Consider the following 56,141-nt stretch of genomic DNA (forward strand, 5'->3'; position numbering starts at 1 on the left):
CTACGGCTCGTTCCCGATGTACATCGTCTGCGGAGTGGCGAGCTACCTGTACGCCATGACACGGCTGCCGCTGTACTCGCGGGGCACCTCGTTCCCGCTGGTGATGGCGATCGCGGGCCCGCTCATGATCCTGCCGAACGTAGGCCTGAACGAATGGGGCCACGCCTTCTGGTTCATGGAAGAACTGTTCAGCGCGCCGCTGCACTGGGGCTTCGTGATCCTGGGCTGGTCGGGGCTGTTTGCAGGCGGGATCGCAGCGCAGATCATCACGCGCTACTCCAACCTGACCGACGTCGTCTGGAACGGCCAGAGCAAGGTCATCCTCAACAACCAGATCGTACCGTAACCCCATACGATCGCACTGCCGGAACCGCTCTGCCTTCCTTGAAGACAGGGCGGTTTCCTTCCCCTTCAAGAAGCAGAAAAACGCATCGCACCGTTCAGTCGCCGCGCGCAGGCACCAGCACTTCGCGATTGCCGTTGGATTGCATGGACGAGACGAGACCCGCCCGCTCCATTTCCTCGATGAGCCGCGCGGCACGGTTGTAGCCGATCCGAAGATGCCGCTGTACCAGCGAGATCGAGGCCCGACGGGTCTTGAGCACCATCGTGACCGCTTCGTCGTACAGCGGATCGGCTTCGCCTTCGGAGGCCCCGCCCCCCTCGCCGTACCCGCCACCATTCTCTTCATCGATGGAATCGAGCACACCCTCCACATAGCGCGGCTCACCATGCTCCTTTAGATACTCGACCACGCGATGCACCTCCTGGTCGGCAACGAAGGCGCCGTGCACCCGCTGCGGATAGCCGCTCCCGGGCGGCAAATAAAGCATATCCCCCTGTCCCAGCAGCGCCTCCGCTCCCATCTGGTCCAGAATGGTGCGGGAATCCACCTTGCTCGACACCTGGAATGCCACCCGCGTCGGGATATTGGCCTTGATCAGCCCGGTGATCACGTCCACCGAGGGGCGTTGCGTGGCGAGCAGCAGGTGCACGCCCGCGGCGCGCGCCTTCTGCGCCAGTCGCGCGATGAGTTCCTCGACCTTCTTGCCCACCACCATCATCAAATCCGCCAACTCGTCTATGACCACGACGATCAAAGGCATCTCCTCCAGCAAATCAGGGGCGTCCGGCGTCAGGCTGAAGGGATTCTCCAGCGGCTTGCCTCCCCGGGCCGCTTCGCGCACCTTCTGGTTGTATCCTCCCAGATTGCGCACACCCAGGGACGACATCAGCCGGTAGCGGCGCTCCATCTCCGCCACGCACCAGCGCAACGCGCCTGCAGCCTGCCGCATGTCGGTCACCACGGGTGCCAGCAGGTGCGGGATGCCCTCGTACACCGACAGTTCCAACATCTTCGGGTCCACCAGGATCAGCCGTACCTGCTCGGGCGTTGCCTTATAGAGGAGGCTCAGAATCATGGCGTTGATCGCGACCGACTTGCCCGATCCCGTGGTCCCGGCCACCAGCACGTGCGGCATCCTTGCCAGATCCGCCACCACGGGATGGCCGCCGATATCCTTGCCCAGCGCAATGGTCAACGGCGAGCCCATGCCTGAGTATGCCTGCGAACCCAGTATCTCCGACAAGCGCACCACCTGGCGACGGGAATTGGGAATCTCCAATCCCATGCTGGTCTTGCCGGGAATGGTCTCGACCACGCGTATGCTCACCACCGACAGGGAACGGGCCAAATCCTTGACCAGATTGAGAATCTGGCTGCCCTTCACCCCCACTGCAGGCTCGATCTCATAGCGGGTGATGACCGGGCCGGGGTATGCCGCCATGACCTTTACCTCGACGCCGAAGTCGATCAGCTTGCGCTCGATCAAACGGGACGTGAATTCCAGCGTATCCGCCGGCAGCACCTCCATGTCACCGGGCGGCTCGTCCAGCAGGCGCAGCGGCGGCAGCGCCGAATCCGGCAGATCGACGAACAGGGGCACCTGCTTCTCCTTGATCACCCGCGAGGACCGAGGTATGACGGTAGTCGGCGGTTCGATGTGCAGGGGCGGGTGTTCGTGAAAGCGCTTCTTGTCGACCTCCACCCGTTCATCGCGCCGGCTTGCGGAGACCAGGCCCGCGCGCCGATCCTGCCAGTTTTCCCAGCAGCGTCCCGCCAGCAACCAGCCATCCTCGATCGCCGCACCCAGTTTTTCGGTGAAACGTATCCATGACAGGCCGGTGAACAGGCTGAAGCCGATCGCCATGAGCACCAGCAACGCCAGCGTCGCACCGGTGAACCCCAGCGTCTGGGACAGACCCTCACTGAGGGTCTGTCCCAGCAGGCCGCCCGGGGCCTGCGGTAGCTCAGCCTTCAGGGTATAGAGGCGCAACGCTTCGAAACCGCTGCTGGCGGCCAGCAGCAGCATGAAGCCTATCACCGAGATGAGCAACGGACGGCGATCGAACACCCCCGTGGCGTCGATGCGATGATAGCTCCACACGGTCAGGCATAGAAAGAACAGCACCCACCACCAGGCGGTAACGCCGAACAGGTACAGCAACAGATCCGCCAGCCAGGCACCGGCGGTGCCGCCGGGATTGCGTGGAAAACCGTCGCTGCTGTGAGACCAGCCAGGATCGGCGCGGTCATATCCGGACAATATCAGGACGAGATAGAGCACCACCCCCAGCAGAACGAGCCCCCAGGACTCGCGCAACAGCCTGACGATCCTCGAAGGCAACGGATTTGCGCCGGGTTTTTTTGCCATCGGCTTATTGACGAAACTCATGGTTGGCAGATGCCGGGAAGCGGGCATGGGCGACGAATGGATTGATTATATAGGCAATATCGACCATGCAGGCAAATCCCGCGGCAATCCTCTCCCTGAATACCGCTATCCGGCAGAAGCATCGGCCAGCCTTTCGTCCAGCAATTCGATCCAGTGGTCGACCGGCCGCGATGCGCCGCTGCGCAGGTGCATCATGCATCCTATGTTGGCAGTGGCGATACGCACGGGAGCGCCGGATTCCAATGCCTCCACCTTGTTTCTCAGCAATCGCTGCGACAATTCGGGTTGCAGGATGGAATAGGTACCTGCCGATCCGCAGCACAGATGAGCATCCGGCACGTGCGTCAACTCGAATCCTGCCTCGTCCAGAATTCTCTCCACCATGCCCCGAATCCGCAAGCCATGCTGCAGCGTGCAGGGGGAATGGAAGGCGAGCTTCGATGCGCGCACCCCGTCCCTGCGGCGTGCGAGTCGCGCCGCAAGAGGCCCCGCTTCCATGGCGAGCACTTCGCTGATGTCCCGGGACAGCTCGGAAATACGCGCCGCCCGGGCGGCATATGCCGGATCATGGCGCAGAAGATGGCCGTACTCCTTCACCGTCACGCCGCATCCGCTGGCCGTCATGACGATGGCTTCGGCACCCCGCCCCATCCCTTCGCCGCCCTTCCGCTCCTCGCCGCTGACGTAGGGCCACCAGGCGTCCACATTGCGGCGCATGTGATCCAGCCCTTCGTGCTGGGCGTTGAGATGGTACGACACCGCGCCGCAGCATCCCGCGTCCGGCACCGTGATCAGCGAGATGCCCAGCCGGTCCAGCACCCGTGCCGCCGCCGCGTTGATGCCTGGTGCCAGCGTCGGCTGCACGCAGCCTTCCAGCACCAGCATCCGGCGGGCGTGGCGGGCGGGCGGCCAGTCCCCGGCGGCCCCCGGCGGTGGGGCGGGTACCGCGTCCTTGAGCCTGCCCGGCAGCAAGGGGCGCAGGGTCTGCCCCAGCTTGAACAGGGATGCGAACACACCCGCTTCGGGCAGGGTGCGGCGCAACGCATAACGTATCGCCCGCGCCGGCGCGCCACGCCCGACCTGCTGTTCCACGATGCCCCGGCCGATGTCCACAAGGCGCCCGTAGCGCACGCCGGAGGGGCAGGCCGTTTCACATGCGCGGCAGGTCAGGCATCGATCCAGGTGCAGTTGCGTCCTGTGCGTCACCGGCTCGCCCTCGAACATTTGCTTCATCAGGTAGATGCGTCCCCGCGGACTGTCGAGTTCGTCGCCCAGCAACTGGTAGGTGGGGCAGGTGGCAAGGCAGAAACCGCAGTGCACGCAGCTGCGCAGAATCTCGTCCGCCTCCCGTCCTTCCGGCGTATCCTTGATGAAATCGGCGAGCCTGGTTTGCATGTCGTGCCTGAATGTGCCGTCTACTGGTCTAAAATTGAGGGTACAGCCTGCCCGGATTGAGTATTCCCGCCGGATCGAATCTCTGCTTCAGGCGCCTGTGGATGTCCATCATGGCCGGTTCTAGCGGATGAAACGCGTCCGCATGCGCTCCGGTACCGCGGAACCGGGTCGCATGCCCGCCCGCAGCAGCTGCGATGGCACGTACACCGAGCGCGTCGCTCCCGGTCTTGCCCCCCCCATCTCGCCACCACCGCAGCGCACCGCCCCATTCCAGCAGCTGTGGCCCCGGCAGTGACAGCGGCGGTAGCGTCGGCTTCACCGAAAGGCGCCAGAGGGTACCGCCGCCTCGAAAAAAAGCGTGCTTCTGCTCGCGTATCGACTCCCAGAATGCCGCGCCAGCAGCGATTTCGTCACCGCCCAGCTTCGTTCGCGCGGCACGTACGGCCGACTCGGCGCCCGACAGCCTCAGCGTCAACACTCCATCCCAGAAGCAGGTCGCCGAGACAGGCAGGGGCCTGCCCGCCCACTGGTTCATCCGACCGATCGCCTCGGCCTCCTGCATCTCCCAGCACAAGGTGGTTTCCGCTGGCGGGAGCGGCAGCACCTTGAGGGAAACCTCCAGCAACAGTCCCAGCGTACCCATCGATCCCACCATCAGGCGCGAAATATCGTATCCCGCTACGTTCTTCATGACCCGCCCGCCGAAACGGAGGTCGTTTCCCCGGCCATCGAGCATGCGCACCCCCAGCACGAAGTCTCGCACCGCACCGGCGGACGCCCGGCGCGGACCCGACAATCCCGTTGCGACACAACCGCCCAGCGTCGCGGAAGGCCCGAAGTGGGGCGGCTCGAACGCCATCATCTGCCCACAGGCACGCAGCTCGACCGAGAGATCCGCCAGACGGGTCCCTGCGCGCGCGGTGACCACCAGTTCGGTGGGCTCATACTCCACGATCCCCGCATGCCCTCCCGCCTCCAGCATGTGGGCATCAACCCCTGGAATACGGTTGCCGTAGAAGTCCTTGCTGCCTCCCCCGCGGATACGCAGCGGCGCTCCGCCATTTGCCGCAGTGCGGAGGACGTCCCTGAACTCGTCGATGAGATGCTGCACCTGCCCCATGCCAGACCACGCAAAAAATTGAAAATGAACGACCCTCAGAACCTCGGCAGCCCCGGAAACCTGTCCGTGCCCCCGTGTACGTGCATCGCGCCGTGCTCGGCGCAGCGGCGCAGAGTGGGGACGGCCTTGCCGGGATTCAGCAGTGCATCCGGGTCGAAAGCTGCCTTGACCGCGTGGAACGCTTCCAGCTCCCCCGGCCCGAACTGGGCGCACATCTGGTCGATCTTTTCAATGCCCACGCCGTGCTCCCCGGTGATGGTACCCCCGACGCGCACGCACATCTCCAGGATCCTCGCGCCGAAGCGCTCGGTCCGCTCCAGTTCGCCGGGCCGGCTGGCGTCATAGAGGATGAGCGGATGCAGGTTGCCGTCACCGGCGTGAAAGACATTCATGCAGCGCAGGCCGTATTCGGCGGAAAGCGCCTCGATTCCGCCCAGTACCTCCGCCAGCCGGTTGCGGGGAATGGTGCCATCCATGCAGTAGTAATCGGGAGAAATGCGTCCCGCCGCCGGAAATGCCGCCTTGCGGCCGGCCCAGAACCTGAGCCGCTCCGCCTCGCTGCCGGACAGCCTGACATCGACCGCGCCGCTCATCTGCATGATCCGCTCGACCCGGTGCATCTCGTCCTCGACCTCCTCCGCCGCGCCGTCCGCCTCGCACAGCAGGATCGCGGCGGCGGTGAGGTCGTAGCCGGCGTGCGCATAGGCTTCCACGGCGCGCGCAGCGACGCCGTCCATCATTTCCATCCCGGCCGGGATGATGCCCGCGCCGATCACGCTTGCCACCGCATCCGCCGCCTTGCGGATGTCGTCGAACGCAGCCATCGCCACCCGCGCGCATTCCGGCCGGGGAATGAGCTTCACCGTCACCTCGGTGACCACTCCCAGCATGCCTTCGCTGCCCGTCATGAGGGCCAGCAGATCGTAGCCGGGAGAATCAAGACACGCTCCGCCGACCTCCAGAATCGCGCCCGTCATGGTCAGCACCCGCAACCCGAGGATGTTGTGCACCGTGAGCCCATACTTCAGGCAGTGTACGCCCCCGGAATTCTCCGCCACGTTGCCGCCGATGGAGCAGGCGATCTGCGAGGAGGGATCCGGAGCATAGTGGAGGCCGTATGGCGCGACCGCCTCGCTGATGGCGAGATTGCGCACCCCTGGCTGCACGCGGGCGGTGCGCGCTATCGGATCCACTTCGAGAATGCGCTTCAGCCGGGCAAGCGACAGCAGTACCCCCTGCTCATGGGGCAGCGCCCCTCCCGACAGGCCGGTACCCGCGCCGCGCGCCACGACCGGAATCTTCCGTGCATGACAGATCCGGAGTACCGCCGCCACCTCCGCCTCATCCTGCGGCAATGCCACGGCCATGGGCAGCTGCCGGTACGCCGACAGTCCATCGCACTCGTAGGGCCTCAGATCCTCGATCTCATGCAGCACCGCGTCGCAGGGCAACACCGCTCGCAGGCTGGCAACCAGCTCGGCAAGGCTCATGGCATCGGGGACGGCGTGCCGATTTCATGGCCTGCCTCCCTCTCCAGCGCCTTCACCAGCGCCGAGCTGTCCCACCCTCCGCCGCCACAGGCCATGCAGGCGTCGAGCAGCGCCTGGGTGGCGGCCGTGTTGGGAAGATTGAGACCCAGTGCGCGCGCGTCCGAAAGCGCGAGCGCGAGATCCTTGCGATGCAGTTCGATCCGGAAACCGGGATCGAACGCACGCCGGAGCATGCGCTCACCGTGCACCTCGAGGACGCGCGATGCGGCAAATCCCCCGAGCAGGGCCTCGCGCACGCGGGCAGGATCGACGCCTGCCCGGGAGGCAAACAGGAGCGCCTCGCCGACCGCCTCGATGGTGAGCACGACCACGATCTGGTTGGCAAGCTTGCAGGTCTGACCGGCACCGCAGTCGCCGATCCGGGTGATGCGGCTGCCCAGCAACGCCAGAATCGGCCTCATCCGCTCGAACACTTCCGGTGGGGCACCTACCATGATGGTCAGGGTGGCGTTCCGTGCGCCGATGTCACCCCCCGATACCGGTGCATCGGCGTAACTGCAGCCGTACCGGCCGATTCTCGCCGCGAATTCCCGGGTCGCACCGGGCGAAACGGTGCTCATGTCCACCACCGTCTTGCCGGGACTCAGGCCATGCGCCACGCCCTCCTCGCCGAACAGCACGCGCTCCACATCCGCAGTGTCGGGCAGCATGGTCACGATCAGATCGGCGCGACGCGCCACCTCTACAGGCGAGGCGCAGGCCCGGCCGCCATGCAACAGCAGCGTCTCCGGCACGCCGCTGCGGCTATGCAGGAACAACGTGTGCCCGCCCGCGATGAGGTGTTCCGCCATGGGCCTGCCCATGGTGCCCAGCCCGATGAAGCCGATATCCATCCCGTTTCGATCCCGTCAGCAGATTTTCTCACGCATCTCCGCCACGCCGGCAAATTTCGCCTGCGATACGGCGGCATGACCCGAAGTATGCCGTATCGGACTTCGAAAACGCCAGTGGCGCACCGGAAATGTCTTATCATTCGACTTTTTCAGGCGATCAGGCGTCCATGGCGGATGCCGGTCATACCGACATGCCATTTCCCGGCGACGTCATATTCCATGACCTGCGCGGCGACCCGATCCAGGTCCCGCTGTTTTTCCGTTCCAGCAAGGCAGGGCATTGAATCCGCACCCCATCGTCATCATCGGCAGCGGGCTTGCCGGGTATACCGCGGCCCGGGAGTTGCGCAGGCTCGACACCGGCATCCCGATGCAGATGATTTCCGCGGATCATGCCGGCTTCTATTCCAAACCCATGCTGTCGAATGCCCTGGCATCGGGCAGAACGCCTCAGGTCATTCTCAATGCCGACGCCGAGAAGATGGCCGGACAACTGAAGATGGACATTCGCCCGCACACCCGTGTCGTCGCCCTGCAGCCGGACGCGCACCGCATCGTCCTGCAGAGCGGCGACACGCTCCGCTACGGCCGGCTCGTGCTGGCGCTGGGCGCCGATCCGATCCGCCTGCCGCTGGAAGGAGACGGCGCCGACGCAATCCTGTCGGTCAACGATCTTGACGACTACCGGCGTCTGCACAACGCCTTGCAAGGAAAACGGGAGGTCGCCATCCTGGGCGCGGGACTGATCGGATGCGAATTTGCCAACGACCTCGCGGCGGCGGGCTATCGAGTGCACCTGATCGATCTCGCAGCCCAGCCGCTGGGGCGACTCCTGCCCCCGCTCGGCGGAGCCTACCTGAGAAACCGGCTGGAGGCGATCGGCATCACCTTCCATCTGGAGACGACGGTGCGGCGCATGGAGCGTGCGGCCGAATGCCTGCTCCTGACACTCGACAACGGCACCGCGATTCACGCGGATGTCGTCCTCTCCGCGATCGGCCTGCGGCCCCGTACCGCCCTGGCCCGAACGGCAGGGATCGAGGTGAACCGCGGCATCGTGGTGGACCGCTTCCTGCGGACCCGATACCCGGACGTCTACGCGCTTGGCGACTGCGCCGAGGTGGAAGGCAGGGTGCTGCCCTTCGTCATGCCCATCATGCACGCCGCACGCGGACTGGCGGCAACGCTCGCGCACACCCCGACGCCGGTGCGGTATCCCGCCATGCCCGTGGTGGTCAAGACGCCCGCCTGCGCGGCGGTCGTTTCGCCTGCAGACGCGCACATCCCCGGAGAATGGTCGGTGGAGGAAGGCGGAGACGGCGTCAAGGCCCTGTTTCGCGACCTGGAGGACAGGCTGCTGGGATATGCGCTGCTGGGTGCAGCCACCGGCGAAAAGAACCAGTTGAGCGCACAACTCCCCCCCGTGATGGCGTGACGCGGAATCCCGCGCCCCATCTAGGAATTCCCATGCGCTCCGCCGGGATTCGGCGAGAACGCTTTCGCCCTTGCCGGGTCTTATCAACAGGAGGAGCAAGCCCATCAAAAAATTTACGATCCATCGAAAATTCTATATAATCGATTTGCTGGAATCCAGCATGCATGTGAATGGAGGTGTCAAGTGAAAACAATCTTTAAAAACAATATTTCTTACGGCCTTCTGTTTGTTGCATCGGCATCGATGCTCGGCGCGCCGGCATGGGCTCAAAGCAAGGCGGATATCCAGAGGCAATTCAACCAGGAAACGATTTCCCGGCCCTTCAGCGTTGCCGACGAAGCCACGCTCAATTCAGCGCTCGACGCCGCCACGAAAAGGGCGACGCCGACCAAGTCGCCCGGCTATCCCGGATCGAACATACCGATCCTCGGCGGATTCGGCTACTATGGACATTATGCCCGGCCGTATTATGGTGGATACTACGGCGGTTACTACAATCCGTACTACCGCGGCTGGTGGTAATCCCGCCGGCCGCCGCAAGTTCCGGCCGGAACTTGCGGCGGCCGGGAATGCCGGTATTCCTGAAGACGTCGCCGAACATCAGCCATCAATAAAAGGGAGAAAAAAATGATTCACCCATACAGCAAGCGCACCCTGGCGCTGGCGGGGGCCATGGTGTTCGCCATGGTATTGAGCGGGTGTGCCGCAGTGCACACCTCGATCGCCAAGAAGGATCTGGACGTCCAGACCAAGATGAGCGATACCATCTTCCTCGACCCGGTCGAGCCCAGCAAGAAAACCATTTACCTCAACATCCGGAATACGTCCGACAAGACCAATTTCGACATCGCGGGCCCCGTTGCGCGGGTGCTGGAAGGCAAGGGCTACAAAATCCTGCAGGATCCGAAGAAAGCCCACTACTGGTTGCAGGTAAACGTCCTGAGCGTGGACAAGGCGAGCCCGACGGCGGCCGAGAGTGCCCTCAGGGCGGGCTACGGCGGTGCCACCCTCGCGGGTGCGGCGGTGGGCGCTGCGACCGGCGCCGCGCTAGGCGGCTGGGGCGGCGCGGGGATCGGCGGACTGGCGGGCGCAGCGGCCTTCGGCATCGCGGATACGATCGCGGGCGCGGCGGTGAAGGACGTGCTGTTCATGGCCATCACCGATGTCGAAATCGCGGAGCGCGCCGAGGATGGGGTCATCATCCGCCAGGACAACCAGCAGGACGCCAAGCAGGGGGTGGGCGGGTCGAGAAGGCAGACCTCCACCAAGGTCAGCGACATGAACAAGTACCGCACCCGAGTGGTCAGCACGGCCAACAAGGTCAACCTTCAGTACGAAGAGGCCGCGCCGGATCTGACCGCCGGGTTGACACGCTCGATCTCCGGGCTGTTCTGATCCTTCGCCGTTTCCAGGGACGATGGCCTTGATCCGTTGCCTCGCGATCAGAGCCATGTTCTCTATACACGTCTCCAGCATGCCGGCCCTTGGCATCCTCCCCGCAGCAGGCCGCCGATCCGGGTCCGCAGGTGGGGACGACGCATATTCCCATGCAACCGATCGGAGCATATGATGAACGCACCCCTCTCCAGTGTGATTGCGGCCCTGGCCCTCTGCCTGTTTACCAGTGGCGGCTACGCGCAACACCCTCCCAAGGATGCGGCGGACAGCAAGAAGGGACTGGAGCGCATGAGCAAGGAACTCGGACTCAGCGCCGACCAGAGATCGAAGGTCGAGGCGCTGTTCGAGGCGGAAAGGAAGAAGGTGGAGGCCATCTTCGAGGAAGAGAAGCAGAAGCTGCAGCGCGTGCAGGAGGAAACCCGGGCAGGTCTCGAGAAGGTTCTGACACCCGAGCAGATGAAGAAGCTGGAGCAGAAGATGAAGGAAAGCGCGAAGGGTCAGCAGAAGAGATAGAAGCGGGGAAGCGCTCCCTTCGCTTTACAGCCCGAGTTCCCCCCAGATTGCGTCCACCTTTGCCTTGACCGCCGCGTCCATCGCGATCGGCCTTCCCCACTCCCGGTTCGTCTCGCCGGGCCACTTGTTGGTCGCATCCAGGCCCATCTTTCCCCCCAGCCCGGACACCGGGCTGGCGAAATCGAGATAGTCGATGGGTGTGTTCTCCACGATCAGGGTGTCGCGCACGGGGTCGACACGGGTGGTAATGGCCCAGATGACCTCTTTCCAGTCGCGGATGTCGACGTCGTCGTCGGTGACAACGATGAACTTGGTGTACATGAACTGCCGCAGGAAACTCCACACGCCGAACATGACCCGCTTGGCATGGCCCGCATACTGCTTCTTCATGCTGACCACCGCCATGCGGTAGGAGCAGCCTTCCGGGGGCAGGTAGAAGTCGACGATCTCCGTGAACTGCTTCTGCAGCAGAGGCACGAACACCTCGTTGAGCGCCACACCCAGGACGGCGGGTTCGTCCGGAGGCTTGCCCGTATAGGTGGAGTGATAGATCGGGTCGCGCCGCATGGTGATGCGCTCGACGGTGAACACCGGGAAGACCTCCTGTTCGTTGTAGTACCCGGTATGGTCGCCGAAAGGGCCTTCCAGCGCGGTCTCGCCGGGATGGATGTGGCCTTCGAGAACGATCTCGGCGCTGGCCGGAACCTGCAGGTCGTGGCTCAGGCACCTGACGATCTCCGTCTTCGCCCCGCGCAACAGGCCGGCAAACTGGTATTCGCTCAGGCTGTCCGGCACCGGCGTCACTGCGCCGAGCATGGTGGCCGGATCTGCTCCCAGCGCCACCGCCACGGGATAGGGCTGCCCCGGATGAGCGCCGCAGAAGTCGTGATAATCCAACGCGCCACCGCGATGGGCCAGCCAGCGCATGATGAGCTTGTCGCGACCGATGACCTGTTGCCGATAAATCCCGAGATTCTGCCGCGTCTTGTGCGGTCCGCGGGTGACGGTCAGCCCCCAGGTGATCAGCGGTCCCACGTCTCCGGGCCAGCAGGTCTGGATCGGCAGCCTGCCCAGGTCCACGTCGCCCCCCTCCCACACGACCTCCTGGCAGGGTGCCTGCGTCAGCACCCTGGGCGCCATGTTGAGCACCTGCTTCAGCACGGGCAGCTTATCCCACGCGTCCCTCAGGCCCTTGAGCGGATCGGGTTCCTTCAGGTAGGCGAGCAACTTGCCCACCTCGCGCAGCGCTGCCACCGACGCCTGCCCCATCCCCATAGCCACGCGCCGCGGCGTGCCGAACAGGTTGCCGAGCACCGGAATGGCGTGGTGCCTGGGGTGCTCGAACAGGATCGCGGGGCCGCCCGTCTTCAGCACCCGGTCGCAGATCTCGGTCATCTCCAGATGGGGATCGACCTCCGCAGCGACCCGCTTCAACTCCCCCTGGCTTTCAAGTTGGGCGACAAAGTCGCGCAGATCCCTGTACTTCACGGTATCGTACCCGTCAGATAGTCCAGCGCGATGCCGGCGAATACCGCCGCGCCCACCCAGTTGTTGTGCAGAAAGGCCCGGAAGCAGCGCTCCCGCTCGCGATTGCGGATCAGACGGTACTGGTAGGCTGCCAATCCCGCCGCGAGCGCCAGCCCCGCGTAGTACGCGACCCCCAGCCCCCGGATCGAGCCCACGGCCACCATGATTCCCAGGAAAACGGCATGGCACGCCATCACCCCCGCCACGTCGAAGCGTCCGAGGGTGATGGCGGACGTCCGGATGCCGATCCTGAGATCGTCCGCCTTGTCCACCATGGCGTACTCGGTATCGTAGGCGATCACCCACAGCAGATTGGCCGCCATCAGCATCCAGGCGAGAAACGGCACCGATCCCGTCAGCGCCGCAAAAGCCATGGGAATGCCGAAACCGAAGGCAACGCCCAGGTAAGCCTGCGGCATGGCGAAGAAGCGCTTGGTGTAGGGGTAGCTTGCGGCCAGGAACAGGGCACATGCCGAAAGCTCGAGTGTCAATCGGTTCAGCGGCAGGATCAGGATGAACGCGCACAGGCTCAGTCCCGCCGCCAGCAACAGCGCCTCGGTGGTGCCGACCGCGCCCACCGCCAGCGGCCGGGCGCGGGTGCGCTCGACGTGCCCGTCGAAGTCCCGATCGGCATAGTCGTTGATGATGCATCCGGCAGAGCGCATCAGCACCGTGCCCGCCAGGAATATCGCCAGTACACTCATGTCGGGCACGCCGTCGGCTGCAAGCCACAGTCCCCACAACGTCGGCCACAGCAGCAGCAGTATGCCGATGGGCTTGTCCAGCCGCATCAGCTTCTCGTAGTGTCCCAGGCGCTGCGCCAGCGTCATGATGTCAGGCCCAGTATGGCGGGGAGAAATACTTCGGTGACGAGTATGGACTGTCCCCGCAGAGCGAACAGGGAGCGACGCGCCCACAGGCCCGAAGGGCGTACCACCAGCTCCCGGCAGGCGCGGTGGAAAAGCGGGTGGGCTGCGGTCAGCTTCCTGAACCGCAGCGGCGTACGCTCGATCACGGGATTGGAGAACAGCACCGTGCCGAGCGAACGGCTGCCGAGCCCGTGCAGCCTGCACCATGCGCCGCGAAGATCGCGCCTCGCCACTACCGAGTGCGCGAACACCACCGGCGTCTCGCCGCAGTAGAGGTAGACTTCCCGGATCAGCGCCAACTCGTTGCGGCGCAGGCGCATGACGTCACGTTCGTCCTCGCACGCCACGCCCAGCGACTGGAACACGGGCCTGACGTGAAAATCCCCGCGGCAGCGCTGCTGGATGAGCCGCGTGAGCGAGCCGCGGTTCTGCAACCAGCCGCGAGCGGCGGCAGAGCGCGGCAGGGGATCAGGATGCCAGCTGTACGGGAAGGCAGCATTCATCAAGTCGAAAAAGATGAATTATGCCGCATAATCCGGCACGACTGAATCCTCCCTCCCCTGATCGGCCGGGCAACACATCCCTTGAAGGCACCCCGGGCGTCCGTGCGGCGTCAGGATCGTCTCAGGCTGATGATCGGCCAGCCGCGCTGCTCCGCATGGCGCCTGAGCGTGGCGTCCGGATCCACGGCGACGGGATGGGTCACCTTCCCCATCAGCGGCAGGTCGTTCAGCGAATCGCTGTAGAACCAGCTCTCCAGGAACGAGAGCCAGGTCAGATTGTGGCGATCCAGCCAGGCTTCCAATCGTGCGATCTTCCCTTCCCGGAAGCAGGGCACACCGGATACCCGACCGGTGAACCCCTCCGCATCCTGCTCCGGCTCGGTGGCGATCAGGTGGGGAATGCCCAGCGCCTGGACGATGGGCGCGGTCACGAAACTGTTGGTGGCGGTGATGACGATGCACAGATCGCCGCCCAGGGCGTGCCCTTCGATCAGTTCGCGCGCACCAGGCGCGATCAGGGGCAGGGCCCGCTCTTCCATGAACGTGCGGCGCCAGTCCTCCAGTTGCGCACGAGGATGGCGCGACAGGGGCTTCAGTTGAAAATCCAGGAATTCGTGGATGTCGAGGGTGCCGGCCTTGTACTGCTCGTAGAATTCCACGTTGCGGGCCTCGTATACCTCCTGGTCGAGCACCCCTTGCTCGATCAGGAACTGCGCCCACTCGAAATCACTGTCTCCGGCCAGCAGCGTATTGTCTAGATCGAACAGGGCGAGCTTCATGAGGCCGCCTGCAGCCACTCCCGCAGCAGCGGAAGAGTGATTCGGCGCCTGCTCGCCAGCGAGTAGCGATCGAGCGCGTCCAGCGTCGCCACCAGGGCCGGCAGATCGCGCCGGCCATGGCGCAGCAGATAGTCGCATACTTCCTGCGGCACATCGAACCCGCGGCTGGCGGAGTGATTCTTCATGGCCTGTGCCTTTTCTTCATCGGTAAGTTCATGCACCTGGTATACCAGGCCCCATCCCAGGCGCGTCACCAGATCCTCGCGCATGACCAGCCGCAGCTGCGCAGGCGCAGCGGCGCCGCTCACCACGAGCAGCGTACGGCCTTCGTCACGAATGCAATTATAGAGACCGAACAGATCGATCTGTGCAGCAGGGGGCAGACGTTCGACATCATCCACCAGAATGCAGTCGGGAACCGAATCCGCGAGGAACCGGGTATCCGTATCGCATGCAAAGTATTCCAGGCTCATGCCCCGGCCCGCGCAGGATGCGGCCGCCCCCTGCAACAGATGGCTCTTCCCGCATCCCGCCATGCCCCACAGGTAGATGAAATGCTCCTGCTCCCGCCCCGCCAGGACGCCTTTCAGGGTCTGCATCACCTCGGCATTGCGTCCCACCACGAAATTCTCCAATGTGGGCGGTGGCGAAGGCACGATGTCCAGAGCCATTTGTTTCATCGGCAAACCTATATAATAAAGACCGTACGAACCGGAATGCGTTCGCAACCCCATAACGTTGAATCGACCCCGCCTTTTCACTTTATCCGCAACCGAGCGAGAACTCAACTTGACCGCATTCCCTCCCGGAAATCCCGGCACCACTCGGCTCTCCTACCGCGATGCCGGCGTGGACATCGAAGCGGGCGATCGTCTGGTGGAAAATATCAAGCCGCTGGCCAAGCGCACGCTGCGTCCCGGTGTGCTGGCCGGCATCGGCGGCTTCGGAGCCCTCTTCGAAATCTCCCGCCACTACCGCAATCCAGTGCTGGTATCCGGCACGGATGGCGTCGGCACCAAGCTGAAGCTGGCGTTCCAGTTGGATCGACACGACCACATCGGCATGGACCTGGTGGCGATGAGTGTCAACGACATCCTGGTGCAGGGCGCCGAACCCCTGTTTTTCCTGGACTATTTTGCCTGCGGCAGGCTGGATGTGGATATCGCCACCCGGGTCGTCACCGGCATCGCGGCCGGATGCGAGCAAGCCGGCTGCGCCCTGATCGGTGGCGAAACCGCCGAAATGCCGGATATGTACCCGGAAGGCGAGTACGATCTGGCGGGCTTTGCCGTGGGTGTGGTGGAAAAGGAACGCATCATCGACGGCACGGCGATCCAGGAAGGCGACGCGGTGCTCGGGCTCGCCTCCAGCGGCGCGCACTCCAACGGCTATTCGCTGATCCGCCGGATCATGGAAAAGAGTACCGCGAATCCACCCGCCGATCTCGATGGCGTCCCGTTCCTGGACGCCATCATGGCGCCGACCCGCATCTACGCGAAGCCCGTCCTGGAATTGATGCGGCACCTGCCCATCAAGGGGCTGGCGCACATCACCGGTGGCGGCCTGACGGGAAACATTCCACGCATCCTGCCCGAACACGCACGTGCCGTGCTGTGGCGGCAGGCCTGGGAAGTCCCTCAGCTCTTCCGCTGGCTGCAGGCGCAGGGCAACGTGGCGGATGAAGAAATGCACCGGGTGTTCAACTGCGGTATCGGCATGATACTGGTCGTCGCTCCGGATCTGGCCGACATCGCCATAGGAATACTGCGAGCGCAGGGAGAGGACGTCCGGCAGGTCGGCACGATCCGCCGCCGCCATCCGGAAGAGGCCCGGGTGAGCATAGAACGCTGAAGTTGCCATGCCGTCCCTCGTGATTCTCATTTCCGGACGCGGCAGCAACATGCAGGCGCTGCTCGAGGCCCGGCTGCCGGCACGAATCGCCGCCGTCATCGGCAGCAGGCCGGATGCAGCGGGGCTGGAAATCGCCCGCAGGCACGAACTGGAAACAAAAGTGGTGGATCCGCGGTCATATCTGGACAGGGCGGCCTACGACGCCGCGCTGGCGGAAGCGATCGATGCCTGTGTTCCCGATCTGATCGTGCTCGCGGGATTCATGCGCATCCTGGGAACCGCCTTTGTCGAGCGCTACCAGGGGAAACTGATGAACGTCCACCCTTCTCTGCTGCCCGCCTTTCCCGGTCTGGACACGCACGCCAGAGCCCTCAGGGAAGGCGTGAGGATACATGGCTGCACGGTGCATTTCGTGACACCCGAGGTGGATCACGGACCCATCATCGCTCAGGCCGCGGTGCCGGTGTGGCCGGAGGACACGCCGGACACGCTGGCAGCACGGGTATTGCGCCAGGAACACCGGATATACCCGGAAGCGGTACGCTGGTTCCTGCAGGGCCGTCTGAGCATCGTCGACGGCCGCGTGCGGCTGGCGGGCGCCATGGCCACGGACGACACTTTGAATTCACCGGAATCCGCTACATGAAAACCGCCACCCTCGCCCTGTTGCTGGGACTCTCCTGTTTCGCGCCGCTCGCCTCGACCGCGGAATTTCCGGAGCGGGTCGATATCCGCTACTCGATCTCCTCCGGCAGCCTGGAAGGAGAGGTGAACAATACGCTGAGAATCCGGCATGAAAACGGGATACGCAGCTACGCCATCAGCAGCGAGGCGCGCGCCAAGGGCTTGCTGGTCCTGACGCAGCCCGATCCCATCCTGCTGGACAGCACCGGGCGCATCACGGAAGCGGGAATCCTGCGTCCCGGCCGGTTCTCCGATCGCCACGGCAGGAATATTCCGAAGGTGGCCATTTTCGACTGGGACAGGACGCTGCTGACCTTGCAGCACAAGCGTGGAGAAGAGAAGAAAACCCTCCCCACCGACATCCAGGATAAGCTGAGCCTGCCTTACAGCTTCATCTTTTCCCCACCGCCCGGCAAGATGCTGGAACTGCATGTCACCGACGGACGGCGGCTGGAATCGATGCGCTATGCGGTGGGCCGGGAAACCATCGACACGCCGATGGGCAGGCTGGAGACCTTCACGCTTACCCGGCTCACCGCGGCCGAGGGCGAACGCGACCGCAAGATCTGGCTTGCCATTGACCATCACATGCTTCCGGTGCGCATCGTCACTGAGGAAAAAATGGGTATTGTTACCGACCAGATGGTGACCCGGATCAGCTATGGGGAACCCGCCGCCGATCTGAGACAGGGGCGCCTCCAGGCGGCGCCTTGAACCCCTCAGTCCACGCCGTGCATGGCAGCCCTGCCATGCCGTGTCCATGCGCCTGACCCCGGTCCATCTGGAGATGGCCACCACCGCGCTGCGTGCCGTGCTGCCGCTGGAATACCCTGCCGACTCCACGTTGCGGCGCTTTTTTCGCGAACATCGGATGCTGGGAGGGAATGACCGGGAGTTTGCCGCAGAAAGCGTATTCGGCATCCTGCGTCACCGCAGGTTCCTCGACAGCCTGTGCGGCATACCCACTCCGCGGTCGCTGCTGCTCGCCTATCTCGCCCGATTCGGGCGCATGAATCTGCGTGAACTGCTGCCGCTCGTCAGCGAGGCCGAGGCCAAATGGCTGGCCCAGGTCAAGAAGGCCGATCCGGCGGCGCAGCCACTGGCGGTGCAGGCGGAGTTTCCAGACTGGCTGGTCGACCGGCTGCGCGGTTTCATGACGGATGACGACATCCTCGATCTGGGACGCTCGCTGCAACAGCCAGCACCACTCGACCTGCGTGTCAACACGCTGCTTGCGGAGCGGAATGCGGTGCTCGCGCGATTCGCCGAAGAGGGCATCGCAGGTACAACCACTCCGTATTCGCCCGTCGGCATCCGTTTGGCCGGCAAGCCCGCACTCAACCGCCACGCGCTGTTCCTGGAGGGCAGTGTCGAGGTGCAGGACGAGGGCAGCCAGCTGCTGGGGTACCTGCTCGCACCCGGGCGCCACGACATGGTGGTGGACTTCTGCGCCGGAGCGGGCGGAAAGGCCCTGATGCTGGGCGCGCTGATGCGCTCTCATGGGCGGATCTATGCCTTTGATGTCTCCGCTAGGCGACTGGACAACCTGAAACCGCGTCTCAGGCGCTCGGGATTGTCGAATCTGCACCCCCAGCGCATCGCCAACGAAAACGATATCAAGGTAAAGCGCCTCGCCAGCAAGATCGATCGGGTACTGGTGGACGCTCCCTGCAGCGGGCTGGGAACGCTGCGTCGCAATCCGGACCTGAAATGGCGCCAGCTGCCGCCAGACATCGACGAACTGAAGTGCAAACAGGCGGCCATCCTGCGTTCCGCCGCAATCCTGCTCAAGCCGGGCGGCCGGCTGGTCTACGCCACCTGCAGCTTCCTGCCGGAGGAAAACCAGGAGATCGTGGAACGCTTCCTGGCCGATCATCCCGGATTCAGACGCCTGAACTGCGCAGAGATCCTGCTGCGGCAAAAAATCCCGCTCGATACCGGCGTATACTTGCAATTGTCGCCCGGTTCCCACGGCACCGACGGCTTCTTCGCCGCCGCGATGGAGCGCGTGCCCGCATCCTAGCGGCCACCACGGCTTTGTGGCACCGGTTCCGCCCAGTACCCGGCCCCACGTGCCCGGCCTACCCGAACCGCCGATGACGCCACCACGCCCAGACATCCAGATCCACAGCCTGCTGTACAACCTGATCGACGACGCGCAGGAGGTCAGCGTCCTGTGGCAGCTTGCCGTCCTCCTGGCGAGCCTGGGACTGACGTGGCTGCTGCACAACCAGTTCAAGCGGCACCTGGTCCCGCAGACGCATCCCGACACCGGGCTCGCCATTGGCGCGGGCAGCCTGGGCCAGCTGCTGTTTCCCCTTTTGCTGCTCGCGCTCGTGATGACGGGCAAGGGTGCCCTCAATCACTGGTACTCCACCCACCTGCTCAACATCGCCATCCCGTTGCTGTTCGCGCTGGTGCTGGTGCGCGCCGCCGTCTACGTGCTGCGCCGCGTATTCTCGGGACAGGGCTGGCTGCGTCCCTGGGAGCATTTCATCGGCTGGACGGTATGGATCGCGCTGGTACTGCACGTCGTCGGCCTGCTCCCGGGCATCCTCGCCTTTCTCGACGACATCTCCTTCCACGTCGGCACGCAGCGCCTCTCGGTGCTGATGATCGCGCAGGGCATCCTGGCATTCACGGCCAGCATGCTGCTGGCCCTGTGGCTGGCCAGCACGTTCGAGACGCGCATCATGCTCGCCACCGCCCTGAACATGCATCATCGGGTGATCGTGTCGAAGATGATCCGTACCCTGCTGGTCTTCCTGGGAATACTGGTCGCGTTGCCCATGATCGGGGTGGATGTCACGGTGCTGTCGGTATTCGGCGGCGCGCTCGGTGTCGGTCTGGGATTCGGCCTACAGAAGATCGCCAGCAACTACATCAGCGGCTTCATCATCCTTCTGGACCGCTCCTTGAACATCGGCGACGTGGTGGCGGTAGACGGCCGCAAGGGCCAGGTCACCACGCTGACGACGCGCTACGTCGTGCTCAGGATGGACGACGGGACGGAGGCCCTGATCCCCAACGATACTTTCGTCACCTCGACCGTCGTCAACCAGACCTATTCGGATCACCGCCTGCGGTTGCTCTTCCCGGTGCAGATCAGCTATTCGAGTCCGGTCGAAACGGCCATGGACCTCATGCTGGAGGCAGCACGGAAACGAAGCCAGATCCTGGCTCGCCCGGCACCGGAGGTGGCTCTCAAGGAATTCGCCGAGAGCGGCATCAATCTGGAATTGATCGTATGGGTGGAGGACCCGGAGGGCGGGATCCTCGCGCTACGCAACGACCTGAGTCTTGAACTCCTGTCGGAATTCAGGAAGCATGGCATCGAGATTCCTTTTCCGCAGCAGGAGGTGCGCCTCGTCCGCCCCGATGATGGGGAAGTCTGACGTGGCGTTCCTGGCATGCGCGCCGCATTGCCGGGCTTTCATCCTGTCTTTTTCTGGATGAACTCGATCTTGTACCCATCGGGATCCTCGACAAATGCAATCACCGTGGCACCATGCTTCATCGGCCCGGCCTCGCGGGTCACCTTCCCACCGCGCCGCTTCACCTCCTCACACATGCCATAAGCATCCTCCACGCCTATGGCGACATGGCCGTATCCATCGCCCATGTCGTATTTTTCCACATCCCAGTTATAGGTCAGTTCGAGCACGCTGCCCTCGGCCTCGTCCTGGTAGCCGACGAACGCCAGGGTAAACCTTCCCTCCGGATAGTCCTTGCGGCGCAACACCCGCATGCCCAGAACCTCCTCGTAGAAGGCGAGGGATTTCTCCAAGTCGCCGACGCGCAGCATTGTGTGCAGGATGCGCATCTAGTCTAGATCTGCACCAGTTCGAAATCGTCCTTGCGGGCGGCGCACTCCGGGCAGGTCCAGTTCATGGGCACGTCCTCCCAGCGCGTCCCAGGAGCGATGCCTTCCTGCGGATAGCCCTGTGCCTCGTCGTATATGAACCCGCAGATGAGGCACATATAGCAACGAAAGGCGCGGGTTTCTGTGGTGGTCATGATCGCGGCGATTTGGGTTAAAATGCCATTTTACGGTATTCGCCCATGTCTCAGCCACCCCCCATCGTACTTTCCTTCGCTGCCAGCGATTCCAGCGGCGGCGCAGGCGCACAGGCGGACATCCTCACGCTTGCCAGCATGGGCTGCCATCCGCTGTCGGTCATCACCGCCATCACCATCCAGGATACCGCCGGGGTTGATCATGTCATGGCCCTGGATGCCGAATGGGTTGTCGACCAGGCGCGCGCGGTGCTTGAAGACATGCCGGTGCATGCCTTCAAGATCGGCATGCTGGGCAGCGTCGAAACCATCGCCGCCATCGCCGAGGTGATCTCGGACTACCCCGACATCCCGCTGGTGCTGGACCCGGTACTCGCCTCGGGCCGCGGCGACGAACTCGCCAGCGGAAGCATGCGGGCCGCGATGTGCGAACTGCTGTTGCCGCAGGCGACCATCATCACGCCCAACAGCCTGGAGGCGCGGCAGCTGACACAGGGAGACGACGAGCACGACCTGCAGCATCTCGCCCAGTGCGCGGCCCGTCTTCTCCAGATGGGCTGCAAGTACGTGCTCATCACCGGAACCCATGAGAATACGCTGCAGGTGACCAATCATCTCTATGGCTGTGAAGGAGTCATTCGTTCGGATTCATGGTACCGGCTGGCGGATGCCTACCATGGATCGGGCTGTACGCTTGCCTCGGCCATCGCTGCCACGCTGGCAAGCGGGCTGCCGATCGTCGAAAGCGTCTATGAAGCGCAGGCGTATACATGGCAGTCGCTGAAGGCGGGCTTCCGTCCCGGCATGGGGCAGTACCTGCCTGACCGTATGTTCTGGGCACGTAGTGAAGCCGGCGCTGTGCAGCGGACCGGAACCAAGTGAATCAGGCGGCAAGAGTAGCCGGGTTGTATGCCGTCACACCGGATACGACGGACACCTCCAGGCTGGCCGGAATGGCGCGGGAAGTGCTGGCCGGCGGCGCACGGCTGCTGCAGTATCGCAACAAGACGGCGGGCAAGGCCTTGCGGCAGGAACAGGCGCACGCGCTGGCGCAACTGTGCCGCGAGGCGGGAGTTCCCTTCATCGTCAACGACCATCTCGATCTCGCGATGGAAACCGGTGCCGACGGCGTCCACCTTGGACGTCATGACGTATCCGTGGCTGAAGCGCGGTACAGGCTGGGCAGCGGCAGGATCGTCGGCGCCTCCTGCTACGACCAGCTGACGCTGGCCATCCAGGCTGAGCGCGCTGGCGCCGACTATATCGCCTTCGGGGCGATCTTCGCCTCGTCCACCAAGCCGGATGCGACGAACGCCCCCCTGGACTTGCTGACGCGGGCGCGGCGGGAATTGCGGATCGCCATCGTCGCCATAGGAGGCGTCACACCGGACAATGCCGCGTCTCTGCTGGGCCTGGGGGTCGACGCCGTGGCGGCCTGCGATGCCCTGTTCGGCAGCGATGGCTGCCGCCAGGCGGCGGAACGCATGGCACGATCGCTGAGCCCTCCGCAACCCGCGTGAATTAGACCCGTCACCGGTCGCTTGCAAGCACCTGCTCCAGTTATGCAGACACGTGCACCATTCGCACCCCTTTCCCGCCACCATGGAATATCCATCCGATGACCTCACGTAATCAGCAACTATTCGAACGCTCCCAACGCTACATTCCGGGCGGGGTGAACTCGCCGGTGCGCGCATTCAAGTCGGTGGGCGGTACCCCGGTCTTCTTCCGGAGAGGAGAAGGTGCCCATGTGTGGGATGCCGACGGCAAGCGCTACATCGACTACGTCGGCTCCTGGGGACCGCTGATCCTGGGACATGCCCATCCCGACGTCGTGCGGGCCGTCCAGACCGCGGCCCAGGACGGACTGACCTTTGGCGCCCCCACGCAGGCCGAACTGGAGCTCGCGGAACTGCTGTGCGCCCTGGTGCCATCCATGGAGCAGGTGAGGCTGGTAAGCTCGGGAACCGAAGCCACCATGAGCGCGATCCGCCTGGCGCGTGGATATACCGGCAGGAGTCGCATCGTCAAGTTCGAAGGGTGCTATCACGGCCACGACGATGCCCTGCTGGTCAAGGCGGGATCCGGCGCGCTGACCTTCGGCCACCCCAGCTCCGCTGGCGTGCCGGAGGCGACTACCTCGGGCACGGTGGTGCTGGACTACAACGACCTTGCAGGCGTACGGTGCGCATTCGATCGATTCGGCGATGAGATCGCTGCCGTCATCGTCGAGCCCGTGGCAGGCAACATGAATCTGGTGATGCCCACCTCCGATTTCCTGCCCACCCTGCGCGAACTTTGCACGCTGCACGGCAGCGTGCTCATTCTCGATGAGGTCATGACCGGGTTCCGGGTCGGTCTGACATGCGCCCAGGGCCGGTACGGCATCCGGCCGGATATCACGACCCTCGGCAAGGTCATCGGAGGAGGCATGCCCATGGCTGCGTTCGGGGGCAGACGCGACATCATGCAATGCCTGGCCCCGCTCGGGCCGGTCTATCAGGCAGGCACCCTTTCCGGCAACCCCGTGGCAGTGGCCGCAGGATTGGCGACGCTGAAGCTGGTGCAGGCGCCCGGATTCTACGATAAGCTCGCTGCCCGCACCCTGCAGCTCGTGGAAGGCCTGGCGACGGCCGCTGCCAGGCATGGCACGGCCTTCTGCGCACAGTCGCTGGGAGGCATGTTCGGCCTCTACTTCCGGAGCGATTTACCGACCAGTTATGCTGAAATCATGGAATGTGACCGGGATGCGTTCAATCGCTTTTTCCACGCCATGCTGCAGGAGGGTGTCTACTTCGCGCCCTCCGCCTACGAGGCAGGATTCGTCTCGAGCACGCACGGCGAGGCCGAGATCGACGGCACGCTGGCGGCGGCCGAACGGGTATTCAGCGAACTGGGACAAAAAGTGACGCAGGAACGAGGATCAGCGCAGCCCTGAGATGAATTCCGATACGCTTTCGATCTCAATCTCGCTCATGCGGGAAGCAATCATGTGCATCTCGTTATTGGGATCCTTGGCACGCTCGGAGGCCCGGAAGGATCGCAACTGTGTCGCCACATATTCGGCATGCTGCCCGGCCAGGCGCGGATAGTGAGGCGGAATGCCGGCACCGTTGGGAGAGTGGCACCCGGCACAGGCGGGAAGGCCAGATTCCAGATTTCCGCCCCGATAGACCTTCTCTCCCTGCAACGCCAGCGATTTGTCCTTGACTCCGGCAGGCCGCGCCGCCTGCTGGGCATAGTAGGCCCCCAGATTCCTCATGTCCTCCGCGGAGAGAGGCTCCACCATGACGCTCATGACCGGGCTCTGACGAATCGCAGGCTTGTCGTCCTGCTGCTTGAAGCTCTCCAGCTGCCGGGTGATATACTCGGCATGCTGGCCAGCCAGGCTGGGATTCATCGGGATGACACTGTTCCCATCGGGACTGTGGCAGGCTGCGCACACCTGGGTGGCGATCTCCCTGCCCTTGGCCGCATCACCCCTGGTCTTGGAGGCAGAGGGCGCGGTATCGGCAGAAATGGAACTGGACAATACCAGTGCGACGAATGATAACATCAGATTCGAAACCGATTTCATGCCACGCATCTCGAGCCGCTCCGCTGTCTAATTGGTTATAACCATGTATATAACATTGTATTTTAACAAGGCGAGCGCGAGTTAACAATAAGTCGCCGGCTGATGAAACCATTATTTTTTCTGTTGCTGTTCTCCAATCTCGCTCTTGCATTCTACATCCGGTCGTCCGCATCCACCCCTGCAGCCGTGGAATCCGGGGAGCCTCCCGTGCGGCCAGTGTGCCTGGAATGGGGCGTATTCATCGAACCGGACCTGGGGCCTGTCAGAGCTGCGATCTCCCAGCAATCGCTGCGGGAGGCAATCGTCGCGAAAACCGTGGATGAGATCACCGTCCATTGGATCCACATCCCGCCGCTGGGAAGCCGCGCACGTGCGAAAAAGAAGATGGGTGAACTCGACCGGCTGGGTGTCACCGGATACACGCACATAGATGATGAAAGCATATGGACCCATGCTATTTCCATGGGATATTTTCACACCGCGGAAGAGGCCCAGGATGCGATGGCGGCATACCGGCAAAGAGGCGTCAGGTCAGCCATCATCGCCACGCGCAGCATTGCACGCACGGCATTCGTCGCACAGGCCGCATCGGAAGAGACCATCCGCAGGCTTACGCGGCTGGAACAGGAATTTCCGGACAGCAAACTGCAGCGGATCGCATGCCGCACACCGTAGCGGCCGGCCCCGAGGCCGGCCGCTATCGTGCAAGCCGGTACGGCATGCCGACGGGGGAAGACATCGGCGATCTTGCAATGCCTCGCCGCAATCGCCATCATATGGCCTCTTCCCTCCGTCGCGCCGTAGAATGCCAACGATAACGCTGCCATGACCGTGTTCGTAAAATCGCCGCAGGATATCGACAGGATGCGCATTGCCGGCAGGCTTGCCTCCGAGGTGCTGGACTACATCACCCCTTTCGTGAAGCCGGGGATCACGACCAACGAGCTCGATGCGCTGTGCCACGACTACATGGTCAACGTGCAGCGTACCATCCCGGCTCCGCTCAACTACGCTCCACCCGGATACACGCCTTACCCGAAATCCATCTGCACGTCTGTCAACCATCAGGTATGCCACGGGATACCGGGGGAAAAGCGGCTGAAGGCAGGAGATATCGTCAATATCGACGTCACCGTCATCAAGGATGGCTACCACGGCGACACCAGCCGGATGTACTGCGTGGGGGAGCCGGGCATCCAGGCCAGACGGCTGTGCGAGATCACCTATGAATCGATGTGGCGCGGGATCGAGGAGGTCAGAGCGGGCAAGCACCTGGGAGATATCGGCCATGCCATCCAGCGCTTTGCCGAAGGGCAGGGATGCAGCGTGGTCAGGGAATTCTGCGGCCACGGCATCGGCACGGCGTTCCACGAAGATCCGCAGGTGCTCCACTACGGACGCGCGCGCACCGGACTGAGGCTAGAAGCGGGAATGATCTTCACGATAGAGCCGATGATCAATGCGGGAAAGGCGCCGGTGCGCCAGATGGCCGATGGCTGGACCATCGTGACCAAGGATCACAGCCTCTCGGCGCAGTGGGAACATACCGTCCTGGTCACCGAAGACGGATACGAGGTATTGACGCTATCCGATGGAGCCCCGCCAAAGCCGATATTCCGCTCCTGAACTCCATGAAGCCTGCCCGAGCCGGCTCCTTGCGACGCCCTCTCGACGTCGAGGCGGGCAGGCAGGCCCTGATGGAGGGGCGGGAGTCGCTGCGCCAGCGCTACCGTCGCAGCGGAAACGGCGCAGCCCTGCTGCGCGACCACTGCCGGCTGGTGGACGGCATTCTGCGCCAGGCATGGCAGGACCTGTCCATGCCGGCATCCATCGCACTGCTGGCAGTAGGCGGCTATGGGCGCCGCCAGCTCTACCCCTGCTCCGATATCGATCTGCTGGTGCTGCTTCCCACCCGGCAGCGTGCCGACGCGGATGACGCACTCCGATCGCGCCTGGAGCACTGGGTCAGGATACTGTGGGACATGGGCCTGGACATCGGGCACGGCGTACGCACACTGGCCGAGTGCCGCGAAGACGCGGGGGGAGACATCACCGTGCAGACAAGTCTGCTGGAAGCACGTCAGCTCGCGGGGGCCCGGTCCCTGTACGCGGAATTCACATCCCTCATGCAGGGGATGCTCGAACCGCGCGCATTCTTCATCGCCAAGCAACTGGAGCAGCAGCAGCGTCACGGCAGATATCACGATGCCACGCAGAATCTCGAACCCAACCTGAAGGAAGCGCCTGGGGGCCTGCGGGATCTGCAGAACATCCTGTGGATCGCGCGCGCGGCAAGGCTTGGCGCCTCCTGGCAGGAGCTCGCCAGGGGTGGCTTCGTCACGCAGCGAGAGGCACGCCTCGCCCGGCGGCACCAGTCGATCCTGCAGGACCTGCGGATCCGGCTGCACTACCTTGCGGGAAGGCGCGAGGACCGGCTGCTGTTCGACTACCAGGCCACGCTCGCCACCGAACTCGACATCGCCGATGCGCTGCCGCGCCGCGCCAGCGAACTGCTGATGCAGCGCTACTACCGTGCCGCCCGGATGGTGACACAGATCAACACCCTGCTGCTGCCGGCCTTGCGCACGCGCATCTTCCCCATCACGGACATTCCACCAGTCATCCTCGATGCACGCTTCCAGCAGCGCGGCGAGTTGCTGGAGATCCGCGACGAAGGCGTATTCCGGCGGGATCCGGGTGCCATGCTGGAAAGCGTCCTGCTGCTGCAGCGGCACCCCCGGCTGCGGGCGCGCAGTCCGGCAATGCTGAGGGCGATGTGGCGCGCAGCCCCGCTCATCGACGCTTCATTCCGGCGCGATCCGCGCCATCGTGCCCTGTTCATGGATATCCTGCGCCAACCGCGCGGGCTGACACGCGAATTGCGGCTGTTGAACCGCTACGGCATCCTTGGCCGCTACATCCCGGCCTTCGGGCGCATCGTCGGCCAGATGCAGCACGACCTGTTCCACGTCTATACGGTGGACGAACATATTCTGATGGTGATCAGGAACCTGCGCCGCTTCATGGAGCCGGAATTCGCGCACGAGTTCCCGCTGTGCAGTCAGCTCATCGGCGAATTCGAGCGCCCCGAGGTGCTGTTCCTCGCCGGACTGTTTCACGACATCGCCAAGGGACGTAACGGCGACCATTCCCGGCTGGGCAGCGTCGACGCCGGGCGCTTCTGCAGCCGGCATGGCCTGTCGGCAGCGGATACCGGGCTGGTGGCCTGGCTGGTGGAACATCATCTGGCCATGTCCATCACGGCCCAGAAGAAGGACATCTCGGATCCCGGAGTGATCGCGGATTTCGCTAGACATGTCGACAGCAAGCGCCGCCTCGTGGCATTGTATCTGCTTACGGTCGCGGACATCCGAGGCACCAGCCCCAAGGTGTGGAACAGCTGGAAAGGCAAGTTGCTGGAGGATCTGCTATGGGCGACGCACCGGCACCTGAGCGGCGCACCCGATCATGAGTCCGACATGTCGGGCCACAAGGGCAGGGTACACGAACTGCTGGGTCGATGCGGCATTCCCGCCGACACACGCGAGCGCATCTGGTCCACCTTCGATCGCACCTACTGGTTGCTGCACGATGCCGAGGAAATCGTCTGGCACATGGCACACCTGAAACCCCATCTGATCCGGGCCGAGCCTGGAGCTATCGTGGTCAGGGCACGCATTGTCCCCAGGGACACGGGGATCGGGGTACTGGTCTACGCTCCGGACCAGAAAGACCTGTTCGCCCGTATCTGCAGCTTTTTCGACAGCCAGGACTACAACATCGTCCAGGCGCGCATCCATACGACCCGCGACGGCCACGCGCTCGACAGCTTCCTGGTGCTGGATCCCTTCGATGCCATGGAACGCCAGCCCGACGCAACTCATGTTCTGGCATGCGAACTGGCGCTGCGTCTGGTACGGCAGTCGCCGCTCAAGCCTCCCCCGCAGGCACGCCTGAGCCGACACCTCAAGCATTTTCCGATCATGCCGGAGGTCGATATCGAGCCCGATGAAAACGGCTCGTATCATATCCTGTCGATCGTGGCAGGAGATCAGCCGGGATTGCTGACGCGCATCGCCCTCGTCCTGGCCGACTGCGGCATCGATGTGCATGGCGCACGGATCAATACGCTGGGAGAGCGTGCCGAGGACGTGTTCCTGATCACCGGAGACGCGCTCCACGATACACCAGCCCTGCTGCGCCTCGAGACCGCGCTGCTGGCGGTACTGCAGACGCCCCAGGGCGCCACCCACACGAGCCTGCCCGTATCCCGCTGACCAGCACGGGGCTTTGCTTTACCCGGCGAAAGGCGGTCAGGCGTGCAGGCGCGGTACGCCCGTCATGCCGGCGAAGCCCCCGTTCCGGAATCGGAGGTACCGAGGCGGGCCCGAAGCGCACGCGCGGCATCCACCATGCGCTCCAGCGCCGTGACCACCTCCGGCCAGTTGCGGGTCTTCAGGCCGCAGTCGGGATTGACCCACAACTGCCGGGGATCGATCACCTGGCAGGCCCTGTCGAGCAGTTCCAGCATCTCGCCGGTCTCGGGGATGCGCGGCGAGTGGATGTCGTATACGCCGGGCCCGATCTCGTTGGGATACTTGAACTGCCCGAATCCATCCAGCAGTTCCATGCGGGAGCGCGAGGTCTCGATGGTGATGACGTCGGCCTCCATGTCGGCGATCGCGGGAAGGATGTCGTTGAATTCGGAATAGCACATGTGGGTATGTATCTGCGTATCGTCGCGCACACCGGAACTGGAGACGCGGAAGGCTCTCACCGCCCACTCCAGGTACGTGCTCCAGTCGGTTCTTTTAAGCGGCAGGCCCTCGCGGAACGCCGGCTCGTCGATCTGGATGATGCCAATACCGGCACGCTCGAGATCCACGACCTCGTCGCGTATGGCCAGCGCGAGTTGCAGCGCCGTGGCGGAGCGCGGCTGATCGTCGCGCACGAACGACCACATCAGCATGGTGATGGGTCCGGTCAGCATGCCCTTCACCGGCTTTTCGGTCAGGCTCTGCGCATATCGAATCCATTCCACCGTCATGGGTTCGGGACGATAGACGTCACCATACAGAATGGGGGGCTTGACGCAGCGGGAACCGTAACTCTGCACCCAGCCGTTCTCGGTAAAGACATAACCATAGAGCTGCTCGCCGAAATACTCCACCATGTCATTGCGCTCGGCCTCTCCATGGACGAACACGTCCAGCCCGATCTCTTCCTGCTTGCCGATCGCCAGGCGAATCTCCGAGCGCATCGCTTCCAGATATTCCAGGTTCCCGATCTCGCCTTTCCTGAACGCGGCACGTGCCTGGCGAATCTCCGGCGTCTGCGGAAATGAGCCGATGGTGGTGGTGGGCAGGTCAGGCAGCCGGAAGCGCTGCTGCTGCTTCTCCCGCCGGATGGCAAAAGGGCTCGCGCGCCGGGCATCGTCCGGAGTGAGGCGCTGCAGGCGCGCCTGGGTGGCGGGATTGTGGATACGGGGAGACTCGCGACGCTCCCGCCTGGCCCCGTCGGCGGCGTCCAGCTCCGCCCGGATGGCATCCTCGCCCTGATTCAGGCCACGCCCGAGTATCGAGACTTCCCGCAGCTTCTGCACCGAGAAGGCAAGCCAGTCCCTGATCTCCGGCTCCAGGCGCGTCTCCAGGTCGAGGTCCACGGGACAATGCAGCAGCGAGCAGCTGGGCGCGACCCAGACCCGCCCGGCCAGCGACACCTGCGCGCGCACCAGCGTCGCCAGCACCTGCGAAAGATCGGCACGCCATACGTTGCGCCCGTCGATGACCCCCAGCGACAGCACCTTGTCGGCCGGATAGCCCTCCAGGAAGGCGTCTAGTTGATCTGGCGCCCTGCACAGGTCGATGTGCAGCCCTTCCACCGCGAGTTCCTTCAGGCGCCCGGCATGGGCACCGACGCCCTCGAAGTAGGTTGCAAGCAGCAGCTTCGGCCGGACGCTCCCCGTTTCGGAAAGCACGGCATAGGCCCGCTCCAGGCCCTCCAGCCAGTCGTCTTCCAGATCGAGCACCAGGCAGGGCTCGTCGATCTGTACCCATTCCACACCCAGGGCGGCGAGCCGGGCCAGGATGTCGCGGTAGACGGGCAGCACGGAATCGAGCAGTCCTAGCCTGTCGAAACCGGGCTCGGTCTCCTTGCCGAGGTACAGGTAGGTCAGTGGGCCGATAAGCACCACCTTCGGCACGATACCCAGCGCCCTGGCTTCCGCCACCTCTTCGAAAAGCTGCTGGGATGCGATGCGGAACCGGGTATTCGCATCGAACTCGGGGACGATGTAGTGGTAGTTGGTGTCGAACCACTTGGTCATCTCCATCGCCGGCTGGGCGGCGGTGCCGCGCGCCATGGCGAAGTACAGGCCCAGTCCGACCTCCTCCCCTCCTGCGCCGTAGCGCGCCGGCACGGCACCCAGCAGCGCCGTCATGTTCAGCATCTGGTCATAGAAGGCAAAATCGCCGACGGGAATCAGGTCGATTCCAGCTTCGCGCTGCACGCTCCAGTGGCGCTGGCGCAACGTGGCCGCCCTGTCCTTCAGTTCCTGCTCGTCGATATCACCGCGCCAGTGCGCTTCAAGCGCCTGTTTCAACTCGCGGCGTGCGCCGATGCGGGGAAAACCCAGATTATGTGTCAATGCCATGATTGCTCCTCGTTTCCATGCGGGTGCGGCGTTGTGGAAAGCGGCCCAGCGGTCGTCGGGTTGCCGCCGGCGCACATTGTGTGGCAGACTAGACTATGAATCAAGTGAAACGTTCTGAAAAAACTATGAATATCATTCATAGCCATGCTTGAGCTGCGCCACCTGCGCACGATCTCGGCCTTGCACGAAACCGGCAGCGTATCGCGCGCCGCCAGGCGCGTGCACCTGACCCAATCCGCTCTGTCGCACCAAATCAGGGTACTGCAGGCGTACTACGGCCTGCCCATGATCCAGCGCCGGGGCCAGTCCATCGAGTTGACGGATGCGGGCAGGCAGCTGGCGGCGCTGGCCGGAAAGGTACTGGAAGAAATCCAGGAAACCGAGCGGGATATCGCCCGCCTCTCGCAGCAGGCATGCGGAAGCCTGCGCATCGTGCTGGAGTGCCATACCTGTTTCGACTGGCTGATGCCGCTCATGGACGCCTTTCGGCGGAACTGGCCGGAGGTGGAATTGGATCTGGTGTCCGGGTTCCATGCCGACCCCCTCAAGCTGCTGGAGGATGGCTCCGCGGATGTGGTGATCGGCTCGGAACACGGGAGCAGGCGCGATATCGTGCATCACCCGCTGTTCCGTTTCGAAATCCTGGCGGTATTGGCGCCCGAGCATCCCCTGGGCGCGAAACGCAGCCTGCATGCCGCAGACTTCGCCGACACGACCCTGATCACCTATCCGGTGCCGGAAGATCGCATCGACCTGATCTCGAAGGTGCTGAAACCCGCAGGAATCCGGCTGCCACGACGCACGGCGGAACTGACGGTTGCAATTCTGCAGCTGGTGGCAAGCCGTCGCGGCATCGCCGCACTGCCCAGCTGGGGCCTCAAGAACTACGTGGAGCACGACTACGTGATTGCGCGGCGTATCGGCACAAGCGGACTGTGGAGCGACCTGTACGCGTCGACTCCGAGCAAGACGTCGACCTGTCCCTACATGCGCGACTTTCTCAGTACCGCGCGAAGTACCTGCTTTGCCACGCTGGAGGGCATCGTCCCGTTGAAATGAGGCGACGCCCCGGCACGGCCAGGGTGACGGGGCGACAGGTGCTGCCGGGCCGGGCCCGGGAAGCGAAAAGGCCTCCCCGGCGCGCACCTCAGTGCAGGGTGACGGGTACGTCTTCCTCGCAGGCCAGTTCTGCGCAATGGGTCTCGTAGATGCCATCCAGAAACCCCCACAGCGCGGCACATGCGCGCTCGGTCGCCGAGAGCACCTGTGCCTCTTTCTCGGGTGTATCCACGAATCGCTCGATCAGCGCCCACTCTGCCGCGGAGTGGTGCACGTCCGCCTCCTGGTGCACCGTGAAAAATTCGTAGCCGGCGGGATCGTCCATTCCATAGAATCGTGACAATCCTTCTATCTTCACCGCAGCAATCGACGGCACCTGGGATTCGAAGGCGTACATCGCCGCCAGGCCAGCGTAGAACGGCTCGTTCAGGCAGATGTCACGATACGTCGACACCAGCCGCGCCGTTCCCGGGAGCACCGCAGCCTCCGCCAGGCTTCGGTCGCTCGATCCCAGGGACAATGCAAACGTCCGCCACAGCGCGGGATGATTCTTCTCGCCGTGCTCCTCGCTGATCAGGTTCTTGAGAACCTCCTGCCGCACGCTGATGTCCCCGCTGCGCGCTGCGCTGTGGTGGTGCGGCGTGTTGTAGTGCACCGCGCTCAGATAGGTCGGTTCCGCCAGGACATTATGGAAATATTGCTCCGCATAATGGCGCAGATGATCCCGGGTCAGCCTCCCCTCCGTCCATGCCACGTAAAAAGGATGCTTCAGAAGATGGCGGGCAGAGATGATGGCGTCTATCCTTTGCTTGAGCGATGTATCGTTGGTTGTCATGGTCTCCTCTCTCGGACAGGGATGGGTAATCAGGCATCATATCATCGCGAAATGATGCCGCCAAGTCAAATTCCTGCAGGTGCGCCCGCAGCGGGAGTATCTGGGGAAACCGCAGGATTAGAAGCTAAACTTGTGCTTTTTCCATTCCCCGATCACGCGCATGGATGAGCGATTCAGCCTGATGGCACTGTTCATCAGCAGTTTTCTCGCCGCCACGCTGCTGCCGGGCGGTTCGGAAGCGGTACTGCTGGGAGTGCTGCACGCCTATCCGGAACTGCACTGGCCCGCCCTGGGAATCGCATCGGTGGGCAATACCCTGGGCGGCATGAGTTCATACGTGATCGGGCGTCTGCTGCCCGATGAACAGGCGCTGCTCAAAAAATCCGGGGGCAGACCGCGGGGTCTGGATTGGGTGCGCCGCCATGGCAGCCCGATACTCCTGCTGTCGTGGGCGCCGCTCGTGGGCGATCTGCTGTGTATCGCCGCGGGGTGGCTGCGAATCCACTGGATGAAGGCCGCAGTGTTCATGGCCGCCGGAAAACTCGCACGCTACTGGGCGATCGCGGCCGTCGCCAGCCCATGACGGTCCGCTCCCGCCGCTATTCCTGCAACAGCTTCTGCAGTTCGCCGCTCTGATAGAGCTCGGTCAGAATATCGGCACCACCGATGAACTCACCGTTGATGTAGAGTTGGGGAATGGTCGGCCAGCTCGAGTACTCCTTGATGCCCTGCCGTATTTCGGGCTCGGCGAGCACATCCACCGCTAACAGATCATTCACCCCGCATGCGCTGAGCACCTTGACCGCGTGAGCGGAGAAGCCGCATTGCGGGGCCTGAGGCGTCCCCTTCATGTACAGCACGATGGGATGGGTGGTCACTTGCTGCCTGATGGTTTCCTGTGTATTCATGTCTGCTCCTTGTCCGGTTGGTCGATCTGAGATCGGATGGATGAGAGGATGTTTTTCAAAAACGGCCTCACTCCAATCGATCTCTCATGCGGTGTACCTATTCCGAGACACCATTCTAGCAGCTTCTCAGGCAAACCTTCCAAGCCGCCCACCGCTGACCCGCGGGATGCCGGCCAGGTCCGGCCAGGAGCATACGTCGCCAAAACTTGCGCCATGCAGCAGTTCCCTGCAGGCTCCTGCCTGGTCGTAGCCGTGCTCCAGCAACAGCGTTCCGCCTTCCACCAAATGGCGGGCCGAGAGCCGGGAGATCCGGCGCAGACAGCCCAGGCCATCCGCACCGGCGCCCTGGGTGAGCGCCGCGCGCGGCTCGAAACGCAGATCGCCCCGGGCCAGATGGGGGTCGCCGTCGGCAACGTATGGAGGGTTGGAAACGATGAGATGGAAGCTCTCTCCCGCCACTCCCTCGAACCAGTCGCCCTGGAGAATGCGCACGTTGGCGACGGCAAGCCGGGCAGCATTCAGTCTGGCAACGACCAGGGCGTCGCTCGAAATATCTACCGCCGTCACCTCGGCGAGCGGGCGATGCCTGGCCAGGGTAAGTGCGATCGCGCCGCTGCCTGATCCCAGGTCGAGCACCTTGCAGGCACGCCCGGGGGGAATCCGTTCCAGGGCAAGATCCACGAGCAACTCGGTTTCGGGTCGTGGAATGAGCACCGCAGGCGTGACCTGGAAGCGCAGGCCATAGAACTCACGCTCCCCCACCAGGTAGGCCACCGGCTCGCCTCGGGCACGGCGCCGAACCAGCCGGCGCAGCCGCTGCGCCTGGCTTGCGGTCAGCTCATGCTCGGGATGGGCCGCAAGCCAGGCCGGTGCAACCCCCAGCACATTTTGCAGCAGCAGACGCGCATCGATCCCTTCGATGTCCCTGCAGGCCGCACGCAGCGCCTCCCCCAGTGTGAGGGATGCCACGGACGGGCGATCCTCGGGCACGCAGTACCGGCCTCTACTCGCCCAGGGCCGCGAGCTGCTCCGCCTGATGCTCCGCCATCAGCGCGGCGCACAACTCGTTCAGATCGCCGTCCATGATCTGCTCGATCTTGTAGAGCGTCAGGTTGATGCGGTGATCGGTGACGCGGCCCTGAGGAAAGTTGTAGGTGCGGATGCGTTCCGCGCGGTCGCCGCTCCCGATCAGCGACTTGCGGGTAGCGGCCTGCTTGTTCCGCTGTTCCTGCATCTGCTTGTCGCGTATGCGCGCGGCCAGGACGCTCATCGCCTGTGCCTTGTTCTTGTGCTGCGAGCGTCCATCCTGGCATTCGACCACGATACCGGTGGGCAGATGGATCACGCGCACTGCCGAGTCGGTTTTGTTGATGTGCTGCCCGCCCGCTCCCGAAGCCCGGAAGGTGTCGATCCTGAGTTCCGTCGGATTGAGAACCACATCCATGACCTCATCCGCCTCGGGCATGATTGCCACCGTGCACGCCGAGGTATGGATGCGGCCCTGCGTCTCGGTGACGGGTACCCGCTGCACACGATGACCGCCGGATTCGAACTTGAGCCGGGAATAGGCACCCTGCCCGATGACCTTGGCGATGATCTCCTTGTAGCCGCCCGCCTCGGAGGGGCTCTGTGAAATGATCTCGACCTGCCAGTGCTGCAGTTCGGCAAAGCGTGCGTACATGCGGAACAGGTCGCCCGCGAACAGCGCGGATTCGTCCCCGCCGGTGCCGGCACGAATCTCCAGAAAGATGTTGCGCTCATCGTTGGGATCTCGTGGCAGCAGGAGCTTCTGGAGTTCCGCCCCGATCTGGCCCAGCCGTTCCTTGCCTTCGCGGATCTCCGCATCGGCAAACTCGCGCATTTCCGCATCGCCCCCCATCTCCTGTGCCGTGCGGATGTCGCGCTCGCTCTGCAGGTAGGCGCCATAGAGCTCGACCACCGGCGCGATCTCCGAGCGTTCGCGCGCGAGCCTGCGATAGCTGTCGAGGTCGGCAGTCACGGTCTCGCTGCTCAGGAGACGATTCAGTTCTTCCAGGCGCACGCTCAGATGCGTGAGCTTGGCGGCGATGCTCTTGTTCATTCCGGACGATGGAGGTGGTACAGGCGATTGATCAGGTCGACGAGATCGTCGCGCTCTTCGGCCACGGCGTGGTTGAGCGCATAGGAGGGGAGGTGCAGAAACTTGTTGGTCAGCCCGTTGCTCAGGGATTCGAGGATCTTCTGGGGATCCTCCCCCCTGGCGAGCAGCTTTCGAGCGCGCTCCAGTTCATGGCGCCGGTACCGTTCGGCCTGGTCACGCAGCGCGCGGATGGTGGGAACCAGTTCGCGCGATTCCAGCCAGTGCATGAAATTGATGACGTTGGAGTCGATGATCGCCTCGGCCTGGGCAACTGCACCCTGCCGCGAATCCAATCCTTCCTTGATGATGTCGCCCAAGTCATCCACGGAATATAGAAACACGTCGTCCAGTTCCGCCACTTCCGGCTCGACATCCCGCGGCACCGCCAGGTCCACCATGAAAATCGGACGATGCTTGCGCGCCTTGATGGCCCGCTCCACCATACCCTTGCCCAATATCGGCAGCGTGCTCGCAGTACAGGTAACGACGATGTCATGCAGCGCCAGCTGTTCCGGGAGCTCGTTGAGAGTGATGGTCTGTGCGTTATAGCGATGCGCCAGGCTCTGCGCGCGCTCGGTCGTGCGATTCGCTACCGTGATGCGGTTGGGGTGACGTGCGGCAAAATGACTGGCACACAGCTCGATCATCTCCCCGGCACCGATGAACAGTACCCGCTGCTCGCCGATATCACCGAAAATCCGTTCCGCCAGCCGCGTGGCCGCCGCTGCCATGGAGACGGAGCTGGCGCCAATCTCGGTGGAACTGCGAACTTCCTTGGCAACGAAGAAGGTACGCTGGAACAGCTTGTGCAGCAGCATCCCCAGCGTGCCGGCATGCTCGGCGAATCGCACTGCGCTCTTCAGCTGGCCCAGGATTTGCGGCTCGCCCAGCACCATGGAATCCAGTCCGCTGGCCACACGGAAAGCATGCTTGACCGCCTTTTCCCGGGGCAGCTTATAGAGATAGGGCTCAAGCTCGCGTGCCTGCAGGTGATGGAAGTCCGCCAGCCAGCGGGTGGCCTCGTCGGGTTTCTCGGTGTTGCAATAGATCTCGGTACGGTTGCAGGTCGAGACGATGGCCGCCTCCCGCACCGGACGCTGGCCCACGAAATCACGCAGCGCGCCTTCCATCGCCTCTTCCGGAAACGAGACCTGCTCGCGCACATCCAGCGGCGCGGTCTGATGGTTGATGCCGAAAGCAAATAGCTGCATGGCGAGAATGACGTGGGCAACCAGTCAAGCGAAAATTCGTTGATTATAATATTCCAGGTTCCCGAACACCATTCCTTAGAAGGGTTTTGACAAGGAAGAGTTTCCGGTCCACTGAAAAAATATGGGGTTCATCGAAGATTCCCGTGGGGGGCGGCACGGATTTGAGCGAAGAAGTGGCCGCGATATCCATATGTCGGGCAGGATGGGTGAAATGAGATGCAACCCATCACGGCGTTCTCCGAAAAATGATGGGTTACCCTGTGCTCCACCCATCTGTTTCTATTGATTTGCTCCCCACTATTTCGCAACGAACCCGATATATGGGCACCCGGGACAGCTTCCCTTCCCGCCACCCTTTTCCTTCCGGTGTCCGGCATGCTGTCCACGACTCTTCTCGCGCGACGCCGTCACGATTGTTTACATGCAGCTCCGATGCGGGGTGGTGAGCGACGATAACCAATTGTTTAAAAATAAATATCTAGGCAGGCACGGAATCTGCTTGAATCCAGGGGCACCTTGGAACAGACGCCAACGCTCCACGTATCCACACCATAACCATAAATAAAGACAAGGCCGACGCCGATCGGCCTGTCGCTCCCTGGACATGACGAAGAGACACGATCAGGCGGCAGCGGATTCCGACAATCCCCGATCGTACGGAAAGTGCCGTCGGGTAGCGGAAGAGCGGCGGCGGCCGAGCCGACCGGACATCTCCTCTGCCGGAACCGCCACTCCGGCAGGCTGCCGGGACGCGGCGTGAACACCCGGGACGCGGGTCCGCTTTCCGCCTTGTCAGCGGAACATCTCAGCCGCTACTACCGCATCATCTCAGCGGCGATCGGCGTACACGGTTTTCCCGAATTGCTGTCATGGCTGCAGGGCGAGTTGCAGTACTACCTTCCGCACCAAAGACTGATCGTGGCATCGGGCGACTTCGCCTCGCACCGGATAGACCTGGAGGTCATTCCAGCCTTGCCGGGCGCTCCTTCCCGGCCCGCCGACCCACGTCCCCTCTCCACATTTCTGCAAACCCTGCTCCATCGTTGGATCGAAGGCAAAAGGCTGCCGCTTACGCTGGACATCCTGGAAAGCGGGGTCCCCGATTCTCGATCCCCTGCAGACGCCCCCGATTCAGCGGCGCGGATACTGCACGGCGGGCGCTGCCTGCTGATACATGGCATCACCGACAGGCGGTCGAATCGAGACAGTCTGTACGTGATGCTCGGTTCGAAAAGATATTCCCGGCCGGCGTTGAATGCCATGCAGGTGCTTCTTCCTTACCTGGACACGACCCTGCGCCGGGTGGCATCTCCGGTCCCATCGCATGTTCACGATTCCACTTCAGGGGAGTGGGGACTCAGCCGACGCGAACAGGAGATCATGAAGTGGGTAAGGCTGGGCAAGACCAATCTCGAGATCGCCAGCATACTCGGCATCAGCGCCTTCACCGTCAAGAACCACATGCGCCGTATCTTCAAGACTCTCGGCGTGGCCAGCCGGGTGCAGGCCGCCATGAAAATGGCGCCCCCGGAAGAGCGGGGAGAATGACCGGCGCAACGTTCGGATTGGGTTCAGACAACGGGATTCTGCTCATCGGTATAGCCCACCTTTCTCCCTCGGGTTTCATTAGGATAATCAAGGCTATACTTATAAAATGCCGGGCTTGCCAAGCCGTCGAAAGGGGGGATAGAGTACACTCTGTGCATCCGCACGATACAAAAACGAACCTTGATCGGGAGGGTACGACATGAAAGCGCTGCGCACGGGAATCTGCATGCTGGGCCTCGCCTTGGGGGCGGTGGACGCCTCCGCCGGTGATTTTTCATTCACGGGCAACTTCGCTGACGACAATGAAGTACAGCCATTCACGTTCACGGTCGACGACGCGAGTGCCGTCATCATCCTGAGAACGTTGTCCTGGGGGGGCGGCACAAGCGCCGGCGGAAGCGTCGTCTCAGCCGGCGGTTTCGATCCCATCATCACGGTATTCGATGCGCTGGACGGACAAGCGCTGTGGGAAAATGACGACGGCAACCCCCATACCGGCGATTCGGAACTCCGTATCCAGCTGTGGGAAGGCGATTATGTCGTCACGTTGACCCAGTACGACAACTACATCGGCGGCTTCTATCTCTCGGATGGCTTCACCACGACCGGCACCGTCGGCTTCGATGGTCGCAGCCCGCACTGGGCGATCGACATCCTGAACGTTGCCCATGCCGCCAGCGGGGACTCCTATGTCGCCGCGATACCGGAACCGGAAACCTACGCCATGCTTCTCGCCGGCTTGGGACTGCTGGGATGGAAGCACCGCAGCGGGGCCCGCAAGCAAGTGTAGGCTCCGCTTCCGGCGAGCACCCTCTCTCCCCTCCCTAATCCGCTTCACTCTGCCAGGCCGGCCGGAGCACCACTGCTCGATGCCCAGGGCGGTCATCCGCGCTGTGTCGCGGACGCGCCCCCGGCAACCCGGCATTCGAGCGCTCGAACCCTTCCCGCCATCCGCAGTACAATTCCATTCCAAACCAGCCTTCCCACCCGACATCCATGCGGAGAGCCTCACCGGCCGGTGAGGGGGTCGCGCCGGCATGGGAGGCAGGAACTTTGAGTGCGGCACGTACCCAAAGGGGCATGCACGCGTAAGAACGCCCTGATTGCAGGCATTCTGGCCGCGACAGCGGTCCCGCATGCCCCACCCTTTGCACGATCCCAGCCCAGGAGCGAAAGAAAAACCGATGCAGCCAATGACTCAGCGATCCTCCAGCGCAACCTTCGCTCTGCCCGTACGAGCCTATTACCAGGATACCGATGCCGGCGGAGTGGTATATCATGCAACCTACCTCGACTTCTTGGAACGCGCCCGCTATGAGTGGCTGCGAGAACTTGGATTCGACGTGCATGTGCTGATCCGGACATACAAGGCGATTTTCATGATACGCGCGCTCAGTATCGAGTACTTCAAACCGGCCCTGCTGGACGATCTGCTGCAGGTCACGGTGCAGCCCGAGGAACTCGGCAGAAGCCGCATCACGCTGTCGCAGCGAGTCCTGCGCGATGGAGTCATACTGGCGCAGGGCACAGTCCACGCAGTATGCGTGGGTGCCGACACGCTCAAGCCGATGAGCGTACCCCTGCCATTGCGCCAGAAACTGGGAGGCCTCCCGTGAGCGCCCAGGTTACGCAGGACATGTCGTTCCTGCACCTCGTCGGCAGTGCCAGCCTGCCGGTCCAGCTGGTGATGGCGCTGCTGCTGATAGTGTCGTTTCTGTCCTGGTGGGTCATCTTCCGCAAGCTGTTCGTCATCCGGCAGGCCATCCGGCAGAGCGACGAATTCGAAAGCGTGTTCTGGAAAGGCCCCGACCTCAATGCGCTCTTCCAGAGCGCCGCAGCGTCGCGCCATACCGCAGGGAGCATGGAGCGAATCTTCGAGGCGGGGTTTCGTGAATTCATCAAGCACAAGCGTCAGACGGGCATGGACATCGGCACCGTCATGGACGGCACTCGCCGGGCCATGCGTGCCACCTACCAGCGGGAGATGGACCACCTCGAGTCGCACCTGTCCTTTCTGGCGACGGTGGGCTCGGTGAGCCCCTACGTCGGCCTGTTCGGTACCGTGTGGGGCATCATGAATTCCTTCAGGGGCCTGTCCAACGTGACCCAGGCGACCATCGCCCATGTCGCTCCCGGTATCGCGGAGGCATTGATCGCGACCGCGATGGGGCTGTTCGCCGCGATTCCCGCTGTCATTGCCTACAATAGATATGCAAATGACATGGATCGGCTGGCCACCCGCTTCGAAAGTTTCATGGAAGAGCTATCCAACGTGCTGCAGCGCCAGGCTAACGGCTAGCGACGGGCCGGAGAGAAATGCGATGACCCAGCACCGCGCCAGACGTCGCCTGATGAACGAGATCAACGTCGTGCCCTACATCGACGTGATGCTGGTTCTGCTGGTGATCTTCATGATCACGGCGCCTCTCATCAGCCCCGGCCAGATCGAACTGCCGCAGATCGGCAAGTCGCTGGCCCCCCCGGTCGCTCCGCTGGAGGTGATCGTCGGGGCGGACGGCAGCCTGAAGCTGCGCGACCGTAGCGCCTCGGGCGACGCACGCGTCATCGGGCGCGAGGAACTGGCCGAGGCCGTCAAGCGCAAGCAGGCAGAAAATGCTGAGCAGGCGGTGGTGATCGCGGCCGACAGGAACGTGCGCTACGAGGAAGTGACGACCGTGATGGACATCCTGCAGCGGCAACAGGTAAAAAAAGTGGGACTGCTGGCCCGACCGAAATCTTGAGGGAGGCCACGATAGTGCTGGAAACGTCCCGAAGCGGGGAGCCGGGCCGACTCCCGGCGGGATTGCTGGCATTAGGGGTACACATCGCCTTTCTTGCGCTCCTGGTGTTTGGCCTCCAATGGAAAACCCACGAGCCCGAAGCCGTGATGGTGGACTTGTGGAGCCAGCTGCCCCCGCTGGAGCGACCTGCAGCCCCGCCGCAGGCCCAGCCACCCGCTCCCCCGCCGGCCCGGGTGAAACCCCTTCCGCCACAGCCGCAAACGCCCGCCCCTTCCGTGCCGGATATCGCGCTCAAGGAGAAGACCGAGAAACCGAAGCCCGTGGAGAAGAAACCGCCGATACTGGACAACCGGAAGGAAAAGGAATCGAAGGCGCAGAAGGAGAAGGAAAGAGAGCTGAAGGCACAGCAGGCCAGGCTGGATGCCGAAATAGCGCGACTCCAGCGCGAACATGAGAACAGCAGGCCGCTCCGGGAACAGGCGGCGATGCAATCACGCCTGGAAAACGAGGTCGCCGAATACAAGGCGCGAATCCTGGCCAAGATCAAGGGACACATCATCACCCCTGCGGATCTGCCTGGCAATCCGGTGGCGGAATTCGACGTCACCCTGCTGCCCGGGGGCGACATCCTGGATGTCAGGCTGCGCAGGAGCAGCGGCTTTGCCCAGTTCGATGAAGCGGTGGAGCGCGCCATCTTCCTGGCCAAGCCGCTCCCCCTGCCGCCCGATCCGGGACTGTTCCCGAGATTCCGCAACCTGAACCTGAAAGTGCACTACCAGGAGTAGCCGGCTCCGCTGCCTTCCGCCGCCGGGACGCCGGATGAAACATCCTGTCCACTAAGGTATAATTCACGATGTCGTCGCAAGCTTCCCAGGGGTTTTTCATGCAGATGTCGTCGCCTGGACTTTCCCTCCGCATCGGTATCCTTGCGTGCTTTCTGTGGTTGACCGGAACTTCCGCTCACGCGGCGCTCGACATCGAGATCTTCGGCGGGGGCGCAACCCAGATCCCCGTTGCCATCGTCCCCTTCGCTGCGGAGGAGCGCCTGGAGCAGGGCGTCACGCCGATCGTGGCGGCCGACCTGCAGCGCAGCGGCCTGTTCAAGCTGGTCGACCCGGCCGGGCACGCGCCTCATGAACCCGTCGAAGTGGTCTATCCGGATTGGTCGGCACGCGGCACCAGCGCACTGGTCATCGGCAGCACGACGCTTGTTCCAGGCGGCCAGGTCGCCGTGCGCATGACGCTGCTGGACGTCGCGAGGCAGACGCAGCTCGCCAGCTACGCCGAAACCGTCTCCATCGGTCAGATTCGAGCTGCCTCGCACCGCATCGCGGATCTGGTCTACGAGAAGCTGACCGGCGATGCCGGGGTGTTCAGCACCCGTATCGCCTACGTCGTGAAGGAAGGAAAAAAGTACTCGCTGCAGGTGGCGGATGCCGACGGGTTCAATGCCCAGCCGGTCATCGAGTATACCGAGCCGATCATTTCGCCCACATGGTCGCCGGACGGCAGGCAGCTCGCCTACGTATCCTTCGAAAACAAGAAACCGGTGGTGTACGTGCAGACGCTCGCCACGCGTACGCGCAAGGCAGTAGCGAATTTCCGGGGCAGCAACAGTGCCCCGGCCTGGTCCCCGGACGGCCGGCGGCTGGCGGTGGTGCTTTCCCTGATGGGCGGCTCCCAGATTTTTCTGATCAATGCTGACGGCACAGGCCTGCAACGACTGACACAGAGTTCGGGCATCGATACCGAGCCCAGCTTCTCTCCCGACGGCCAGTCGCTCATCTTCACCTCCGACCGCGGCGGCAGTCCCCAGATCTACCGCGTCCGCATCGGGGGACAGGCTTCGGCGACGGCAGAACGGCTCACCTTCGAGGGTACCTACAACGTCAGCCCGGAATTCAGCCCGGACGGTCGCAGCTTCACGTACATCCATCGCAACGGCGACCGGTTCAACGTCGCGATCCAGGATCTGGCGACCGGCCAGGTGAGGCTCCTGACGGACTCCAGGTTCGACGAGTCCCCGAGCTTCGCGCCCAATGGTAAGATCATCCTCTACGCGACCGAGATAAGAGGCCGTGGTATATTATCCGCGGTATCGAGCGACGGCAGGGTCAAGCAGCAACTCTCGACCCAGGCTGGCGATGTCAGGGAACCGGCATGGGGACCTCTGCCCGGGGCGCGGTAATCTTAGAACTTTCACACGTCCAATGACAAAGGAATGAAAATGAAGAACGTACTCGGTTTCATGTTGATCAGCCTGCTGGCGGCATGCGCCAGCCAGACCACGCAACCCACCGCAGAAGTGGAAGACAGGTCCCCGGCCACCCCGTCCGCAACGGACGGCCGTTCTTCCACGGGGGAAGCCGCGCCCACCCTGAACCCGCTCACCGATCCCAGCAACATTCTGTCGACCCGCAGCATCTATTTCGATTTCGACAGCTACGTCGTCAAGGATGAGTACAGATCTCTGGTGCAGGCGCACGCCCAGTACCTCCGGGACAACACCGGCGCCAGGGTGCTGCTGCAGGGCAACACCGACGAACGCGGCAGCCGCGAATACAATCTGGCGCTGGGCCAGCGCCGTGCCGACGCCGTCAGAAAGGCGCTGACGCTCCTGGGTGCACGCGAACCGCAGATCGAGTCTGTCAGCCTGGGAGAGGAAAAGCCCCGGGCAACAGGCCATGACGAATCGTCATGGGCCGAGAACCGCCGTACGGACATCCGCTACCAAGGCGAATGAGGGTGCGGCTGCGCGCTTTCTGGCTGTCGTGGCTGCTCGGCTGCGGCACTCTCCACGCCGGGCTGTTCGACGACGAGGAAGCGCGCAGACAGATCACGGCGCAGCAGGCCTCGATCGAGGCGCTCCGCAGCGAGGGGCGGGCGTTGGAGGTCCGCGCCGCCAAACTCGAGGAAGCGCTCAGCGGTCAATCCCTGCTGAGCCTGCACAACCAGATCGAATCCCTGAGGCTCGACATGAACCGGCTGCAGGGACAGATCGAGGTGCTGGTCAATGAGAGCCAGCTGACGCAGAAGCGGCAAAGGGATTTCTACGTCGACCTGGACAGCCGCCTTCGACGGCTGGAACAGCCTGACGGCCCGGTGGGGCCGGACGCCTCCGGCACACCGGAGACCGGGGCGGGAACCGATGCGCCAGCCGATCCCACTGCGGCCAATACCTCGTCCACCGATGGCGCGACAGCGGAAAACCGCGACTATGAAGCCGCCTACGATCTGTTCAGGAGCGGCCGGTACGACGACGCCATCGTCCGGTTCAGGGAATTCATCAAGGTTCATCCGGAATCCGGCCTCGTGCCGGGCGCGCATTACTGGATCGGCAATGCCTACTATGCCAAGCGCGACTTCAGGAACGCCATCAACACCCAGGAGAAGCTGATCGCGGCCTTTCCAGCCAGCCCCAAGGCGCCCGACGCGATGCTCAACATCGCCAGCAGCCAGCAGGAGATCAACCACAAGACCGCTGCCAAGAAAACCCTGGAGAAGCTGATCGCCGCATATCCGGGCAGCGAAGCGGCGCAGAAAGCCAAGCAGCGGCTGGCCGATCGCAAGTAGCCACAACCGCTTGGGGACAATGGCGCCCACTCCTCATCGGGTCATGTGCCGTGACGGCGATGCCACGCTGCGCGTCAACGAAATTTTCCATTCGCTGCAGGGAGAAACCAGCCGAGCCGGATTGCCGACGGTCTTCGTGCGCCTGACCGGTTGCCCGCTGCGATGCGACTACTGCGATACCGGCTATGCGTTCCACGAGGGGCGCAACCTGACGCTCTCCGCCATCCTGGCCGCCGTCGCAGGCTATGCGCCGCGCTACGTGACGGTCACCGGCGGCGAGCCGCTGGCGCAATCCGCGTGCCCGATGCTGCTCGGCCGGCTGTGCGATGCGGGATACTCGGTTTCACTTGAAACCAGCGGCGCACTCGACATTTCCGGCGTGGATGCACGCGTGTCCAGGATCATGGACATCAAGACGCCCGGATCGGGCGAAGTCGAAAAAAACCGCTGGAGCAACCTCGACCACCTCACCGCACACGACGAGATCAAGTTCGTGCTAAGCGACGAGACGGATTATCGATGGGCCATGCGGATCTTGCGGAAGTACCGGCTGGACCTGATCTGCCCGCTCCTGCTCTCCCCTGTGCACGGCGCGCTCGATCCCGCCACCCTGGCCGCCTGGGTGCTGCGCGACCGCCTCCCGGTACGGGTCCAAATCCAACTCCACAAGCTGCTGTGGGGAGAGGGCCCCGGACGATGAGCCGGGTGCACCGCAAGAAATTCGGGAAGCCTGGTGCATGAACCCTGCCGTGGTGCTGCTGTCGGGGGGCCTGGATTCAGCCACTACCCTCGCCATCGCTCGCGATCTCGGTTACCGGTGCCATGCACTGAGCGTGGACTACGGACAGCGCCACGCAGCGGAGTTGCGGGCGGCGGCTTCGGTGGCGCGGCTCCTGGGTGCATGCGAGCACCGGACCGTCAAAGTCGACCTGGGAGCCTTCGGCGGCTCCGCGCTCACCGACGCGTCGATCCCGCTCCCGCTTGCGGGGCTTCGGAACGGGATTCCCGCCACTTACGTTCCGGCGCGCAACACCATCATGCTGTCGCTGGCCCTGGCCTGGGCGGAGGTGCTGGGAAGCCGGGACATTCTCCTGGGCGTCAATGTCGTGGACTACTCGGGATATCCGGACTGCCGCCCCGAGTATGTGGCGGCTTACCAGCACCTCGCGAATCTGGCCACGCGGTCGGGGATCGAGGGTCGCAGACTCAGCATTCATGCACCGCTCATGCATCTCTCGAAGGCTGAAATCATCCGGCGTGGCTTGGCGCTGGGAGTGGACTACGCCCTGACGATTTCCTGCTACCAGGCGGACGAGACAGGCGCGGCCTGCGGCGCATGCGATGCCTGCCGCCTCCGCCGGGCCGGCTTCGCGGCGGCGCAGGTATCGGATCCCACGCGCTACCGGGCAGGAACGGCGACATGATTCCCTGGCTGTTCCCGGGTTCGGCGTTTCCCTCACCGGATACCGCGCTGGCGGAGCCCAACGGACTCCTGGCAGCGGGAGGCGACCTCTCTCCGCAACGGCTGCTCGCCGCCTATCGCCTGGGAATCTTTCCCTGGTTCAGCGAAGGCGAGCCGATCCTGTGGTGGAGCCCCGACCCCCGCATGGTGCTGTTCCCGGACGAGCTCAGGATCTCCCGCTCCCTGCGAAAGGCGCTGAAGCGGCAGGACTACGAAATCCGCATGGATGGGGCGTTTGAGGAAGTCATGCGCGCCTGCGCCGCGCCACGCAAGGGCCAGACCGGCACGTGGATCCATGATACCATGATCGCAGCCTACGGCACCCTGCACGCGATGGGCATCGCGCATAGCGTCGAAGTCTGGATGGGCGGCGAACTGGTGGGAGGGCTGTACGGCGTTGTCCAGGGCAGTGTATTCTTCGGTGAATCGATGTTTTCCCGGACTGCGAACGCCTCCAAGATCGCCTTGGTGCATCTGGTGCGCCACCTGGAGCACCGGCACGTGCGCATGATCGACTGTCAGATGGCCACGCCGCACCTCGCTTCCCTCGGCGGCCGCGAAATTCCCCGGAAGGCATTTGGCCAGAAGCTGGAAGAATTGGTACACTATCCTGGGCGAGTTGAAAAATGGTGCCTCGATCATGAGCCAGCTGAATGACCTGCCTCTGTCGGTGTTGCAGTTCTATACCACTGCGTCATACCCGTGCAGCTACCTGCCGGAAAGACTGGCACGATCCCAGGTCGCCACACCCAGCCACCTGATCGACACGGATGTCTACGGCGAACTGGTGAAGGCCGGATTTCGCCGCAGTGGCGCCTTCACCTACCGACCCTACTGCGACAGCTGCCGCGCCTGCATTCCGGTGCGCATCGTCGTGGACGAACTGGTTCCCAAGCGCGCCCACCGTCGCTCGTGGAAACGACACCAGACACTGGTCGCAACGCAGCATGACCTGCACTACCATCCCGACCACTATGCGCTCTACCTGCGCTACCAGATGCGGCGCCACTACGGTGGTGGCATGGATCGGGACAGCCGCGAGCAATACCGCCACTTCCTGCTGCCCAGCAACGTCAACTCCAGCCTGATCGAGTTTCACGAAGCGCAGCAGCTACGCATGGTCAGCATCATCGACCGGCTGCCGGATGGTATTTCTTCGGTCTACACCTTCTTCGATCCGGATCTGCCGGGGGCCAGTTTCGGCACCTACAATATCCTGTGGCAGGCGAAGCTGTGCCTTACGCTGGGACTTCCTTATCTCTACCTCGGCTACTGGATCAAGCAAAGCCGTAAAATGGCGTACAAGGCCAATTTCGGAGCCCTGCAGGGCCTGGTGGGCGGGCGCTGGGAACCCCTGTCCGCGCTGCAGGGCTGCAGCGGCTGCAAGTAGCAACTGGATCCAATAGGAAAGACCTCTGCCCTGCGGGCCTACCGCTGAATCCGCCGTATCCCCTCAGCCCGCTTCTCCAATACCGCCGCGCGATCGGCATGGCCGATATCCCGGTACAGTTGCGCCAGATTCTCCAGGCCGGTGGCGACGTTTGGGTGATCCGATCCCCACGATTTCTCGGCAATGGCCAGCGCCCGCCTGAAGAGAGGCTCCGCATGTTCAAACTTGCCCTGATCCCGGTATAGTCCCCCAAGATTGTTCAGGCTCATGGCCACGCGCGGATGATCCACCCCGAAGGCTTTCCGCGCAATGGAAAATGCGCGCTTGTAGAGCGGCTCGGCCTGCGCGTAGCGCGCCTCGGCCTGATGGAGGCGCGCCAGATTGTTCAAACCGACGGCGACGTCGGGGTGGCGCGGCCCCAGAGCGTGCTCCAGAATCGCCAGCGCGCGCTCGAACAGCGGCTCGGCCAGGATGTACCGCCCCTGGGCAAAGTGCAGTTGACCCAGATTGCTCAGGCTGACGGCAACACTGGGGTGCTCGGGTCCCAGGAGCTTCTCGTCGATCGCCAGCGCGCGCTCCAGCAGCGGCTCCGCCTGCGCATACCGGCCTTGCTCCCGGTGCAGGGCGGCGAGATTGTTCAGGCTGGCAGCGGTTTCGGAACTTTCCGGTCCGACCGATTTCTCGAAAATCGCCAGTGCGCGCTCCAGTAGCGGCTCCGCCTGCGCATACCGGCCCTGAAGGCTGTACAGCATGGCCAGGCTGTTCAGGCTGGTGGCAACATCAGGATGATCGGAGGTCCGGGATTGTTCGGCCGCCTGCAGCGCCTTCCTCGCTGCTGAAACGGCCTGCACATACTCCCCCTCCCGATGCAGCCGCTCCACCTCGGCATGAAGCGCCTCCCATTCCACGGCATCGGCAGCGTAACTACCGCACGCCACGAAACCAAGGACGAGAAAAATCATCGAACGCATGCCAACCCGGAAAATAAAGCCAGTGAAATCATGATACCACCCGGAAGGTGGAATGCGGGCCGATGCAATCATGGCGCCGGACATGCATCGACCCGCAAGTCCCGCGCATCGCAGTCAACCGCAAGCCTTCTCCCGGTTCCGGGTTAAAATGGGCCCATGCTCTATACGCTCCTTCGTCCCTTGCTGTTCCAGCTCGACCCCGAAGTGGCCCACCGTCTCACCCTTGGCGCGCTCGATAGCCTTCGCCGGCTGGGCTTGACTGCGGGCGCACCGATCTCCTGCCCGCGACTCAGCGTGATGGGCCTGGATTTTCCCAACCCCGTAGGCCTGGCTGCCGGCCTGGACAAGAACGGCGAATATCTGGATGCCCTGGCCTCGCTGGGCTTCGGCTTCATCGAGATCGGCACCGTCACTCCGCGGGCCCAGCCGGGGAACCCGCGGCCCCGCCTGTTCCGGCTGCCAGCGGCACGAGCCATCATCAATCGCATGGGATTCAACAACCATGGCGTCGACCGCCTCGTGGAAAACGTCGCACGTTCTGCCTACCGCGGCGTCCTCGGGATCAATATCGGCAAGAATTTCGACACGCCGGTGGAACATGCCGCCGCCGACTATCTGGCCTGCCTGGAGAAGGTCTACCGCTGCGCCAGCTATGTCGCCATCAACGTCTCTTCCCCGAATACACCCGGGCTGCGCCAGCTGCAGGATGCCGCGGCGCTGGACCACCTGCTGGGACTGCTGAAGTCGAGGCAGGCGCGGCTTGCGGACGCACACGGCCGCTACACGCCCCTGGTGGTGAAAATCGCACCAGACCTCGAGCCGATGCACATCACCGCCATCGCGGCACTGCTGATGAAGCACCAGATCGACGGTATCACCGCCACCAATACCACTCTTTCACGCACGGGAGTGGAGACGCTGCCGCATGCGGACGAACGGGGCGGCCTCAGCGGCGCGCCGCTGACGACTCGCGCCACCGCGGTCGTGCGCGCCTTGCATCAGGCGCTCCAGGGCGACATTCCCGTCATCGCCGCTGGCGGCATCATGTGCGCAGCCGATGCACACGACAAGATCGAGGCGGGGGCAAGCCTGGTGCAGCTGTACAGCGGCCTGGTCTTCCGCGGCCCCGGCCTGGTGAAGGAAGTGGCACGCGCCGTGTGCACTCCGCGCGCAGCGGGTGTCGCCGACCCGAATCGATGATGGATCGCAGCACGCTCGTTTCACGGATCGACGATATCCTGCCGCAGACGCAGTGCCGGCAGTGCGGCTTCCCCGGCTGCGAGCCCTATGCCGTGGCCATAGCGGAGGGCCGGGCCGGCATCGACCGCTGCCCGCCCGGCGGAGAACAGGGAGTACGCAGGCTGGCGGCGCTTCTGGGCATCTCTCCGCCTCCGCTGGACACCCGCTACGGCATCACGAAACCCCGTATGGTGGCGCTCATCGACGAGTCGGCCTGCATCGGCTGCACCCTCTGCACGCTGGCCTGCCCGGTGGATGCCATCGTGGGTGCGGCCCGGCAGATGCACACCGTGCTCGCTGCCGAGTGCACCGGCTGCGAACTGTGCATTCCGCCGTGTCCGATGGACTGCATCGCCATGCTGCCGCTGGAACCTGTGATCCCGCATGACGAGCGGCACGCCGCGGATCACGCACGTGCACGCCATCACGCCAGGCTGCGCCGGCTCGAAGGCGACAGGTCGGCACAGGGGAAAAGCCCGGCGACGAGCGCCACCCAGGGAACCGCGGCAGCCGATGCCACCATCGGCGATACACGCGCCCTCAAGCGAGCCATCCTGCAGGCTGCGCTGGAGAAAGCAAGATCGGGCAAACCGGACACCTGCGCGTCGCAAACGTCTTCGCAAAGCCATGAGCCCAGCCGCTCTATATGAGATCTTCAGCCGTCTCAAGGCTGCCAATCCCAAGCCCGCCACCGAGCTGGAGTACGGCTCGCCCTTCGAGCTGCTGGTCGCGGTGATGCTCTCCGCCCAAGCTACCGACAGGAGCGTGAATCAGGCCACCCGGGAATTGTTTCCCCTAGCCAATACCCCGGAAAAGATCCTCTTCCTGGGCGAGGCGAGCCTGCGGGAAGCCATCAAGCGTATCGGGCTGTACAAGACCAAGGCAAAGAATATCCTGCTGACCTGTACCCTGCTCATCGAACGCCACGGCGGCAGGGTGCCGCAGACGCGGGAGCAGCTGGAAGCACTGCCCGGTGTGGGACGCAAGACCGCAAACGTGGTATTGAACACTGCATTCGGCCAACCCACCATCGCAGTGGATACCCATATCTTTCGCGTTTCCAACCGTACCGGCATTGCGCCCGGAAAAACCGTGCTGGAAGTCGAACTGAAGCTGCTGGAACGCGTGCCGGAGGCATTCCGCCACGATGCCCACCACTGGCTGATCCTGCACGGCCGCTACGTGTGCGTGGCGAGGAAACCGAGGTGTTCGCTGTGCCTCATCCACGACCTGTGCGAGTATCCGCACAAGGGGCCGATGGCGGATCCGCCGGCCGGCTCATCGCGCGAATGGATGGCCGGAGACCTGGACGAGGTATAGATGTTCGATCCCACGAGAGCCCAGGCACGCCGTTTTTTCTTCGACACCTGGCGCAAGTACCAGCAGCGGGAAGTACTGTCCGCGATGGAAGGCATGGCCTTGGACGTCATCCTGCTGCACCCCGAATACCATGCCCTGCTGGACGACATGGAGCGCTATCAGGACAAGGACTATCTGCCCGAAATGGGCGACACCAACCCCTTCCTGCACATGAGTATGCATCTCGCCATCAGGGAACAGCTGTCGATCGACCAGCCCGCGGGCATACATCAGCGCTTCGAGCGCCAACTGGCCCGCACTGGAGATGCGCACGCCGCCACGCATCGCGTCATGGAATGTCTGGCCGAGATGATCTGGCAGGCGCAACGCAGCCAGTCGTCGTTCGACGCCGGGATCTACTTCGCGTGCCTGGACCGGGGAGGGGAGGAGTAGCGACGGCGCGACCTGGCACGCCGCCGCTGACGGGTGCCCGGCGACAAGGGCAAGGCACCCGGCGCAGCGTTTGCTCAGTACTTGGTTTGCAGGCCCGACTGGGTGGCGTAGTAGGCTGCCAGGTTCTCGATATCCTCCTGGCTCAGCGTCGCGGCCATGCCGGCCATGATGGGGTCCTTGCGCAGTCCAGACTTGTATTCGCTCAGGGATTTCTGGATGTAGCTTGCATGCTGCCCGGCAATTCTGGGAAAGGTCGGGGCCGGACTGTTCCCGTCGGCACCATGACAGGCGGCACAGATCTCGGCCGCCTTCTTCTTGCCGGCCTCGATGTCGCCAGCCATTCCCTGACCGGAAGCCAGGAGCACCGCGCCGCTCATTGCAGCGATCACATAATTTTTCATGGGGCTCTTCCTTGCGTGACGAATCGGTTATTTCCCTGTACCGGCATAGTATGCCGCAAGATCCTCGATATCCTGATCGGATAGCGTGGCCGCGATACCCTTCATGCTGGGGTGGCTGCGGGCATCAGTCTTGTACGCCTGCAGCGCCTTGACCAGGTACTCGGCGTGCTGGCCGCCGATGCGGGGAACATTGTATACCGAGGGATAGGAGGTTCTATAGCCTTCGATGCCATGACAGCCGATGCACATGGCGTTTTTCTGCTTGCCCGCGACCGGGTCGCCGGCCGCATGCGCGGTGCCAGCCAGTGCCAGAACCAAGCCCCATGCAAATATGTTCACTATTGCTGGTAATCTCATAGAGCGCCCTCTTCAAATATAAATGCCACTCTAAACGATGTACCATTTCTGGTCAACGCTTCAAGCAGCAGGTGTATGGAAATCGATTATTGATGCTCTCGAGTTGGAATCGGGTGCCTGGCTTCCAGCTCCTCCCATCGGGTGTAGTGGCTCAACAGCTCTGCCTCGATGATCGCCAAGCGTCCTTGCAGGGCCCGAACCTCATCCGGACAATCGCGGTAGATGGCCGAAGAACACAGCCTGCTTGCGATACCGGCCTGCTCGCGCTCCAATCCCTCTATTTTCGAGGGTAACTCATCAAGTTCACGGCGCTCATTGTACCCCAATTTGACGTGAACGGCTGATTTTTGTGTCTCTCCAGCCGGGAGCGGGGGCGGTTTCCGGGATGGGCGCGCCGAGGGTGCCGCTTTCGTGAGCTCTCTTGCCCGAAACCAGTCCTCGTAACCGCCGACATACTCCCGCAGCAATCCGCCGCCCTCGAAGACGATTACCTGGGTCACCACGTTGTCGAGGAACTCCCGATCATGGCTCACCAAGAACAATGTGCCCGCATAACTCTGCAGCAAGGCCTCGAGCAATTCCAGCGTTTCGATATCCAGATCGTTGGTGGGTTCGTCCAGGATCAGCAGATTCGCCGGACGGGTGAAGAGGCGTGCCAGCAACAAGCGGTTGCGCTCCCCGCCGGACAATGATTTGACCGGAGAGCGCGCCCGTGCCGGTGCGAACAGGAAGTCCTCAAGATAGCTGACGACGTGTTTCTTCGTCCCGTTGATCTCGACGAAATCCGACCCCTGGCTGATTGTCTCGATCAGTGTGGCTTCCTCGTCCAGCTGCTGGCGCAGCTGGTCGAAGTAGGCAACCGTCAGCCGGGCGCCTTGGCGCACGCTGCCGCGATCGGGCTGCAATTCGCCCAGGATCAGCCTGAGCAGGGTGGATTTTCCCGAACCATTCGGACCCAGCAATCCTACACGGTCGCCGCGCAGGATACGGCAGGAGAAGTCTTCGATGACGGGGCTGCCGCCATAGCCCGCGCTGACATGCTCCAGCTCGAGCACCATGCGCCCGGACTTCTCCCCCTCTTCGACGGCCAGACGGAGGGTTCCCGCCCGTTCACGGCGCGCGGCACGCGCCAGGCGCAACGTTTCCAGCCGTCGCAGCCGCCCTTCGTTGCGCGTGCGTCGTGCCTGAATCCCGGTACGGATCCAGATCTCTTCCTGCGCCAGCACCTTGTCGGATTTCCGATGATGGGAGGCCTCGATTTCCAGCAGCTCCGCCTTCCTGCGCTGATATCCCGCAAAATTTTCTGAAAAAGAGATCAGATTGCCCCGATCAAGCTCTACGATACGGGTAGCGACGTTGTTCAGGAAACGCCGATCATGGGAAATGAACAGAATGCTTCCCACGAACTCCCGCAGCAGGCCTTCCAGCCATTCGATCGATACGACGTCCAGATGATTCGTAGGCTCATCCAGCAGCAGCACGTCGGGAGAAGCGACGAGTGCGCGCGCCAGCGCCACCCGCTTGCGCTGTCCTCCGGAAAGCTGTCCGACCCGGGCATCGGCGGGCAGAGCCAGCCTGTCGATCACGGCCTCCACCCGGCCGTGGATGCGCCATCCATCCTCGATCTCCAATTCGGCCTGCAAATCCTGCAGGCGCACCAGCAGCACCTCTGCATCGCCTTCCCCATCGCTCAGCGCATGGGACACCCGGTGATAGTCGAGCAGCGTGCGACTGATTGCACCCAACCCCTTGGACACCTCCTGAAACACACTGAAGTCGGCGTCCAGTTCCGGTTCCTGCGCCACGCTGGCCACCTTCACCCCGGGAGCCTGCCAGATTCTTCCATCGTCGGGCTGGGCGTCTCCGGCCAGCAAATGCAGCAGGCTGGACTTGCCGCTGCCGTTCCTGCCGATCAACCCGATGCGCTCGCCCGCCTCGAGCTGCAAATCCACCCGGTCGAGCAGCGCGTGATGGCCGAAGGCAAGGCTTACCTGGTCAAGAACGAGGAGGGGCATGGCGCACGATACGACGTCGGCGGAAGGCAGGGATGGGGCGCAATTCTGCCACGTTCGGCCTGCCGTGGCAAAGCAGGGGCAATCAAGAATCGGGCAGGGAGCTCTGCCAGGTGTCATCCCGCGGTCGTGCCCGCTGAATCGCCTGCAGCGCGTCACACCATCCTTCGCACGCATTGCGTCCGGGCTGATGCCGCCAGGTATTCAACCATCCCTTGCACCACGCGTAAAAACCGAAAAACCGGAGAATGCGCCGCCGCTGCGCCGCATCCGGACGGCGGACACCGCAGATCAGCTTATCATCCGACATGCCCCGATCCGTCAGGATGACGGCTCCCCACGCCCGGACCCTGATCCGCATCCCGTAGGACAGCCGCGGGCCCAGCACCAGCGCATCCAGGAGATCTCCCTCGCGGCCCACATGGCTCGGAACCGAACCGTAATTGTAGGGACAGGGAAGCGGCGAGACGAAGTCCAGCTTGCCGGCGGGGCCACGCTTCAGGAAGCTGCCCCGCGGCACTTCGATCACCACCTCCACCATGGGAAACTCAGTGGAGGCCCGGGTGCCATTCACCCCGCCCTCCGTTTCCAGGCACGCGCGGGCATGTCGCCGGACTTCTGCCCCAGCCTCGATCTCAATCCGCCTGATTCTCATCCTCCTGATATCTCTCCACCAGCAACGTGTGCAGTCGGCGGCTATCGGCGCGTAGCACGACGAACCGGAAGCCGCCGATCACGACCGATTCTCCCCGCTTGGGAAGACGCCCGAATTGATGCAGTATCAGGCCCCCGATGGTGTCGTAGTCCGCGTCGCTCAACGCCGCTCCCAGCCTTTCGTTGAAATCGGGGATCTCGGTCACCGCCTTGACGCGGTAGCGGCCGCTGGAATTCGGCACGATGCTGTCCTCGGCTTCGTCGAAATCGTGCTCGTCCTCGATATCGCCGACGATCTGCTCCAGCACGTCCTCGATGGTGATCAGTCCCGCCACCCCGCCGTACTCGTCGACCACGATGGCAACATGATTGCGGCTGCTGCGGAAATCCCGCAACAGCACGTTGAGCCGTTTGGATTCGGGTATGAACACCACGGGCCGCAGAATCTCGCGCATGTTCAGCGGCTCCTCT

At 63.4% G+C, this 56,141-nt stretch carries 60 protein-coding genes (1 of these 60 running past the window's edge); 35 read left to right on the forward strand and 25 right to left on the reverse strand.

The window, feature by feature from the left end; genetic code table 11:
* The coding region (locus tag BT108_RS07655; RefSeq protein ID WP_304528468.1) for a methane monooxygenase/ammonia monooxygenase subunit C at positions 1-346 on the forward strand (346 nt) is incomplete at its 5' end.
* Positions 347-440: 94 nt separating this feature from the next.
* Here BT108_RS07655 and BT108_RS07660 read toward each other — a convergent pair.
* The 5 genes from BT108_RS07660 to BT108_RS07680 all read right to left on the reverse strand — a co-directional run bounded on the left by BT108_RS07660 (position 441) and on the right by BT108_RS07680 (position 7,633).
* Positions 441-2,735 (reverse strand): DNA translocase FtsK, encoded by a 2,295-nt coding sequence (locus tag BT108_RS07660; RefSeq protein ID WP_072293955.1) that lies wholly within the window; start codon positions 2,733-2,735, stop codon positions 441-443.
* 105 nt (positions 2,736-2,840) lie between these two features.
* Positions 2,841-4,130 (reverse strand): glycolate oxidase subunit GlcF, encoded by a 1,290-nt coding sequence (gene glcF, locus BT108_RS07665; protein WP_072293956.1) that lies wholly within the window; start codon positions 4,128-4,130, stop codon positions 2,841-2,843.
* Positions 4,131-4,158: 28 nt separating this feature from the next.
* Positions 4,159-5,241, reverse strand: coding sequence for a glycolate oxidase subunit GlcE (glcE, locus tag BT108_RS07670; protein ID WP_072294037.1), 1,083 nt, complete (start codon positions 5,239-5,241; stop codon positions 4,159-4,161).
* A 44-nt stretch (positions 5,242-5,285) separates the two neighbouring features.
* Entirely contained in the window at positions 5,286-6,740 is a 1,455-nt protein-coding gene (locus BT108_RS07675) for an FAD-linked oxidase C-terminal domain-containing protein (RefSeq protein WP_072293957.1), read from the reverse strand.
* Complete coding sequence (locus tag BT108_RS07680; protein WP_072293958.1) at positions 6,737-7,633, reverse strand: 2-hydroxy-3-oxopropionate reductase; 897 nt, start codon at positions 7,631-7,633, stop codon at positions 6,737-6,739. Before BT108_RS07680 ends, BT108_RS07675 begins: the two co-directional genes overlap by 4 nt.
* Positions 7,634-7,913: 280 nt before the next feature.
* Between BT108_RS07680 and BT108_RS07685 the strand changes: the two genes are divergently transcribed.
* From BT108_RS07685 to BT108_RS07700, 4 genes are all read left to right on the forward strand, one after another.
* On the forward strand, positions 7,914-9,068 hold the full coding sequence (locus tag BT108_RS07685) for an NAD(P)/FAD-dependent oxidoreductase (RefSeq protein ID WP_072293959.1): 1,155 nt from the start codon (positions 7,914-7,916) through the stop codon (positions 9,066-9,068).
* A 183-nt stretch (positions 9,069-9,251) separates the two neighbouring features.
* Positions 9,252-9,590, forward strand: a complete 339-nt coding sequence (locus tag BT108_RS07690; protein ID WP_072293960.1) for a hypothetical protein — start codon at positions 9,252-9,254, stop codon at positions 9,588-9,590.
* Between the two features lie 105 nt (positions 9,591-9,695).
* Positions 9,696-10,463, forward strand: a complete 768-nt coding sequence (locus BT108_RS07695) for a complement resistance protein TraT (protein ID WP_072293961.1) — start codon at positions 9,696-9,698, stop codon at positions 10,461-10,463.
* A gap of 171 nt (positions 10,464-10,634) precedes the next feature.
* Positions 10,635-10,979 (forward strand): Spy/CpxP family protein refolding chaperone, encoded by a 345-nt coding sequence (locus tag BT108_RS07700; protein WP_083566305.1) that lies wholly within the window; start codon positions 10,635-10,637, stop codon positions 10,977-10,979.
* A gap of 24 nt (positions 10,980-11,003) precedes the next feature.
* Here BT108_RS07700 and ubiD read toward each other — a convergent pair whose 3' ends face one another.
* The 5 genes from ubiD to hda form a co-directional block, all read right to left on the reverse strand.
* Complete coding sequence (ubiD, locus tag BT108_RS07705) at positions 11,004-12,467, reverse strand: 4-hydroxy-3-polyprenylbenzoate decarboxylase (protein ID WP_072293962.1); 1,464 nt, start codon at positions 12,465-12,467, stop codon at positions 11,004-11,006.
* Positions 12,464-13,336 (reverse strand): 4-hydroxybenzoate octaprenyltransferase, encoded by an 873-nt coding sequence (gene ubiA / locus BT108_RS07710; protein WP_072293963.1) that lies wholly within the window; start codon positions 13,334-13,336, stop codon positions 12,464-12,466. The genes ubiD and ubiA overlap by 4 nt, the downstream gene beginning before the upstream one ends.
* A complete protein-coding gene (locus BT108_RS07715) occupies positions 13,333-13,878 on the reverse strand; it encodes a chorismate--pyruvate lyase family protein (protein ID WP_072293964.1) in 546 nt (181 codons plus the stop codon). The genes ubiA and BT108_RS07715 overlap by 4 nt, the downstream gene beginning before the upstream one ends.
* 110 nt (positions 13,879-13,988) lie before the next feature.
* On the reverse strand, positions 13,989-14,657 hold the full coding sequence (locus BT108_RS07720) for a histidinol-phosphatase (protein ID WP_072293965.1): 669 nt from the start codon (positions 14,655-14,657) through the stop codon (positions 13,989-13,991).
* A complete protein-coding gene (hda, locus tag BT108_RS07725) occupies positions 14,654-15,337 on the reverse strand; it encodes a DnaA regulatory inactivator Hda (protein ID WP_072293966.1) in 684 nt (227 codons plus the stop codon). Before hda ends, BT108_RS07720 begins: the two co-directional genes overlap by 4 nt.
* Positions 15,338-15,446: 109 nt before the next feature.
* On the opposite strand from hda, the gene purM reads away from it, so the two are divergent.
* The 5 genes from purM to BT108_RS07750 all read left to right on the forward strand — a co-directional run bounded on the left by purM (position 15,447) and on the right by BT108_RS07750 (position 20,587).
* A complete protein-coding gene (purM, locus tag BT108_RS07730; RefSeq protein WP_072293967.1) occupies positions 15,447-16,508 on the forward strand; it encodes a phosphoribosylformylglycinamidine cyclo-ligase in 1,062 nt (353 codons plus the stop codon).
* A 7-nt stretch (positions 16,509-16,515) separates the two neighbouring features.
* Positions 16,516-17,154, forward strand: a complete 639-nt coding sequence (purN, locus tag BT108_RS07735; RefSeq protein WP_072293968.1) for a phosphoribosylglycinamide formyltransferase — start codon at positions 16,516-16,518, stop codon at positions 17,152-17,154.
* Positions 17,151-17,906: a DUF3108 domain-containing protein gene (locus BT108_RS07740; protein WP_072293969.1), complete on the forward strand. Its 756-nt coding sequence runs from the start codon at positions 17,151-17,153 to the stop codon at positions 17,904-17,906. Before purN ends, BT108_RS07740 begins: the two co-directional genes overlap by 4 nt.
* Before the next feature lie 46 nt (positions 17,907-17,952).
* Positions 17,953-19,215 carry an RsmB/NOP family class I SAM-dependent RNA methyltransferase gene (locus BT108_RS07745; protein ID WP_072293970.1) on the forward strand — a complete coding sequence of 421 codons (1,263 nt, stop codon included), beginning with the start codon at positions 17,953-17,955 and terminating at the stop codon, positions 19,213-19,215.
* 73 nt (positions 19,216-19,288) lie between these two features.
* On the forward strand, positions 19,289-20,587 hold the full coding sequence (locus BT108_RS07750; protein WP_072293971.1) for a mechanosensitive ion channel family protein: 1,299 nt from the start codon (positions 19,289-19,291) through the stop codon (positions 20,585-20,587).
* A 38-nt stretch (positions 20,588-20,625) separates the two neighbouring features.
* Here the strand turns inward: BT108_RS07750 and gloA are convergent, their stop codons facing one another.
* Together gloA and BT108_RS07760 are read right to left on the reverse strand one after the other, a co-directional pair.
* Entirely contained in the window at positions 20,626-21,015 is a 390-nt protein-coding gene (gene gloA, locus BT108_RS07755) for a lactoylglutathione lyase (RefSeq protein ID WP_072293972.1), read from the reverse strand.
* A gap of 5 nt (positions 21,016-21,020) precedes the next feature.
* A complete protein-coding gene (locus BT108_RS07760; protein ID WP_072293973.1) occupies positions 21,021-21,209 on the reverse strand; it encodes a rubredoxin in 189 nt (62 codons plus the stop codon).
* A 45-nt stretch (positions 21,210-21,254) separates the two neighbouring features.
* Here BT108_RS07760 and BT108_RS07765 point away from each other — a divergent pair, with 45 nt between their 5' ends.
* The 3 genes from BT108_RS07765 to hemL all read left to right on the forward strand — a co-directional run bounded on the left by BT108_RS07765 (position 21,255) and on the right by hemL (position 24,147).
* Positions 21,255-22,091 carry a bifunctional hydroxymethylpyrimidine kinase/phosphomethylpyrimidine kinase gene (locus BT108_RS07765; RefSeq protein WP_072293974.1) on the forward strand — a complete coding sequence of 279 codons (837 nt, stop codon included), beginning with the start codon at positions 21,255-21,257 and terminating at the stop codon, positions 22,089-22,091.
* Entirely contained in the window at positions 22,088-22,729 is a 642-nt protein-coding gene (gene thiE / locus BT108_RS07770) for a thiamine phosphate synthase (RefSeq protein ID WP_072293975.1), read from the forward strand. Before BT108_RS07765 ends, thiE begins: the two co-directional genes overlap by 4 nt.
* 98 nt (positions 22,730-22,827) lie before the next feature.
* Entirely contained in the window at positions 22,828-24,147 is a 1,320-nt protein-coding gene (gene hemL / locus BT108_RS07775) for a glutamate-1-semialdehyde 2,1-aminomutase (protein WP_072293976.1), read from the forward strand.
* On the opposite strand, the gene BT108_RS07780 is transcribed toward hemL, so the two are convergent.
* Complete coding sequence (locus tag BT108_RS07780) at positions 24,133-24,786, reverse strand: c-type cytochrome (RefSeq protein ID WP_072294039.1); 654 nt, start codon at positions 24,784-24,786, stop codon at positions 24,133-24,135. The two genes, hemL and BT108_RS07780, sit on opposite strands and share 15 nt — an antisense overlap.
* Positions 24,787-24,888: 102 nt before the next feature.
* On the opposite strand from BT108_RS07780, the gene BT108_RS07785 reads away from it, so the two are divergent.
* From BT108_RS07785 to BT108_RS07795, 3 genes are all read left to right on the forward strand, one after another.
* The gene (locus BT108_RS07785; RefSeq protein ID WP_072293977.1) at positions 24,889-25,461 is read left to right on the forward strand and encodes a hypothetical protein; all 573 of its coding nucleotides are present in this window, start codon (positions 24,889-24,891) and stop codon (positions 25,459-25,461) included.
* A 150-nt stretch (positions 25,462-25,611) separates the two neighbouring features.
* A complete protein-coding gene (gene map / locus BT108_RS07790; RefSeq protein ID WP_072293978.1) occupies positions 25,612-26,412 on the forward strand; it encodes a type I methionyl aminopeptidase in 801 nt (266 codons plus the stop codon).
* A gap of 5 nt (positions 26,413-26,417) precedes the next feature.
* Entirely contained in the window at positions 26,418-29,063 is a 2,646-nt protein-coding gene (locus BT108_RS07795) for a [protein-PII] uridylyltransferase (RefSeq protein WP_072293979.1), read from the forward strand.
* A gap of 62 nt (positions 29,064-29,125) precedes the next feature.
* Here BT108_RS07795 and metE read toward each other — a convergent pair whose 3' ends face one another.
* Positions 29,126-31,438, reverse strand: a complete 2,313-nt coding sequence (metE, locus tag BT108_RS07800) for a 5-methyltetrahydropteroyltriglutamate--homocysteine S-methyltransferase (protein ID WP_072293980.1) — start codon at positions 31,436-31,438, stop codon at positions 29,126-29,128.
* A gap of 144 nt (positions 31,439-31,582) precedes the next feature.
* On the opposite strand from metE, the gene BT108_RS07805 reads away from it, so the two are divergent.
* The gene (locus BT108_RS07805; protein WP_072293981.1) at positions 31,583-32,497 is read left to right on the forward strand and encodes a LysR family transcriptional regulator; all 915 of its coding nucleotides are present in this window, start codon (positions 31,583-31,585) and stop codon (positions 32,495-32,497) included.
* A gap of 88 nt (positions 32,498-32,585) precedes the next feature.
* Here BT108_RS07805 and BT108_RS07810 read toward each other — a convergent pair whose 3' ends face one another.
* Complete coding sequence (locus tag BT108_RS07810) at positions 32,586-33,332, reverse strand: 4-aminobenzoate synthase (protein WP_072293982.1); 747 nt, start codon at positions 33,330-33,332, stop codon at positions 32,586-32,588.
* Between the two features lie 160 nt (positions 33,333-33,492).
* On the opposite strand from BT108_RS07810, the gene BT108_RS07815 reads away from it, so the two are divergent.
* A complete protein-coding gene (locus tag BT108_RS07815; protein WP_072294040.1) occupies positions 33,493-33,915 on the forward strand; it encodes a YqaA family protein in 423 nt (140 codons plus the stop codon).
* Positions 33,916-33,931: 16 nt separating this feature from the next.
* Here BT108_RS07815 and grxD read toward each other — a convergent pair whose 3' ends face one another.
* The 4 genes from grxD to hemA form a co-directional block, all read right to left on the reverse strand.
* On the reverse strand, positions 33,932-34,240 hold the full coding sequence (grxD, locus tag BT108_RS07820; protein WP_072293983.1) for a Grx4 family monothiol glutaredoxin: 309 nt from the start codon (positions 34,238-34,240) through the stop codon (positions 33,932-33,934).
* Between the two features lie 126 nt (positions 34,241-34,366).
* Positions 34,367-35,209, reverse strand: a complete 843-nt coding sequence (gene prmC / locus BT108_RS07825) for a peptide chain release factor N(5)-glutamine methyltransferase (protein ID WP_072293984.1) — start codon at positions 35,207-35,209, stop codon at positions 34,367-34,369.
* A 34-nt stretch (positions 35,210-35,243) separates the two neighbouring features.
* The gene (gene prfA, locus BT108_RS07830) at positions 35,244-36,320 is read right to left on the reverse strand and encodes a peptide chain release factor 1 (protein ID WP_072293985.1); all 1,077 of its coding nucleotides are present in this window, start codon (positions 36,318-36,320) and stop codon (positions 35,244-35,246) included.
* Positions 36,317-37,570, reverse strand: coding sequence for a glutamyl-tRNA reductase (hemA, locus tag BT108_RS07835; RefSeq protein ID WP_072293986.1), 1,254 nt, complete (start codon positions 37,568-37,570; stop codon positions 36,317-36,319). Before hemA ends, prfA begins: the two co-directional genes overlap by 4 nt.
* Positions 37,571-38,326: 756 nt before the next feature.
* On the opposite strand from hemA, the gene epsA reads away from it, so the two are divergent.
* From epsA to BT108_RS07900, 13 genes are all read left to right on the forward strand, one after another.
* The gene (gene epsA / locus BT108_RS07840; RefSeq protein ID WP_072293987.1) at positions 38,327-39,118 is read left to right on the forward strand and encodes an XrtB/PEP-CTERM-associated transcriptional regulator EpsA; all 792 of its coding nucleotides are present in this window, start codon (positions 38,327-38,329) and stop codon (positions 39,116-39,118) included.
* A gap of 199 nt (positions 39,119-39,317) precedes the next feature.
* A complete protein-coding gene (locus BT108_RS14165) occupies positions 39,318-39,908 on the forward strand; it encodes a DVUA0089 family protein (protein WP_072293988.1) in 591 nt (196 codons plus the stop codon).
* A gap of 403 nt (positions 39,909-40,311) precedes the next feature.
* Positions 40,312-40,734, forward strand: coding sequence for a tol-pal system-associated acyl-CoA thioesterase (gene ybgC, locus BT108_RS07850; RefSeq protein WP_072293989.1), 423 nt, complete (start codon positions 40,312-40,314; stop codon positions 40,732-40,734).
* Complete coding sequence (tolQ, locus tag BT108_RS07855) at positions 40,731-41,417, forward strand: protein TolQ (protein WP_072293990.1); 687 nt, start codon at positions 40,731-40,733, stop codon at positions 41,415-41,417. Before ybgC ends, tolQ begins: the two co-directional genes overlap by 4 nt.
* 22 nt (positions 41,418-41,439) lie before the next feature.
* On the forward strand, positions 41,440-41,859 hold the full coding sequence (gene tolR, locus BT108_RS07860) for a protein TolR (protein WP_072293991.1): 420 nt from the start codon (positions 41,440-41,442) through the stop codon (positions 41,857-41,859).
* Between the two features lie 14 nt (positions 41,860-41,873).
* Positions 41,874-42,644 (forward strand): cell envelope integrity protein TolA, encoded by a 771-nt coding sequence (gene tolA, locus BT108_RS07865; protein WP_255369660.1) that lies wholly within the window; start codon positions 41,874-41,876, stop codon positions 42,642-42,644.
* A 98-nt stretch (positions 42,645-42,742) separates the two neighbouring features.
* Positions 42,743-44,047 carry a Tol-Pal system beta propeller repeat protein TolB gene (gene tolB, locus BT108_RS07870; protein ID WP_083566316.1) on the forward strand — a complete coding sequence of 435 codons (1,305 nt, stop codon included), beginning with the start codon at positions 42,743-42,745 and terminating at the stop codon, positions 44,045-44,047.
* Positions 44,048-44,086: 39 nt separating this feature from the next.
* The gene (gene pal / locus BT108_RS07875; protein ID WP_072293992.1) at positions 44,087-44,602 is read left to right on the forward strand and encodes a peptidoglycan-associated lipoprotein Pal; all 516 of its coding nucleotides are present in this window, start codon (positions 44,087-44,089) and stop codon (positions 44,600-44,602) included.
* Positions 44,599-45,432 carry a tol-pal system protein YbgF gene (gene ybgF / locus BT108_RS07880; RefSeq protein ID WP_255369661.1) on the forward strand — a complete coding sequence of 278 codons (834 nt, stop codon included), beginning with the start codon at positions 44,599-44,601 and terminating at the stop codon, positions 45,430-45,432. The genes pal and ybgF overlap by 4 nt, the downstream gene beginning before the upstream one ends.
* A 19-nt stretch (positions 45,433-45,451) precedes the next feature.
* Positions 45,452-46,132, forward strand: a complete 681-nt coding sequence (gene queE / locus BT108_RS07885) for a 7-carboxy-7-deazaguanine synthase QueE (protein ID WP_255369662.1) — start codon at positions 45,452-45,454, stop codon at positions 46,130-46,132.
* A 37-nt stretch (positions 46,133-46,169) separates the two neighbouring features.
* Positions 46,170-46,856: a 7-cyano-7-deazaguanine synthase QueC gene (queC, locus tag BT108_RS07890; protein ID WP_072293994.1), complete on the forward strand. Its 687-nt coding sequence runs from the start codon at positions 46,170-46,172 to the stop codon at positions 46,854-46,856.
* Entirely contained in the window at positions 46,853-47,551 is a 699-nt protein-coding gene (gene aat, locus BT108_RS07895; protein ID WP_072293995.1) for a leucyl/phenylalanyl-tRNA--protein transferase, read from the forward strand. The genes queC and aat overlap by 4 nt, the downstream gene beginning before the upstream one ends.
* Positions 47,535-48,284 carry an arginyltransferase gene (locus BT108_RS07900; RefSeq protein ID WP_072293996.1) on the forward strand — a complete coding sequence of 250 codons (750 nt, stop codon included), beginning with the start codon at positions 47,535-47,537 and terminating at the stop codon, positions 48,282-48,284. Before aat ends, BT108_RS07900 begins: the two co-directional genes overlap by 17 nt.
* Positions 48,285-48,322: 38 nt before the next feature.
* Here the strand turns inward: BT108_RS07900 and BT108_RS07905 are convergent, their stop codons facing one another.
* Entirely contained in the window at positions 48,323-49,246 is a 924-nt protein-coding gene (locus BT108_RS07905; protein ID WP_255369663.1) for a tetratricopeptide repeat protein, read from the reverse strand.
* A 165-nt stretch (positions 49,247-49,411) separates the two neighbouring features.
* Here BT108_RS07905 and BT108_RS07910 point away from each other — a divergent pair, with 165 nt between their 5' ends.
* The 4 genes from BT108_RS07910 to BT108_RS07925 are packed head-to-tail and all read left to right on the forward strand — an operon-like array spanning position 49,412 to position 52,246.
* Positions 49,412-50,455 (forward strand): quinone-dependent dihydroorotate dehydrogenase, encoded by a 1,044-nt coding sequence (locus BT108_RS07910; protein ID WP_072293998.1) that lies wholly within the window; start codon positions 49,412-49,414, stop codon positions 50,453-50,455.
* On the forward strand, positions 50,452-51,144 hold the full coding sequence (locus BT108_RS07915; RefSeq protein ID WP_072293999.1) for an RnfABCDGE type electron transport complex subunit B: 693 nt from the start codon (positions 50,452-50,454) through the stop codon (positions 51,142-51,144). The genes BT108_RS07910 and BT108_RS07915 overlap by 4 nt, the downstream gene beginning before the upstream one ends.
* Positions 51,122-51,814: an endonuclease III gene (gene nth / locus BT108_RS07920; RefSeq protein WP_072294000.1), complete on the forward strand. Its 693-nt coding sequence runs from the start codon at positions 51,122-51,124 to the stop codon at positions 51,812-51,814. Before BT108_RS07915 ends, nth begins: the two co-directional genes overlap by 23 nt.
* Entirely contained in the window at positions 51,815-52,246 is a 432-nt protein-coding gene (locus tag BT108_RS07925) for a DUF1841 family protein (protein WP_072294001.1), read from the forward strand.
* A 74-nt stretch (positions 52,247-52,320) separates the two neighbouring features.
* Here BT108_RS07925 and BT108_RS07930 read toward each other — a convergent pair whose 3' ends face one another.
* The 5 genes from BT108_RS07930 to BT108_RS07950 form a co-directional block, all read right to left on the reverse strand.
* Complete coding sequence (locus BT108_RS07930) at positions 52,321-52,647, reverse strand: c-type cytochrome (RefSeq protein WP_072294002.1); 327 nt, start codon at positions 52,645-52,647, stop codon at positions 52,321-52,323.
* 27 nt (positions 52,648-52,674) lie between these two features.
* Entirely contained in the window at positions 52,675-53,004 is a 330-nt protein-coding gene (locus BT108_RS07935; protein ID WP_072294003.1) for a c-type cytochrome, read from the reverse strand.
* Positions 53,005-53,090: 86 nt separating this feature from the next.
* Complete coding sequence (locus tag BT108_RS07940) at positions 53,091-55,019, reverse strand: ATP-binding cassette domain-containing protein (protein WP_072294004.1); 1,929 nt, start codon at positions 55,017-55,019, stop codon at positions 53,091-53,093.
* 82 nt (positions 55,020-55,101) lie between these two features.
* Complete coding sequence (locus tag BT108_RS07945) at positions 55,102-55,590, reverse strand: inorganic diphosphatase (protein ID WP_255369664.1); 489 nt, start codon at positions 55,588-55,590, stop codon at positions 55,102-55,104.
* A gap of 61 nt (positions 55,591-55,651) precedes the next feature.
* Positions 55,652-56,141, reverse strand: the 3' portion of a protein-coding gene (locus tag BT108_RS07950) for an HlyC/CorC family transporter (RefSeq protein WP_072294006.1). It continues 353 nt past the right edge of the window; the window shows 490 of its 843 coding nt (coding positions 354-843); its start codon lies off the right edge, out of view — the gene reads right to left on this strand; its stop codon occupies positions 55,652-55,654.

It is taken from the genome of Nitrosovibrio sp. Nv17, assembly GCF_900119085.1.
In the GTDB taxonomy this organism is placed as follows: Bacteria; Pseudomonadota; Gammaproteobacteria; order Burkholderiales; family Nitrosomonadaceae; genus Nitrosospira.

Bases quoted from the DNA above. Each gene is read 5' to 3' on its own strand.
- BT108_RS07660 (WP_072293955.1), bottom strand. From the start codon at position 2,735: ATGAGTTTCGTCAATAAGCCGATGGCAAAAAAACCCGGCGCAAATCCG.
- glcF (WP_072293956.1), bottom strand. From the start codon at position 4,130: ATGCAAACCAGGCTCGCCGATTTCATCAAGGATACGCCGGAAGGACGG.
- BT108_RS07675 (WP_072293957.1), bottom strand. From the start codon at position 6,740: ATGAGCCTTGCCGAGCTGGTTGCCAGCCTGCGAGCGGTGTTGCCCTGC.
- BT108_RS07680 (WP_072293958.1), bottom strand. From the start codon at position 7,633: ATGGATATCGGCTTCATCGGGCTGGGCACCATGGGCAGGCCCATGGCG.
- BT108_RS07695 (WP_072293961.1), top strand. From the start codon at position 9,696: ATGATTCACCCATACAGCAAGCGCACCCTGGCGCTGGCGGGGGCCATG.
- BT108_RS07700 (WP_083566305.1), top strand. From the start codon at position 10,635: ATGATGAACGCACCCCTCTCCAGTGTGATTGCGGCCCTGGCCCTCTGC.
- ubiA (WP_072293963.1), bottom strand. From the start codon at position 13,336: ATGACGCTGGCGCAGCGCCTGGGACACTACGAGAAGCTGATGCGGCTG.
- BT108_RS07715 (WP_072293964.1), bottom strand. From the start codon at position 13,878: ATGAATGCTGCCTTCCCGTACAGCTGGCATCCTGATCCCCTGCCGCGC.
- BT108_RS07720 (WP_072293965.1), bottom strand. From the start codon at position 14,657: ATGAAGCTCGCCCTGTTCGATCTAGACAATACGCTGCTGGCCGGAGAC.
- hda (WP_072293966.1), bottom strand. From the start codon at position 15,337: ATGAAACAAATGGCTCTGGACATCGTGCCTTCGCCACCGCCCACATTG.
- purN (WP_072293968.1), top strand. From the start codon at position 16,516: ATGCCGTCCCTCGTGATTCTCATTTCCGGACGCGGCAGCAACATGCAG.
- BT108_RS07740 (WP_072293969.1), top strand. From the start codon at position 17,151: ATGAAAACCGCCACCCTCGCCCTGTTGCTGGGACTCTCCTGTTTCGCG.
- BT108_RS07745 (WP_072293970.1), top strand. From the start codon at position 17,953: ATGCGCCTGACCCCGGTCCATCTGGAGATGGCCACCACCGCGCTGCGT.
- BT108_RS07750 (WP_072293971.1), top strand. From the start codon at position 19,289: ATGACGCCACCACGCCCAGACATCCAGATCCACAGCCTGCTGTACAAC.
- gloA (WP_072293972.1), bottom strand. From the start codon at position 21,015: ATGCGCATCCTGCACACAATGCTGCGCGTCGGCGACTTGGAGAAATCC.
- BT108_RS07760 (WP_072293973.1), bottom strand. From the start codon at position 21,209: ATGACCACCACAGAAACCCGCGCCTTTCGTTGCTATATGTGCCTCATC.
- BT108_RS07765 (WP_072293974.1), top strand. From the start codon at position 21,255: ATGTCTCAGCCACCCCCCATCGTACTTTCCTTCGCTGCCAGCGATTCC.
- hemL (WP_072293976.1), top strand. From the start codon at position 22,828: ATGACCTCACGTAATCAGCAACTATTCGAACGCTCCCAACGCTACATT.
- BT108_RS07780 (WP_072294039.1), bottom strand. From the start codon at position 24,786: ATGAAATCGGTTTCGAATCTGATGTTATCATTCGTCGCACTGGTATTG.
- BT108_RS07785 (WP_072293977.1), top strand. From the start codon at position 24,889: ATGAAACCATTATTTTTTCTGTTGCTGTTCTCCAATCTCGCTCTTGCA.
- map (WP_072293978.1), top strand. From the start codon at position 25,612: ATGACCGTGTTCGTAAAATCGCCGCAGGATATCGACAGGATGCGCATT.
- BT108_RS07795 (WP_072293979.1), top strand. From the start codon at position 26,418: ATGAAGCCTGCCCGAGCCGGCTCCTTGCGACGCCCTCTCGACGTCGAG.
- metE (WP_072293980.1), bottom strand. From the start codon at position 31,438: ATGGCATTGACACATAATCTGGGTTTTCCCCGCATCGGCGCACGCCGC.
- BT108_RS07805 (WP_072293981.1), top strand. From the start codon at position 31,583: ATGCTTGAGCTGCGCCACCTGCGCACGATCTCGGCCTTGCACGAAACC.
- BT108_RS07810 (WP_072293982.1), bottom strand. From the start codon at position 33,332: ATGACAACCAACGATACATCGCTCAAGCAAAGGATAGACGCCATCATC.
- BT108_RS07815 (WP_072294040.1), top strand. From the start codon at position 33,493: ATGGATGAGCGATTCAGCCTGATGGCACTGTTCATCAGCAGTTTTCTC.
- grxD (WP_072293983.1), bottom strand. From the start codon at position 34,240: ATGAATACACAGGAAACCATCAGGCAGCAAGTGACCACCCATCCCATC.
- prfA (WP_072293985.1), bottom strand. From the start codon at position 36,320: ATGAACAAGAGCATCGCCGCCAAGCTCACGCATCTGAGCGTGCGCCTG.
- hemA (WP_072293986.1), bottom strand. From the start codon at position 37,570: ATGCAGCTATTTGCTTTCGGCATCAACCATCAGACCGCGCCGCTGGAT.
- BT108_RS14165 (WP_072293988.1), top strand. From the start codon at position 39,318: ATGAAAGCGCTGCGCACGGGAATCTGCATGCTGGGCCTCGCCTTGGGG.
- ybgC (WP_072293989.1), top strand. From the start codon at position 40,312: ATGACTCAGCGATCCTCCAGCGCAACCTTCGCTCTGCCCGTACGAGCC.
- tolR (WP_072293991.1), top strand. From the start codon at position 41,440: ATGACCCAGCACCGCGCCAGACGTCGCCTGATGAACGAGATCAACGTC.
- tolB (WP_083566316.1), top strand. From the start codon at position 42,743: ATGCAGATGTCGTCGCCTGGACTTTCCCTCCGCATCGGTATCCTTGCG.
- pal (WP_072293992.1), top strand. From the start codon at position 44,087: ATGAAGAACGTACTCGGTTTCATGTTGATCAGCCTGCTGGCGGCATGC.
- ybgF (WP_255369661.1), top strand. From the start codon at position 44,599: ATGAGGGTGCGGCTGCGCGCTTTCTGGCTGTCGTGGCTGCTCGGCTGC.
- queE (WP_255369662.1), top strand. From the start codon at position 45,452: ATGGCGCCCACTCCTCATCGGGTCATGTGCCGTGACGGCGATGCCACG.
- queC (WP_072293994.1), top strand. From the start codon at position 46,170: ATGAACCCTGCCGTGGTGCTGCTGTCGGGGGGCCTGGATTCAGCCACT.
- aat (WP_072293995.1), top strand. From the start codon at position 46,853: ATGATTCCCTGGCTGTTCCCGGGTTCGGCGTTTCCCTCACCGGATACC.
- BT108_RS07900 (WP_072293996.1), top strand. From the start codon at position 47,535: ATGAGCCAGCTGAATGACCTGCCTCTGTCGGTGTTGCAGTTCTATACC.
- BT108_RS07905 (WP_255369663.1), bottom strand. From the start codon at position 49,246: ATGATTTTTCTCGTCCTTGGTTTCGTGGCGTGCGGTAGTTACGCTGCC.
- BT108_RS07910 (WP_072293998.1), top strand. From the start codon at position 49,412: ATGCTCTATACGCTCCTTCGTCCCTTGCTGTTCCAGCTCGACCCCGAA.
- BT108_RS07915 (WP_072293999.1), top strand. From the start codon at position 50,452: ATGATGGATCGCAGCACGCTCGTTTCACGGATCGACGATATCCTGCCG.
- nth (WP_072294000.1), top strand. From the start codon at position 51,122: ATGAGCCCAGCCGCTCTATATGAGATCTTCAGCCGTCTCAAGGCTGCC.
- BT108_RS07925 (WP_072294001.1), top strand. From the start codon at position 51,815: ATGTTCGATCCCACGAGAGCCCAGGCACGCCGTTTTTTCTTCGACACC.
- BT108_RS07930 (WP_072294002.1), bottom strand. From the start codon at position 52,647: ATGAAAAATTATGTGATCGCTGCAATGAGCGGCGCGGTGCTCCTGGCT.
- BT108_RS07935 (WP_072294003.1), bottom strand. From the start codon at position 53,004: ATGAGATTACCAGCAATAGTGAACATATTTGCATGGGGCTTGGTTCTG.
- BT108_RS07940 (WP_072294004.1), bottom strand. From the start codon at position 55,019: ATGCCCCTCCTCGTTCTTGACCAGGTAAGCCTTGCCTTCGGCCATCAC.